The following is a 55,999-nucleotide window of genomic DNA, read 5'->3' on the forward strand; positions in this document are numbered from 1 at the left end:
GGCGGAGACCTGGGCCATAACGATCTTCAGGCTTTGATTCTTGTCCTCGATGCCGCGGCTGGCATCCATGACCTGACGAGTGATCTGCGAAGCTTCAGTCAAAATCTTCTTCAGTTTGTCGATCATCGTATTGAATGAACGGCTGATATCACCCATGGAGCCGGACTCATCGGCCCGGGCGGTGAAATCACCTTTGGCGATGGTATGGGTAACGTTAGAGATGTCGTCAAATGAAGATGTAAGCGTTCTCTCGATAAGGCGCGCCAGAGGGTACGTCAGCGCCGCCAGTACCACCATCAGAATAACTCCTACAATCAATTTGCCAATAATAATGAAGGTAATCAATGCAGGAACAAAGAATAAAGCGGCGACCAGGTAACATCCCGTAATGATTCTCTGGCTTAACGGAAGTTTACTCATCCAGCCCATGGCAGTTTCCCCCTAAAAAATATGTGGTTGTATATGCTAACATTATAGGTTATATAGGAGAATTGGTCTATTGCAAGAACTGACATAATTCTGATTTTACCCGTTAACGGTGAACGTTTTGTATCATTTTTCTTCATATAATAGCGTTATTTCTTTGACCGCTGAGATGACCTGCGCCGCTAGTTCCCGGGGAGCTGTTACGCGGACACCCGGACCCAATGAAAGAATGATGCGCAGCGCAGATTCCGCAGTATTGAACTGGGCCTTAACGTCCCGCCAGCCTGGACGCAATGAAGCCGCATGTCCCAATAAGGTCACATAGCGTTCTTGCTGAAGCAGCTCCCAGGCACTGTCTGTTACGAGAATCTCAGCTTCATAGCGGGGAAGTGCGGCCCGGAAAGCCAGACTGGATTCCTTCCAATAAGCGGCCAGATCGAAACTCACGGGCCGCTGGAAATGTTCATTGGTCAAGTGAGCCTCGGTAATTCTGGAGACACGGAACGACTTGACTGTCCCTCCGTGCTCGGCGGCTACATACCAGACGCCGCGCTTGGCGATCAGACCCAGAGGCAAAATTAATCTTCTCTCGGACGGATCGGCTTTATTATAGGTAATTTCGGTCTTCCGGTTCTCAAGCACGGCTTGCTGAAGCAAGGAGAGGTACGGAAAAGCTTCTCCCGTAGGCCGCCAGCCTTCGCCGTCGATATGGATGCGCTGGCTGAAATCATCTACCGGCCGGCCGGCGGTCTTTGCGGCTGCGGCCTCCAGTTTGCGTACAGCTGAGGAGAAATCCTCCTCCAACCCGAGCGCTCTCAAGATAGCCGGATCCGCCGACAGCAGTAAAGAGCCGAGCTCCTGCGGCTTCATTCCGGTCAGTGAGGTCCGGAACCCTTCGCTCAAGCTCCAACCGCCGGCACGGCCCCGTTCCGCAAAGATGGGGATGCCGGCAGCGCTAAGCGCCTCCATATCACGGACAACCGTTCTTTCGGATACCTCAAGGGTAGCCGCCAGTTCTCCCGCAGTCATTTTGCCGCGGTTTTGCAGCAATAGCATAATGGTAATCAGCCGGTCGGCACGCATTCATCTTCCTCCTTCATAGGCAGCCATGTATGTACCCTGCTTTTAGTTTACCTTAAATATATGTCAATGGATGTCTTATTTGAGATATACAATGGGGGAAGAGATAACCCGTTGGAGTAGCTATTACGAAGGGAGCGGTACAATGAGCAAATTGCAAGGGAAAGTGGCGCTGGTGACGGGGGCAAGCCGGGGGGCGGGACGGGGAATAGCCCTGGAGCTGGCCAAGGCGGGGGCATTTGTATATGTTACAGGCAGAAGCGGTGAATCAGGTGAAACCGGCCGGCCGGAAACCCTCGGGCGACTGGTAGAGGAGATCGGAAGGAGCGGAGGAAAGGGCCATGCTATCCGCTGTGATCATACGCTCGATAGCGAGACAGAAGCCGCCGTGGCGACAATTGCAGCGGCGCATGGCAGGCTGGATATTCTGGTGAACAATGTCTGGGGAGGCAATGCTTTGCCCATCGAACTGAAACCCATGTGGGAGCAGCCGCCGCAGCATTGGGACAATATGTTTCAAGGCGGCGTCCGGGCGCAGCTGATGACCAATTACTACGCTGTGCCCCTGCTGCGGGCAAGCGGGCCCGGGGGAGTAATCATTCACACCACCTTCTGGGATCATTATAAATACACCGGCAACTTCTATTATGATTTGTCCAAGAATGCCCTGGTGCGGATGGCTTTCGGACTTGCTGCCGAGCTGGCAGATGACGGCATTGCCGTCATAGCGCTGTCGCCCGGCTGGATGCGCACCGAGCTGGTGCTGGAGAGCCTGCAGACTGACGAGGAGCATTGGCAGGAGGTGGAGGAACTGAAGAACAGTGAATCGACTGCTTATATCGGCCGGGCTGTCGTTCATCTGGCGGCTGATCCGAAGGTCATAAAGATGACAGGCGTCCCGCAGCAGGTTGGCCGGCTGGCGGAGAAATACGGCTTCACCGATATTGACGGACGGAGGGTGCCGGTCTTTGAGGTATCTGCGAATTAAACCCTGCGAATTAAACACTGCGAATTAAACACTGCAGCCAAAAAACAACGCTCATTCGAGAATCCCGGCCGGAGCCGGCTTCCGAATGAGCGTTGTTCTAATCACCAAGATTGTCTGAGGCGGATTAAACCAGCACAATCTCTTCCGCGGAGTTGATTTCCGGCAGTCCGGCCAGCTTCACCAGCACATCCTGCGGCACTTCCTTGTCTACAGTCAGCAGCATAATGGCTGCCCCGCCGACGATCTTGCGTCCCACCTGCATCGAGGCGATGTTGACGCCGTTCTCGCCAAACAGCGTGCCGACGAATCCGATAATCCCTGGCTTGTCATTGTGCGAGATGAGAATCTGGTGGCCTTCCGGAGCAATGTCAACCGGGAATTTGTTGACCTGTACAATCCGTTCACCGTATCCCTGCAGCAAGGTGCCTGCCACCAGGTATTCTTCGTTGCCTGCTTTCAGAGTTACTGTAATAAGGTTAGTGAAGCCTTTGGTCTTCGGCGATTTCGTTACAACGACATTAATGTCGCGCGTCTTGGCCAGGTGCATGGAATTGACGATGTTCACATCGCCGCCGAAATGGCGGGACAGCACACCCTTGACGATGTAACGCGTAAGCGGCTGAGTATCCACATCGGAGAGATCGCCGGCATATTCGACGAGAATCTCATTGAACGCGCCATGCGTAAGCTGCGTGGCGAAGCTGCCCAGCTTCTCGCCGAGCGTGAAGTACGGTTGCAGCTTGTTCATGACACTTGCCGCTACCGGTGGAATATTAACGGCATTGATGAACGGCTCGTTACGCAGGATATGCAACACCTGCTCCGAGACGTCGATGGCGACATTCTCCTGTGCTTCCACAGTGGAGGCACCCAGATGCGGAGTGACGATGATCTTAGGATGGGTGAGGAACGGATGATCCGGCTGCGGCGGCTCCTTCTCGAACACGTCGAAGGCTGCCCCGGCAACAATGCCGCTGTCAATAGCTTCAACGAGCGCCATTTCGTCAATTACGCCGCCGCGTGCGCAGTTGACGATCCGCATGCCTTTCTTCATCACTTCAAATTGCGGACGGGAAATCATATGGCGCGTCTCCGGCGTCAGCGGTGTATGCACGGTGATGAAATCGGCGTTCCGCACAATATCGTCTACAGATGCGAGCTTTACTTCCAGCTTCTCAGCGCGGTCTTCGGTCAGGAACGGGTCATACGCCAGGATGCTCATGCCGAAGGCTTTGGCGCGCTTGGCGACTTCACTGCCGATCCGGCCCATACCGAGAACGCCGAGCGTTTTGCCGCGCAGTTCGACGCCGAGGAAGGATTTTTTATCCCATACGCCTGTAATGGTCTTAGCATAGGCCTGCGGGATGTGGCGGGCCAGCGCCATCAGCATAGCGAATGCGTGCTCACAGGTTGTGATCGTATTGCCGTCCGGTGCATTGATAACAACGACCCCGCGTTGTGTGGCTGCCTCCAGCTTGATGTTGTCGACGCCAACGCCGGCGCGGCCGATTACTTTAAGGTTGGTGCCGGCGGCGATGATTTTCTCCGTAACGGTGGTCTGGCTGCGGACGAGCAGGGCGTCATATTCTCCGATGATGGCAATCAGTTCGTCTTCACTGAGTCCGGTTTTCTTATCCACGGTAACGTCGCTGGCGTCCATCAACTGCTGGATCCCCATATCGCTGATCGGATCCGATACTAATACTTTGAACATGATTTCAATTCCTCCTTATAATTGGAAAACAGATTATGATGAGGATGCCCTTATAGGGCGTCCGCAGTACCAGGTTCAAATGGCAGAATGCAATGGAATAATGAAAGCCCATCTCTAATAACGTTGTGACGCGGTGTCGCATAAAAGAGAAAGCGTACGAAAATGCGCCATGCCGGGGATATACCCGCAGGGCAGATGCCGAGGGCAACAAAAAAACTCCCGAGCCCATACTACTGCCGTAGTAAGGGACGAGAGTTGTCGTGGTACCACCCTAATTCACTGCAACTGTAAAGAAGCAGCCTCATTGGCCCTGTTAAGAAGGCCGCACTGGTAACGGAGTGATCCGATTGTATCTACTTTAACTTCGATACAATATCTCAGGAGCGCTAAAGACAACTTTCCGCCACCGGTTTGCACCATCCACCGGCTCTCTGAAGGCTTCCAGTATCTTTGTTCCATCATCGGCTTTGCGTGATTAATTTTTCATAATGTAACATGGCTGTGCCAGATGTGTCAATAGGATTATTCACTGCCGAGCGCCTTGAAGTCGGCGGCAATATTCGTTATGATGAATAGCCGGCTCTACTCATTAAGAAATGGCAGCTGGGGCACGGTTTCCTTGGCGTAATACTGCTCGCGCCATTTCATATAATCCGCTTCCTGAACTGCGTCGGTAGAGGTCAGGAGATTTACGCAGGATTGGATGTCCTTCAGCGAAAGCGAGCTGGCGGTTCCCGAATAAATCATATCATCGATTTTGGCCGTAATATCCTGCGGATCATATCCGGCAAATATGCTGCGGTTCAGCATGATATCGGAAATGGTTGCGTTCTTCTGCAGCAGGGGCATCTTCTTCCATTGCACAAAGCTTAACGTCTTCAATTCACCAAGCTGTGCCGGAATTTTAGTGTTGACCTTAGAGCCCCACTTTAGCATGGAATCATAGAAGTTCTTTTGGGCCAGGAGGCCGAATTTCGCAGCGCTGACCGTAAATTTATCGCTGTTCAGCTGCTTGGCGATTTCAGTTCCAGATGCCCCTGCCGAAATTTTGCCCGAAGCCTGAGAGAATAGGGTCAGACTCTTGAGAATGTTGAGCTGGGCCTCATGCAGCAGCGGCGAACCGCTGAAGATAGAATCCTGCGTAACCTTCTCATACTGTTTGTCGGCCAGAATGCCGAGATTCTTCAGCGTAGCCGCATTCTCGCGCGAATCGGTGCTGCGGGAGAGCTTGTCGACCTCCTCGTTCCAGTGCAGCTTGAATTCCCGATACGGCAAAAATACGTTATGATAGAATGTAACGAGGTCCTGCTGCTGGTAGGAGCCGGAAAATTCTTCGGTCGTCTCCTCGGCGGTCAGATGAGCATACTTGGCCTCTGTCTTATCCGCTCCCACCTTTACGCCTGTAAAGAATGCGGCGAACGCCGAAATCAGGAAGAATAAAAAACCCAATGTGTACAACATTTGTGTGCGGGAGTTGCGGCTGCTCATCATTCGTGCTCCTTCTTCAAGTGAAATCATCTATGTATTGATGTTGTAAATACATTATAGAACAGGCAGGTTGCGATGAAAAAATTCAAATTAGGCAACATTAAAGTGAAAAAAGCTGACCCTGGGCAATTAACGGACAAGCTGCTGCTGCTAAATCTCTATATAACGCAGGGCCTTACTTTATTTATCGGTTTGATATGGATATTATTTCAGAATAGAAACCCCTTTGAAGTATTAAAATTTCCCCAGAACCTAAATTTTGTGTATTGGGGGCTCGGACTGGCTGCAGTAATGCTTGCCGTCGACTTTGTGCTGACTCATATCATTCCCGAGGAGAGCATGGATGACGGGGGAATCAATGAGCTGCTGTTCCGGCGCCGGCCGGTTTGGCATATTGTGCTTATCGCTGCCATTGTTGCGGTTTGCGAAGAGCTTTTATTCCGCGGTGCGGTCCAGCATTCCTTCGGTCCGTACTGGACCAGCATTCTGTTCGCGGTAATCCATGTCAGGTATCTGCGGCACTGGATTCCTACGGGCTGGGTCTTTCTAAGCAGCTATGGGTTAGGATATATATACATTCATTCAGGAAGCCTTTGGGCTCCGATATTATGCCATTTCTTCATCGACCTGTTCTCGGGTCTGGTGATCCGTTACAGGAGGGAGACATGAGTGAAGAACTAAGCCGGGTGAAATCCCGGCGCAGAACCAAGACCAAGGCCGGACGGCTGGAAGCTGAAGCTCCGGCGGTTAAGGTGTCCGCCTCCGATGAAACCGCAGGGGAGACGCTCCGGGCTTCGGACACCTTGTCCAGAAAGGCCCGGCATTCCGCTGCTGCCGGCAAACGCACCATAGTAAGCAGCAGACGCGCTGCGGTTGAAGCCGGGCAAGGGGATGACACCACCTCGCGCACGAAGCAGCGCCGCATGGAGCGGGTCCGCCTCAGCAAGCTGTTCGTCAATTCACTGATATTTATGTTCGTGGCGCTGCTCGCTTCACTGTTCTGGTGGGGATGGAAAGGAGCACCGGCGCTGGATACGCTATGGTAAGCACCATTATAGGAATTGTTGTACTGATTGTGCTGGCGGGGGCTGTGTTCCTCGCGCTAATGGTTGTTAAAGCATTCGCAACGGACATTATTGCCGAGGAAATAACGCTGTCCGGCTTGCCGCCCGCATTTGACGGATTTCGCATCCTGCTGATTACGGATATTCACCGCCGGCGGCTGCCGCAAGCCAAGCTCTCGCACCTGAAGGGCAATGTCGATGCGGTCTTTCTGGGCGGAGATATGTCCGAGAAAGGCAACCCGCTGACAAGGCTGATAGCCAACATGGCTTTTGCAGCTTCGCTTGCCCCGGTCTATGCCGTTCACGGCAACCATGACTACAAGGCAGGCATCACGCTGGTGGATAATGTGCTGCGCGGCTACGGCATCGACCTGCTGCAGGACGAGAACCGGGTCCTGCGCCGCGGCAGCGATCAATTGGCGCTGACCGGAGTTGATTTCCCGCGCACCGGCGGGACCAAGGCCTATGCGCCGTTGCCCGGGCTGCCGGCGGATTTATTCCGGATCATCCTGGTACATGATCCGCTCTGGCTGTCGACGCAGGACACCGTACCTGCCGATCTGATTCTGGCCGGTCATACGCACGGCGGCCAGGTGGTTCTGCCGCTGCTCGGCCGCCGGCATGTGGAACCCTTCTACCGTGAGTACAGCGCCGGGACCTATTTCATTCCCCGCACAGAAGGGGCGGAACCGTCAGTTCCGCTGCTGATCAGCCGCGGCTACGGAACCTCGCATCTGCCGCTGCGCTGGGGCAGCCCCGCGGAGCTGCATGTGCTGACGCTTCGCAGGTCCGCTGAGTCGACGCGCTAAAGTGAAAGCCTGGCCGGCATAACAAAAGCAGCGATTCCTCCGCTAACGGAGAAACGCTGCTTTTTGGCTTAACCGGAGATTGTATCAGGGTGCCGGCACCTGGATGCTGCGCGGATCAACAAAGGAGTATCCCTTGCCCTCCAGAGTGGTAAGCATTTGATCCAGCGCTTCCACCGTCCACGGAAGCTCATGCATCAGAATGTTGCTGCCCGAATGTAACTGGCTTGTCACATTGGAAATCAGCTTCTCGGTCTTCCCGCTCTCGGACTCCTTCATTTCATAGTCCAGCGAGCCAACAGACCAATTCATATAGAGCAGTTGGTTCTCTGCCGCCACTTTCTTGCCGACATCCCCGCCTGCGCCGTGCGGCGGGCGGAAGAAGGCGGGGGTCTCGCCGGTCACTTCTTTTACAATCGCCTGAACGTCTTCAATCTGCTGCTTCACTTTCTCATAAGGCTCGTTCTTAAGGATGATATGATCCCAACTGTGGTTACCGATAATGCCGCCGCGGCTCTGAATCAGCTTCAGCAGATCGGGGTTCTCCTTCACGCGGTACCCGTTGACGAAGAAGATCGCCTTGGCCTGATGTTTGTCCAGCGTATCGAACAGCGAATTGATCATCGCGGCATCCTTGGGACCGTCGTCGAAGGTCAGAAGCACCACTTTCTTCTCCGTGCCATCCTCAATCGGTACAATATCATAGTTCTTGTTCATCTGATAGAGCACCGGGATTGCGGCGGTGTCCGGGGCAGGCACGGCAGAGGCCCCGGCGCTTGGCGTTCCTGCTGCAGTGCCGTCCTCAGCAGCAGGAGTTACCTCTGCGGCAGGGGCTTCGCTGCCGGCCGGGCTGGCTGACGGCGAAGCCGTATCTGAGGAGTCAGGTGATGGAGCCGGCGTTGCCGATTGCACCACTGCGGAAGCCGGCGGAGCTTCCTCTTGTGCAGCTGTATCATTATTGTTCCCGCTGCAGGCTGTCAGCATGACGGCTGACAGGAGCAGCAATGTTGCAACTTTACCCACTTTTTTCATCCCGCTTTCTTATTGTCTTTTGGTATGAGCCGGAATCTTTCCGCCAACACTAAGCATGATTTTACCATACAAGGAGGTTAGAGTTATGAACACTTCGTCATTTCTGTGCGGAGTTGTGATGGGCGCAGCCGCAAGCATGATCATCTCCAAAAAACGCGGCTCGATGATGTCCGCACTGCTGACGCCGGGCGGCGCAGGCCAGGGAGCCGGCGAGAAGGCTAAGGACAAGATTCTCGGCATGGCCGGGACCGGCTTCGGGAGTTCGGCGCAGACCGGCGATGCTGCGGTCCACGAACACAAGCCCGAATCCACGGTCATTACCAAAGAATCCAATCTCCGTCTGCTGAAGGATTTCATCCGCAGCAACCCCGATGTAAAGCATGAGGTGGAGAAAATTCTCAAAGAAACCCATACCACGATACCGGGTTTGTAACCGCAAAATGCCGCCGCAGAATCATTTTGTGGATGCTCTGTCCGCAAAATGATTCTTTTTTATCCGGCCGCAGCAATAAATGGGTTGAGAAATATATTTATTTACGTGCAATTGCATCGCCAAAATGATAACATACATACATAGTAACCATTTTTGGCTCATTACTCGGGACTCATCATACATTAATATTAAATGAGCTTGCAAAAGGAGGATCCTGTCATGAGAATAGAGCGATTAAGTCAAGATAAGATACGGATTTTCCTCACTTTTGACGACCTGAGCGAGCGGGGCATCCAGAAGGAAGACATGTGGCAGGAAGTTCCCAAGGTGCATGACCTCTTCACGGAAATGATGGACCAGGCATATAGTGAACTCGGCTTCGACGCCACTGGTCCGCTTGCCGTAGAAGTGTTCGCATTGCCCGCGCAAGGCATGGTCGTTATAGTGACCCGGGGGAAATATGATCACCAACAGTACGGTGCATCCGGGGAAGAAGAGTTGCCGGAAGAAATTTATGAAATGGAAGTTACTCTGGAACAAAGCGATTCTGTCGTGTATGCTTTTCACGATTTCGAGGTTCTGGTTGAAGCAGCCCATGTTCTAAACGGCAACATCACTTCCCAAGGGAAGCTGTATTCTTATAATAATAAATGGTATCTCTACTTCGATCCCAAGGAATTTGACGACGCGGCACTGGCCGGTCTGGTCGCTGTCCTGGCCGAATTTGCGGAATCCTCGCCGGTTACCGAAGCCGTGCTGGACGAATACGGCAAGACGGTTATGGCATCGGATGCTGTAGGGACGTTGTGCACTCATTTTAAACGCCAGCAATAATGCATGGGAGCAGGGGCGGCAGAATGCGGGGTTCACCGTAAGGCGATGTTGCCGGCCGGTCATCCTGGTACAGAAGGCCGCCCGGGTTTACCCCGAAGCACCTGCTTCAGCATCTATGGTCATGGCTTCACTCAGTGGGGATAGTTGAGGCCCCACAATCAGTCAGGGAGGTTATTCGGTGCTTTTGTTATCGGTTATTACATCGGCAGTGGCACCGGGGCTTGCTCTGCTGATTTTTTTCTACTTGAAAGACAAGTACGATCAGGAACCGCTGCACATGGTGGTCAAGGTGTTTCTGCTCGGCCTGCTGATCGTGTTTCCGGTTGTGATCATCCAGAGAGGCTTGACACTGGGGGTGGGCGGTGGCGTATTTACCGATTCCTTCCTGATTTCTGCCGGCGTGGAAGAAACGTTGAAGTGGTTTGTGCTGTACCATATGATCTACAATCATACCGAATTTGACGAGCCATATGATGGAATACTATACGCCGTAGCGATTTCGCTCGGCTTTGCAACACTGGAGAATGTCATGTACGCCTGGTACAGCCACGCTTCCATCGGCTCGATGATTATGCGGGCCCTGCTTCCGGTCTCGGGGCATGCCATGTTTGGCGTTATTATGGGCTACCATATGGGGCGGGCGAAGTTCTCCCTGTCCGGCAGGAAACGATGGAGCCTCGCCATTTCGCTGCTGCTCCCGTGGCTGTGGCACGGAATCTATGACTTTATCCTCAGTACCTCTCCGAATTACTGGATCTGGTACATTGTACCGCTCATGGCACTTCTGTGGTACGGCGGGATGGGCAAGGTGGCGCAGGCCAACAGCCGCTCTCCGTTCCGGCTGCTCCAGCGGGAGGAAGAGGTTAACCTGTAACGTAAATGGACACACTTGAACCTGAAGGCAGTTCCGCAGAGGCGGATATTCCAGACAGGAGCGAGGTGTCTTTTTTTGCGTGTGAAAGTTCGCATAGTCTGTAAAGATTGCGGAGAAACCTACATATTGCGGGGCAGTAAGGAGCAGGGGGTTATTCAGACGGGCTTCAAGCAGTGTCTGTGCAACAGCAGCAGAGGATTCCTGATAGAGGAACGGATGTAAACCGGGCTGTGTACTCTTTTTGTAAGCGAGAAGAATTGCCTTGCCGGTGCATAAGACATCCCGTTTATTGTCAAACTAACGGCAATAAGCTATGGAAGGAGTCTTGCAGCCCTATGTATAAAAGATTAAGCGCCGTAATGTTCCCGCTGACCGCGCTGCTGTTGATCGGAGCGCTGGTATGGGGTTATCAGGAGAACCAGGAAAAAAATTCGATTCTGCTTAAGGCGGAGAACCAGTACCAGCGCGCTTTTCATGATTTGTCCTACCATGTGGAAAGGCTTCACGGAGAGCTTGGCAATACACTGGCGGTGAATTCCGCCTCTACCGGTGTACACCGTAAAGGGCTTGTCAATGTCTGGCGGCTGACCAGCGAAGCCCAGAATGAAATCAACCAGCTGCCGCTGACGCTGCTGCCTTTCAGCGATACGGAGGAATTCCTTTCGAAGATCTCCAACTTTTCTTATAAAGCCGGGGTGCGCGATTTCACCAAGAAGCCGCTCACGGATGGCGAGCTGAACAATCTGAAAGTGCTGTATAAGGAATCGGGAGAGATTTCAAAAGACCTTCAGGAAGTGCAGAACAAGGTCATCAGCAACAAGCTGCGCTGGATGGATGTGGAGACGGCGCTCGCAACCGAGAATAAGGCCGAAGACAATACGATCATCGACGGCTTCAAAACGGTGGATAAACGGGTCGCAGCTTACCCGGAGCTTGACTTCGGCCCTTCCGTCGCCAGCATCTATGACAAGCGTTCGGTCAAGAAGCTTGGCGGCAAGCCGGTGACGGCGGAAGAAATCCGAGCCAAGGCGCTGAAGCTGGCGGAAGCCGGCGGAGATGCCAGTGTCGATATTATTGAGAACGGGAAAGGCACCGAATGGGCCTCCTATACGGCGGTGATCAATCCTGCCGGAGACAAGCCGGCGGTCAGCATGGATTTTACGGTAGAAGGCGGATTGCTGATTTCCTACAATGACAACCGTGAAGTCGGTCCGGCCAAAGTGTCCATGCAGCAAGCGGCTGCGCAGGCGAAGCAATTCCTGGAGCAAAAAGGCTTCCCGGATATGACGGCGGTCAGTGCGGACCGTTATGACAATATGGGCAATTTCACATTCGTCACGAGCCGGGATGGTGTACTCATCTATCCCGAGAAGCTGACAGTGCGGGTCGGACTGGATAACGGTGAGGCCACCGGCTTTCAGGCCAGCGACTATGCCCGCGAGCACCAGGAGAAACGGCAGATTCCGAAGCCGCAGCTGTCCTTGGCCCAGGCGAGAAAGCTGCTTAATCCGGAATTCAAGGAGCAGTATCACCGGCTCGCCTGGATTAAGAATGAAGATGCCACGGAGGTACTGACCTACGAATTCGGCGGAAAAATCAACGGAGCGCAGTACCGCATTTACTTAAATGCGGCCGACGGAATCGAAGAAGCGGTCGAAGAAATCCGGACTTCCTCGGGCGCCCAGGATAAATAAAGCTGCATCTGTGCCTTAAGCCTGTGCCTAAAAGGCAGGCAGAAAGGGTCCTTTCCTTAGAAAGAGAACGGGAGAGGACCCTTTTTCGTGTGGATATTTTTTTCTCACCAGGGTGTAAACGGCCGTGCTATAATGTTGAATGATTGTGAATAACACTGTGGCGGTGACATGCTTGTATCCAAAAATCAACGAGTATCTATACATACATGTCGCTTCAAGCGATACGGCTGAGGCGGATGCGGAATATAGATCAAGAATTGCCGAAATGGAAGAGGAGAGCTTCTTGATTGACATCCCCATGCAGGAATCCAACGGCAGGCTCAAGAAGCTGTTCATCGGCGACGAATTGTCCGTCTATTTCATGAGCGAAGGCGGAATCAAGAATTACTTTACCACCCATGTTCTCGGATTTAAGGACGATGTGATCAAGATGGTCCGGGTGCGCAAGCCGGCTGTGGAATCGATCTTCAAGGTGCAGCGCCGCAGCTTCTTCCGCGTCAACGCCGAGCTGGAGCTGGCCGTCAAGGATGCGCTGGGGGGGCGCTATCTGGTGCGGACCGACGACCTTGGCGGCGGCGGAGTGTCGTTCCTTAGCGACTCCAAGTTCAAGCAGTCGGTCGGCGATAAGCTGAACTGCTGGCTGCTGCTGCCATTCCGCAACGGCAGCACGGAGCACGTCCCGTTTGAAGGGGAGGTCGTACGGCTGAAGGATCTGGAGAACGGCCGCCAGCTGGTGATGCTGAAGTTTACGGCCATACCGGACTCCGAACGGCAAAAGGTCATCCGTTACTGCTTTGAACGGCAATTTGATTTCCGTAACCGGTAGAATAATGCCAATTTTTTGCGGGATCCGCCGCTTCTGATTTTGCACAACGTTTCAAACTGTGCTATAATTTTATAAGTCGCAGGCAATGCCTGCTTTTTTCTTGATAAATATCAGCAAGTCCTAGTGTTTGAGGAGGAATGCCCCGTTGGATAGGCAGGATACACATACTTACGACAGAATTAACGTCGCCATCGACGGACCTGCCGGGGCAGGCAAGAGCACTGTAGCCCGATTGGTAGCCCGCAAGCTGTCTTACATTTATGTCGATACGGGAGCGATGTACCGGGCAATTACCTGGTACCTGCTGCGTGAAGGCATCCCGGCGGAGGAGCAGGCATCGGCGGATCGGATGGTCCGCGAGATGCAGATTGAGCTTATCCCCGGCGAAGATTTGCAGAGGGTGCTGATTAACGGGGAAGACGCTACTCCGCATATTCGCAGTCTCCAGGTCAGTGGCCAGGTGTCGCAGTATTCGAAGATCGAAGGCGTCAGAACCAGGCTCAGCCAATTGCAACGCCAGATGGCTCTGCGTAAAGGCGTAGTCATGGACGGCCGCGATATCGGGACAACCGTACTGCCGGATGCCGAAGTGAAGATTTTCATGACGGCCAGCGTGGAAGAACGGGCTCTCCGCCGTTACAAGGAACTGAAGGACACGGAAACAGTGACTCTCGAGCAGCTTGAACATGATATCGCTGCGCGCGATCGCCTGGATGAAGGAAGGGAGATTTCGCCGCTGCGCCGTGCCGAAGACGCCGTTCTTCTGGACACGACCGCTATGGATATTCCTCAAGTTGTAGAAGCCATTGTATCCCACTGCAGAACTTTCGTGAACGGGGAGAGAAATCATTCATGATTTATGTTATTTGCCGCGGATTACTCCGCATGATTTATGCCGTCGTCTTTCCGCTAAAGATTATCGGCAAAGACAACGTGCCCAAAGAAGGCGGGGTATTGCTGTGCGCCAACCATATCAGCAATCTCGACCCGATGACGGTCGGGATCAAGCTGGATCGCCAGGTCAAGTATATGGCCAAGGCAGAACTCTTTGAAGTGCCCGTGCTTGGCTGGCTTGTTAGACAGCTGGGCGCATTCCCGGTGAAACGGGGGGGCGTCAGCAAAGATTCGATCAAGACGGCGCTCAACACGCTGCGCGGCGGACATGTTATGGGGATTTTTCCGGAAGGTACACGCAATTCGGATACCGGTATTGCCAAGAAAGGGGCGGCGAGTTTTGCTCTCCGCAGCGGCGCTGCGGTCATTCCTGCAGCCATTGTCGGAAGCTATAAGCCCTTTCGCCGGATTACGGTGATTTACGGGGCGCCGGTTGATCTCAGCGCTTTTGAAGGGGCGGGAAGCGAATCTTTTGAAGCGGTAACCGATCTCATTATGAGCCGCATTTACGAGATGGCCCGCACCGGGAAGCCGACTGCGAACTAAGTGCAGGCAGGTCTGCAGGACCCAAATGGCATATTTGCTATATTTTGGGAACATACTAATTTGCAAGGCCAAGAACATAATTTTGCGAACTTGTTTTGAACCCTGCTCAACGCGGGTTTAAATAAATGGGGTTTTGAATCGAGGAGGGTAATCACATGTCTGAAGAAACAAGAAACCAGGAAGCTGCGGTGAATGCTGAGAACAGCGAAACTGTAGAAACAACGGAAACTGTGGAAGCAGCTGTAAGTGAAGAAACTGCCGGAGCCGCTGAAGCAGCCCAAGGCAACGAGGAAGAAGTAACAAGCCAAGAAGGACTGGAGATCATCTCTCTGAAAAAAGGCGATACCGTGAAAGGAACAATCGTCAAAATCGAAGATAACCAAGCTTATGTAAGCATTGGATATAAATACGACGGCGTTATTCCCATTCGCGAATTGTCTTCCGTACAAATCGACAACGCTGCGGCAGCGGTTGAAGTCGGACAAGAAGTGGAATGCAAAGTAGTAAGCATTAACGACAACAAAGAAAGCCTCGTGCTCTCCAAGCGCGCCATCGACAGCGAGAAATCTTGGGAAGATCTCGAGAAATACTTCGCTTCCCAGGAAGCCTTCGAAGTTACGGTTGCTGATGTTGTCAAAGGCGGCCTCGTAGCCGATGTCGGCGCACGCGGCTTTATCCCTGCGTCCATGGTAGAGCGTCACTTTGTTGAAGATTTCAGCGACTACAAAGGCCGCACACTGCGCGTGAAGGTGAAAGAACTGGACCGCGAGAACAGCAAGGTTATTCTTTCCGCCAAGGAAGTGCTGGAAGCAGAGTTTGAAGCGAACAAGCAAAAGATCATGTCCGAGTTGACTGAAGGACAAATCATCGAAGGTACAGTTCAACGCTTGACCCAATTCGGTGCTTTTGTTGATGTCGGCGGTGTAGACGGTCTGGTGCACGTATCCGAAATCGCCTGGACGCATGTCGACAAACCTGCCGACGCGGTATCCGAAGGCGAGAAAGTACGCGTTAAAGTGCTGAAAGTGGATCCGGAAAAAGGCAAGATCAGCCTGAGCATCAAAGCGGCAACTCCTGGACCATGGGATTCCGCTGCCGGTAAAATCAACATCGGCGACATCGTGACCGGCGAAGTGAAGCGTCTTGTGAACTTCGGCGCCTTCGTGGAGCTGTTCCCTGGTGTAGAAGGTCTGGTTCACATTTCCCAGATCTCCCACAAGCATATCGGCACTCCGCATGAAGTGCTGAAGGAAGGACAGGAAGTTCAAGTTAAGGTACTGGACTTCAACCCGTCCGAGAAGCGCGTAAGCCTCAGCATCAAGGAAACCGAAGAAGCACCGGCTCCTTCGCCAAGACCTGAACGTGAACGCAGCTCCAGCAGAGACAAAGCGCCAAAAGAAGTGCTGAACAACCCTAACGTTTCGCTCAGCAACGAAGGACTCAGCTTCACGCTGGCTGAACGTTTCGGCGATAAGCTGGACAAATTCAAGGGCAATAACTAAACCCTGAGACAAGGGTTTCCCTTATTGCATCAGAGGTAAAGTATCGGCGAACTCCCGATTGGGGGTTCGCCGATTGTGTTTTACATCAGTTGTTCAAGTGAATGTTTTTTTGCTATGATGATTGAGGTACCAACGACAGGAGGAATGACTATGGCAAGACCCGTAGTGGCTATTGTAGGGAGGCCTAACGTCGGTAAATCGACGATCTTTAACAGGCTGATCGGAGATAAGCTGGCGATAGTAGAAGATAAGCCGGGGATTACCCGCGACCGGATTTACGGCGTTTCCGACTGGAACGGCAAATCCTTCAGCGTAATCGATACCGGAGGGATTGAAATAGACGGCGATGACTTCATTCTGAAGTCGATCCGCGTACAGGCTGAGCTCGCCATTGAAGAGGCGGATCTGATCGTCTTCATGTGCGAGGCCAAGAGCGGTCTTACTAATGCGGATGAGGAAGTGGCGCAAATTCTGTTCCGCTCCGGCAAGCCGGTCGTGCTGGCCGTTAACAAAGTGGATAATATGAAGCGTGCAGAAGATATCTATGAGTTCTACAGCCTGGGCATCGGCGATCCAATCGGCATTTCCGGCAGCCACGGCACCGGGATCGGTGATCTGCTGGATGCGGTGGTAGAACGCCTCCCTGAGAAGACGGATGAAGAGTACGATGAGGACGTTATCCGCGTCGCCTTGATCGGCCGGCCGAATGTAGGCAAATCCTCGCTGGTCAATGCGATTCTGGGCGAGGAGCGGGTTATCGTCAGCGATATCGCGGGAACGACACGCGATGCCATCGACACCCCTTTTGAGAAAGACGGGCAGAGATATGTGCTGATCGATACGGCAGGCATGCGCAAACGCGGCAAAGTGTACGAAACGACGGAGAAGTACAGCGTCATGCGCGCCATGCGTGCGATTGAACGGGCCGATGTCGTGCTGGTGGTCATCAACGGCGAGGAAGGCATTATCGACCAGGACAAGCATATCGCCGGTTATGCGCATGATGCCGGAAAGGCCTCGATCTTCGTGGTCAACAAATGGGATGCTGTGGAGAAAGACGATAAGACTATGCAGCACTTCGAGAACAATATCCGTGACCATTTCCTGTTCATGACCTATGCGCCTGTAGTATTCCTCTCCGCGTTGACGAAACAGCGCCTGCAGAAGCTGCTGCCGGTTGTGCAGCATGTGGCGCAGCAGCATTCCCTGCGGATTGCAACGCATCTGCTGAATGATGTGGTATCGGATGCGGTAGCCATCAACCCTCCGCCGACGGACAAAGGACGGCGCCTGCGCATTAATTATGTCACACAAGTCGCTGTGAAACCGCCTACGATTGTGGTGTTTGTCAATGATCCGTCCCTGATGCACTTCTCCTATGAACGGTATCTGGAGAACAAAATCCGCGGGGCGTTCAATTTTGAGGGAACACCGATCCGTCTCTTTACACGGCGCAAGTCCGAAAACGAAGGTTAGGGGAGAAGAGCTGTGGCGTTTGAACTTCTGGTGATTGCAGTAAGCTACTTGCTTGGTTCCATTAGCTTCAGCGTACTGCTTGTCAAGCTGCTCAAAGGAATCGACATCCGCCAGTACGGCAGCGGTAACGCGGGAGCCACCAACACTCTGCGGGTTATGGGCAAGGGGCCGGCCGTGATGGTGCTGGCGCTGGATGTGCTGAAGGGCATTGCTGCGGTCTGGCTTGGCGTATGGGCCGGCGGCTGGGGCAGCTGGATTGCGGTCGGCTGCGGAATTGCCGCTATTGTGGGCCATAACTGGCCGCTGTATTTCCATTTTCGCGGAGGAAAGGGAATCGCCACGACCATTGGCGTCATGGCTACCCTCTGCTTCTGGCCTGCGCTCATCGCCGGGATTATTGCGATTGGATCGATTGTCATTACCCGTTATGTGTCCCTCGGCTCACTGATTTTTGTGGCGCTGACACCGGTCTTTCTGCTGTTCACCGGATTTACGGCGCCGGTACTGTGGGGCAGTCTTGTCATCGCCGTCTTTGCCTTCTGGCGGCACCGCAGCAACATTGTAAAGATCAGCCAGGGCCGGGAGAATAAAATCGGCGCCAAGGCCAAGGAGGGGAAACGCGTTGTCTGATAAAGTAACCGTGCTGGTCGCGGGAAGCTGGGGAACCGCACTGGCTTCCGTGCTGGCGGCTAACCATCCGCAGGTTTATCTTTGGACACGCAAGGCAGAGCAGGCGGATGAAATCAACAATCGTCATACGAACCACCATTATTTGCCTGATATTGAGCTGCCGCACAATATCGTCGCCACGACGGATATGGAGACAGCTGTTGCAGGAAGCCGTGCTGTCCTGATTGTGGCCCCGTCCGCAGCCATGCGGGAGGTGGTCAATGCACTCAAGCCGTTTTGGCGGGAGGACATGCTGGTAGTCCATGCAACCAAAGGCTTTGAGACCGAAAGCATGAAGCGGATGTCTGAGGTCATCTCCGAAGAGCTTGGCTGCAGGGAAGAGCGCATTGTGGTGCTGTCCGGGCCAAGCCATGCCGAGGAAGTGGTGCGGCTATGCCCGACGACCGTTGTTGTGGCATCGCGCGATGATGCCTGTGCTGCCGAGGCTCAGGCGCTGTTTATCAACAATGACTTCCGGGTATACACGAACCGTGATCAGGTTGGCGTAGAGCTGGCTGGAGCACTCAAGAACATTATCGCTTTGGGCGCCGGCCTGTCTGACGGTCTCGGTTTCGGAGATAACGCCAAGGCGGCACTGCTGACCAGAGGCTTAGCCGAAATTTCCCGGGTAGGTGTGGAGCTGGGAGCGAACCCGCTGACCTTCTCCGGCCTGGCCGGCCTGGGTGACCTCGTGGTGACGGCTACCAGCCGGCATAGCCGTAACTGGCGTGCGGGTTCTCTGCTGGGCCAGGGCAAGGCATTGGATGAAGTGCTGGATTCGATGGGCATGGTAGTGGAAGGTATCCGTACGACGCAGGCCGCCCATGCCATTGCCGTGAAATTGGGCGTCCAGATGCCGATTACCGACCAGATCTACCATGTGCTCTTCAAGGGCCGTTCGCCGCGTGCAGCGGTGGAAGCCCTGATGGCGCGGGACCGCAAGACGGAGATGGAGACCATTTCCCAAGAAACGTGGGAAACCTGGCATTCCTGATCGGGTTCACCTTTTACCGGAAATCCTCATATGTTGTTAGGGGGATTGACGGAGGAGGGATGAACAGTGAGCAAAGATTTCTCCAAGGATGCGCTGAATGCCATCAATAAAAAAACGGGCAAAAATATTACCCCGGGTGCGGTCAAAAAGCTGGCCAGCACGGTCAAACCGGGCACGATGCAAAGCGAAGCCCAGCTCCGCCAGTTGATCAAGCAGGTTTCGGCCATGGCCAAAGTTCCGGTTACCGAAGCGACGGTGCAGGAAATTGTCAATGCGGTCAAAAAAGGCGGAGCCAACATGGGCACCATGGAGTCCTTGATGAAAATGATGATGAAAAAATAGTCGCCCCGTTTGCGGCGATCAGGGTAAACAGCCGGAGAATCCCAGGATCCTCCGGCTGTTTGCTTTGGAGAAGCGGCATGAAGATCGTCTAAAGGATTATTCCGGAAAGTGCTTCCTATTACAACGGGAGTTAAGCTATAATAATCGCAATTCAAGATGTAAGTTTACTACCTAACTGGAAGATTCGCCGCTTAACGCATTCTGTGGAAACGGATGTGACTCTATGGCTGGTGTGCAACTGTCTTACAGTGTGACCAATGCGCTTGGCTTGCTTGTGCAAAGTTTGGATAGGTGTAACAGTGAAGAGGTCCCGGCATGGCTGCTGGGAGGAAGCTGCGGGCAACTGCTGCAGGGAGTGGTGCTGGACAAAGGCCCGCGGGACATCGATCTCTACAGCGATCTGGCGGATGCCGGCCGGCTGCGGGCTTGTATGGCCCGCTTTGCCGCAGATGAAGAGCCCCTGGCAGATGATAGCGGAGGCTGCTTCTCGCTGCGCAGCAGATTCAGCATCGGCGGGGCGAAGGTGGAACTGGTCAGCGGTTTTACCATTGGCTGGGCACAAGGCAGCTATCCGGTCTATATCCGGCGTCTTCTGCCCTATGCCAATGCGCCTCATGTGCCTGGAATTGGAGGTGTTCCTCTGCTGCCGCTGGCCCAGGAATGGGTCTGCTGCCGGCTCAGGGGACGGCAGGAGCGTGCGCTGCGGATTGCTGAAGCGATGCGCAGAGACATTCCCGCACATCTGCCGCTGCTTTGGGTGCTGGCTGCGGACAGCGGAATGGATGAAATACTGCGCCTGGAATTTCCAGAGCTTGCGGAGTTTCCCGAACCGCCGCGTTATACTCAGGACAGCCCGGTGAATCAGGAAGGAAGTATGACATATGGCTCAGAAACACAAAGTGACAGTTACGTTTCACCCGGAGGGACGCAGAGCCTCCGTGGATAATGGAGTTACCGTACTTGAAGCTGCCCGCAGAGCAGGAGTGACTCTGCCCACCCGCTGCTCCGGAAAGGCGAGTTGCCTGATGTGCAAAGTAACGGTGGACGAGCAGGAGGCTGCACAGCTTGCACCGCCGGGAGAAGCTGAAGGGCGCAAACTAGGCAGCCTGCTGGACCAGGGCTTCCGGCTGGCCTGCCAGGCCGCTGTGAAAGGCACAGTGACGGTAAGCGTCCCCGAAGATCCGCTGAAGGCTGCGGTACGGCGCAGATTGGAGGCTGCGCGCAGCGCCGAAGAAGACCGGCTTTGGTAAGAAGCGTAAGCCGGCCGGTTCTAACCGGCTATCCCCCCTCATAGAATGGCTGAGAAGACTTTCCGGGCGCTTCTGCCTTTTTGGGCATACTTGATAGCTTTGGCACTGAAAAAATGCTGAATTCAAGGAAGCCGTAGGTCTAAATCCGTTCCGGATACATATGATGATACTAGTCCAAATGCATGTCCGAGCATTCGGGGTTTAGCGCCAGAGCATATGCTCTACCAAGGCAGCCGCTATAGGCTCCGGGCGGACAGCAGTCCGGTGGATGTCCTGTCAGGGTCAGCTTGCCGGCGGAACGCGAAGTCGATGCTCTTCAGGCATTTTTTCTTCGGGATTATATGAGGAGGGGATCTCTTTTGGAAAAAGTGGATATTTTCAAGGACATTGCCGAGCGGACCGGCGGAGACATTTATCTGGGCGTCGTCGGCGCGGTTCGCACGGGGAAATCAACATTTATTAAGCGCTTCATGGAGACGATTGTGCTGCCGAGCATCACCAGCGAAGCGGACCGCGTCAGAGCGGTAGATGAACTCCCGCAAAGTGCGGCGGGCAAGACCATTATGACCACCGAACCGAAATTCGTACCGAACAATGCGGTGCAAATCAAGGTGGCGGAAGGGCTGGAAGTGAATGTCCGGCTCGTGGATTGTGTGGGGTATGCGGTAGAAGGAGCCAAAGGCTATGAGGATGAGAACGGTCCGCGGATGATCTCGACCCCCTGGTTCGAAGAGCCGATTCCGTTCCAGGAAGCGGCGGAGATCGGCACACGGAAGGTCATTCAGGAGCATTCCACCCTGGGCGTTGTCGTCACAACGGACGGCACCATCGCCGAAATTCCGCGCAGCTCGTATATTGACTCCGAGGAACGGGTGGTCGCCGAACTGAAGGAGGTCGGAAAGCCCTTCGTTCTGGTTATTAACTCCACCCGCCCGCGCAGCGAGGAAGCACAGCATCTGCGCAGTGAGCTTGCAGCTAAATACGACATCCCTGTAATGACACTCAGTGCGGCAAATATGACTGAAGAAGATGTGACTGGCGTGCTGCGCGAAGTGCTCTATGAATTCCCGGTGCATGAAGTCAATGTCAATCTTCCGAGCTGGGTTATGGTACTCGGCGAGAACCACTGGCTGCGCAGCAGCTATGAGAATTCCGTCCGGGATACCGTTAAGGATATCCGGCGTTTGCGAGATGTAGACCGCCTGGTCGCCCAGTTTACGGAATACGATTTTATCGATAGAGCCGGTCTCAGCGGGATGAACATGGGCCAGGGTGTGGCGGAAATCGATCTGTTTGCGCCCGAAGAGCTGTACGATCAGGTTCTGATGGAAGTGGTGGGCGTAGAGATCCGCGGCAAAGATCATCTGCTGCAGCTGATGCAGGATTTCGCCCATGCCAAACGGGAGTACGACCGCTTCTCGGAAGCGCTGGAAATGGTGAAGACGACCGGCTATGGCATCGCCGCGCCGTCGCTGGCTGAAATGGCGCTGGATGAACCGGAGCTGATCCGCCAGGGTACCCGCTTCGGGGTCCGCCTGAAAGCAACCGCACCGTCCATTCATATGATCCGCGTCGATGTGGAGTCGGAATTCTCCCCGATCATCGGCACAGAGAAGCAGAGTGAAGAGCTGGTGCGTTATCTGATGCAGGATTTCGAGAACGATCCGATCAAGATATGGGAATCCGATATTTTCGGCCGCTCGCTGCATTCTATTGTCCGCGAAGGTATCCAGGGCAAGATTGCCATGATGCCGGACAATGCCCGCTACAAGCTGCAGGAAACGCTGGGGCGGATTATCAACGAGGGCTCCGGCGGACTGATTGCGATCATCCTATAAATAAAAATAACGATCCACCCATATTTAATGGGTGGATCCTAAAGCGCGAGAGAGCGGATAAATATCCACTCTCTCTTTTTCTTGGAGTTTAATAGCTCCTTTTTTGGACAATACTAGGTGATAGTTTCAGGCGGTTTTTCCGTTTCAGGTAATACTTTATACTTGTTTTTTGCGTAACGCCTTGAAATTATGGGTGGGCTGTATTACTATAAGTTTGTTGCGCTTCAAGGAAGAGTAGCGCTGAAAGCTAGTAATAACGGGATTATCACGTATATTTTGCGTTGAAACGGAAACAGTGTATGATACCGGAACATTACCCAGGAGGTGAAAGACATGAACAAATCTGATTTGATCAACGTGGTCACCGAAGCAACCGAACTTTCCAAGAAGGATGCTACCAAAGCGGTTGACGCCGTTTTTGAAGCCATTTCGAACGCTCTGCAGAGCGGAGATAAAGTACAGCTGGTTGGATTCGGAAACTTTGAAGTGCGCGAACGCTCCGCACGTAAAGGCCGCAACCCGCAGACCGGTGAAGAAATCGAAATTCCTTCCAGCAAGGTGCCAGCCTTCAAACCGGGCAAAGCGCTGAAAGACGGAATTAAATAATGATTTCTACATATCGCGAATTCGCGTAAAGACAATGCCGCCTTTTAAGGCGGCATTTGTTTTTGCAGGACTGCGGCAATTTCGTTATGCTAGAGTTAATTACCCTTTAACATAAGGAGGATTCAGATGACGGAGAAGAATAACAGCGGCGTCCCTGCTCCGACGGGAGGCGATTACATTGTAGTAAAAGCCAAGGAGAACGGTGTTCAGGTGATCGGTTTGACCCGGGGACTCGACACACGGTTCCACCACACGGAGAAGCTGGACAAGGGCGAGGTGCTTATCGCCCAGTTCACGGACCATACTTCTGCCATGAAGATCCGCGGCAAAGCGGAAATCTGGAGCAAGCACGGACAACTGGAGAGCGAAAGCTGAAAGCAGGCATAGCCTGCTTTTTTAACCAATATAATTAGGCATAGCCGACTGCGTGCTTTCGTATCACTGCCGGAGCGGCAGAAACGCTGGGATAGGGGGGCGGAGCATGAAGATCGGCTCACTCATTGGAATCGCATTGCTGGCAGGTGCAGTTTCTGCGGTATTGCTCCCGCAAATGGCGGAGCTGGAAGCCGCGCAGCACCGTGAGGCCGGGGGACTGGAGACTACCTTCGCGGGCAGGATGAATCTCAATGACGATAATCTCGTGGACGTCCTTGCTGCGCTCCCTCTTACGCTGCCGGTAGACAGTGCAGCTTGGAACGGGCGCGTGCTGTCCCTGGACCTGAAGGTTACCGGCAATGACCATGAGCCCAGGGAACTGTACGGGAATATGGCCGAGGCAATCACATTCGCCTTTCAGGAGACGGGAAATGTTGGCCAATTGCTGCTGCGGGTCATTGCCGAGGATAAATGGCTGGGCAGCCGCCGGCTGCTGCTGGCCGGAGACATCCGCCGCGGCGAATGGTCCTCAAGGCTCACGGAGGAGCTGCGTCAGGCCGGCAACCACCCGCTCCCTGACACGCTGAAGACCGGCCTCCGCATCAGTGAAAGTGAACTCTGGAATCAGCAGTTCATTCATCCCTGATCCGGGTAATGATTCAGAAGGGGCTGTCCGTGCGTGAGCAATAAACATGTGCTATAATAGACAAGATTGTGAGCAAAGGCATAGTCATAACGTCAATGGGCTTCGGAGGCTGAAATGAAACCGTACCGCATACCGCAAATCGCTAAACCTTACACAGACTACGACATGATCCAGCGGCATACGGAATTGCCGCCTTTCGCGGATGGACGTGGTCATTTGTTATATATATTTTTGAATCACAGCAGACCGGAAGGGACTGCTGACGGGGAATTGTATGCGCTGGTGACCGGGCTGGTCCAGCTGGGACTCGATACCCATGAAACCATCGACCGCTCTCCGGAAGGCAGCGGAGAATCGTCAATGCGTTCCCGCCAGTTAAAAGTGCTCGCCGGCGATTATTTCAGCAGCTGGTTTTACCACTTGCTTGCCCGCCGCGGCCGGATTGAAATGGTAAGCATTCTCAGCGCGGCCATTGCTGATCTGAATGTGATGAAATCGGGTGTTTACGGCAAAATGAAGGGGATGCTGCTCTCCGCCGAACAATATTTGCGGCACACGGTACAGCTCAATATGCGGCTGTTTCTTTCTTTTACACCGATGATTGAAGAGCCGCTGAAAGATCTTTGGGAGAAGCTGCTCGCAGAGTTCGCCCACTGTGAGACTGTCTGCAGCGAGTTGCGCCGCAGCACCGATCCCGCCAGTGCCCATGAAGGCTACTGCTACTGGAAGCTGATGGAGAGCGTCTCCGAGGAGGAACGCCGCCAGCTCAGCGAGCAGAGCCTGGATCCGAAGGACTGGAAGAAATTGAAGCTTAAATATAAATGTGACTATCTGCTGACGGACAAGCTGCACAGTTCCATTGCGGCCATTCAAAATCTTCTGCAGGGCGTAAAAGATGAGCAGTTGATGTCGGAGCTGCGTACCGCGCTTGACCGCTTTCTTCAGCAGTTGAAAATTTCCGGACAAGCCGCAGTGGAGGGATAAGGCATGACAACGGACAAAACTTCCGCCTACACAGAGACGGGCGTCAAACCGAAGGAACAATTTGTGCATTCCGTATTTGAAAGCATCGCCGGCAAATATGATCTGATGAACGATATCCTCAGCTTCCGCAGGCATAAGGCGTGGCGCAAGTTTACGATGCGGAAGATGGCGATGAAACGCGGTGATACGGCGGTGGATCTGTGCTGCGGTACCTGTGACTGGAGCATTGCCTTAGCCGAAGCCAGCCAGACCGGCAGTGTCATGGGGCTCGACTTCAGCGCCGGCATGCTGGAGGTGGGCCGGCGCAAGGTGGAAGAGCGGGGGCTGTCAGAGCGTATCTCCCTGGTGCAGGGCAACGCGATGGAACTGCCTTTCGGCGATAATTCCTTCGACTATGCCACCATCGGCTTCGGGCTGCGCAATGTGCCGGACCCCGTCCGCGTGCTGAACGAAATGAAGCGGGTGGTAAAGCCCGGCGGGATGGTGGTATGCCTGGAACTGTCGAAACCGATGCGGCAGCCGTTCAAGGGCATCTATTATTTTTATTTCCGCAGAATGCTGCCGATGCTCGGCAAGCTGTTCGCCCAAAGGTACGAGCAATACAAATGGCTTCCCGAGTCGCTGGCCATGTTCCCGGACAGAGAACAACTGGCTGCGATATTCCGTGAGACTGGACTGAAGCAAGTGGAGGCCTACCCCTTGACCGGAGGCATCGCGGCATTACATATTGGGTTCAAGGAGAGCTGTAATGTTTAAAAAAGTCGGGATTTTTCTGCAAATGATCAAGTTTGAGCATACAGTGTTTGCTTTGCCGTTTGCTTTTATGGGAGCGGTGCTGGGTTCGGTGGTTATGTCGGGAGAGCTTCCAAGCTGGGCGCAAATCGGCTGGATTATTATGGCGATGTTCGGCGCGCGCAGCGCGGCTATGGGCCTTAACCGGCTGATTGACCGGGTCAGCGATGCCAAGAATCCGCGTACGGCCGGCCGGGCGATTCCGGCAGGGCTGCTCAAGGTCGGCGAAGTCATTATCTTTATTGCTGTTTCATTCTTTCTGTTGTTCTGGGCGGCGTTCAATCTGAATCCCCTGTCGGCCAAGCTGCTGCCGATCGCCGTTTTCCTATTGGTCTTTTACTCCTTTACCAAGCGCTTTACCTGGGCCTGCCATCTGATTCTCGGTCTGACCATCGCACTGGCGCCGCTGGGCGGCTGGGTTGCCGTTACCGGCAATGTGGACTGGACCGCCATGGTGTTTTATTTTACCATCGTGTTCTGGACTGCAGGCTTCGATGTGATCTACTCCTGCCAGGATGTCGAGTTTGACGTCAAGGAAGGGCTCCATTCCATTCCGGCACGCTTTGGGGTGCCGCGCGCGCTGCTCATCGCCAAGGTATTTCACCTGTTAACGGGCATCGGCTTTATTTCACTGCTGTTCATGACCGACCTGAGCTGGTGGTATGTGGCCGGTATGATCATCGCTTATATCATTCTTTTTTATGAGCATCATATTGTTTCGCCAAGCGACCTGAGCCGTTTGCAGACCGCTTTTTTTACCATGAACGGAGTGCTCAGCATTGTGGTATTCTCGTTTACCCTGATTGATCTGGTGGTGCAATTCTACAAATGACGACGGCAGGCAAACAGAAATTTGTGGTCGGCATCACCGGGGCAAGCGGCGCTATTTATGGCATCCGGTTAACGGAGACGCTTCTTGCCCTGGGGCATACGGTTCATTTGGTCGTCAGCCAGGCGGGCTGGCGTGTGTTCAAGGAAGAGCTGGGTTATGCCGTCACTGACCGGGAAGGCTTCTTGAACGAGCAGTTCAAGGGCTATCCCGGTTCTCTGCTTTATCACCCTGTTCAGGATATCGGGGCTTCCATTGCCAGCGGCTCCTTTCGGACGGCGGGGATGATTATCATGCCTTGCTCCATGGGCACACTGTCTGCTATAGCGCATGGCTCTTCGGATAATCTGATGACACGGGCCGCCGATGTGATGCTGAAGGAAGGGCGGCCGCTGGTGCTGGTGCCGCGCGAGACGCCGCTGCATGCCATCCACCTGGAGAACATGCTGAAGCTGTCGAGGCTCGGCGTGAAGCTGATCCCGGCTATGCCGGCGTTCTATCAAGGCCCGACAACCATGGACGATCTGGTCAATTTCATGGTAGGCAAGGTCCTGGACAGTCTGAATATTGAACATCAACTATTTCGCAGATGGGGGGAATAAGATGCAGCATACAGAGCCAACCGTTATCGGCAAAATCAGTTACACAAACTCCTGGCCGGTCTTTCACCATTTCCGCCCCGCTGAGCTTGACATTCCCGCAGCCATGGTCAGTGAAGTACCGGCAGTGCTGAACCGGGGGATGGCGGAAGGCACGATTCACATCGGTGCCCTTTCGTCCTTCGCCTATGCGGCGTCAAGCGACAAACTGCTCTTGCTGCCGGATTTATCCGTCAGTGCCGACGGCAGGGTGAACTCCATCCTGCTGTTCTCCAGGGTACCTGTTGAGAGCATCGGCGGCAGCCGGATTGCGGTGACGAACACCTCGGCGACTTCGGTCAATCTGCTCAAGATTATTATGGAGAAAGCCTTCGGCGCCAAACCCGAATATATCAGCGCCGATCCCGATCTGGACGACATGATGGAGCAAGCGGACGCCTGCCTGCTGATCGGAGATCACGCCATCCGCGCCTCCTGGCTGGAGCATGGTTATATCGTAACTGACCTGGGCCAGCTCTGGAAGGAGTGGACCGGCAGCAGTATGACCTTTGCCGTCTGGGCGGTGAACCGGGAAGCGGCCAATGAGCGGCCGGGTGAGCTTGCATTCATCGCCAAAGCGCTGATCCGCAGCAAGGAACGCGGGGTAGCCGAGCTTGCGCCCATTGTCCGTGCAGCTTGTTCGGAAGTAGGCGGTACAGCCGCTTACTGGGAGGACTACTTCCGCAATTTATGTTACGAATTTGGGGAAAGGCAGCAGGAGGGCCTCAGTCTCTATTTCCGCTATGCCTATGAACTTGGTCTGCTGCCGCGGGAAGTCAAGCTGGAGCTTTGGGAAAGTAATCTGCTGACACGGGTGAACGAATGAAACGAATGCAAATGTTCGGGCTACTGAGCAAGGATATGGACCGGATTGAACAAGATTTGTACCGCAGCGTGGAAGGCGGGGATGGTCTGCTGACCGAGACCTCGCTGCATCTGCTTAAGGCCGGCGGGAAGCGTCTGCGCCCGGTGTTCGTGCTGATGGGCGGCAAATTCGGACAATATGACCTGGAGAAGCTGAAGCGGGTGGCGATTCCGCTCGAGCTGATCCACAGCGCTTCGCTGGTGCATGACGATGTTATCGACGACGCTGAGCTGCGGCGGGGCGAGCCGACCGTCAAGGCCAAATGGGATGACAAAATCGCCATGTATACCGGGGATTATATTTATGCCAAGGCGCTGGTGATGATTGCCGAGCTGGAGAATCCGCGTATTCACCAGATTCTGTCCAAGGCGATGGTGGAGATGTCGATCGGCGAAATGGAGCAGATCCGCGATTTCTTCAATACGGATCAGAGTGTGCGACATTATCTGCGGCGCATCCGCCGTAAGACGGCGCTGCTGATCGCCATCAGCTGCCAGCTCGGCGCGCTTGCAGCCGATGCGGAAGCAGAGACGGCGCGGCTGCTGTACAATTACGGGTATAACGTGGGGATGGCGTTCCAGATCCGCGACGACCTGCTGGACCTGTCCGGCACGGAGAAGCAGATCGGCAAGCCTCCGGGCAGCGATATGCGGCAGGGGAACATTACCCTGCCGGTGATTTACTCGCTGGAGGATGAGCGTCTGCGCCGCCGGCTGCTGGAAGAGCTAGCGCTTGTCCGCGACGGGGCAAGCGGAGGCGCACGGGCCATCGAATTAATTCTCTCCGGCGACGGCATCGCCCGGGCGGAAGCGCTGTCCGCCCGGTATATCGACAAAGCGCTGCATGCGCTGGAGCAGCTGCCGCAGAACCGGATGAAGCGCAATTTGCGCGAGATCGCTTTTTTTGTAACCGGCCGGGCTTATTAATATAGGGAATTCTTCAAGGTTACGCGTTCACAGGCGGCCAGGTTTCTGGTAAGATCAGAAAATAATCATCCTGAATCAGGGAAAGTGGAGTGTGACGAATGGAAAAAACGTATCTGATGATCAAGCCTGACGGTGTTCAGCGCGGATTGATCGGGCGTATTGTCGCCCGCCTCGAGGACAAAGGATTTAAGCTGGTCGGCGCCAAGCTGATTCAGGTAACCGAGGAACAAGCCAAGAAGCATTATGCCGAGCATGAAGGTAAAAATTTCTTTCCGGAGCTGGTCGGTTTCATAACTTCCGGTCCAGTGTTCGCTATGGTTTGGGAAGGCGATGACGTCGTTGCGCTTACGCGGCTTCTCATCGGTAAGACCAAGGTGGGAGAAGCCCTGCCGGGCACGATCCGCGGCGACTTTGCCAGTCACACACCGCTTAATCTGATCCACGGCTCGGATTCGCCGGAAAGCGCGGAACGCGAAATTGCCAACTTCTTCGCTCCAGATGAATTGTGCCAATACAACAAAGACATCGCAGCCTGGATGTAAGTCCACGGCGGGAAGCAGGGGGATTTATGGCTGATCGTGAACCGATTGCAGCACCGGACCCGGATTATGCCGGGTTTATACACAATATCAAACAGAGCACCGGCATTGACCTGGCGCAGTACAAGGAAGCGCAGATGAAGCGGCGGCTTACCACGCTGCGTATGAAGAACGGGTATCATTCCTTTACTGAGTTTTATGCGGCGATGATGAAGGACAAAGCGCTCTTCTATGAGTTTCTTGACCGGATGACCATCAATGTCTCGGAATTCTGGCGCAACCCGAACCGCTGGGAAGTGCTGCGCGACACCATCCTGCCGGAGCTGACGAAGAGCGGCCGCCGGCTGAAGCTGTGGAGCGCCGCCTGCTCTACAGGAGAAGAGCCGTACACGCTGGCGATGATTCTCGCGGACAAGAACCTGCTGGCCCAGACCGGTATTCTCGCAACCGATATTGATGACGGGGCGCTGGCCAAAGCGAAGCAGGGGCTTTATCTGGAGCGTTCGCTCAAGGATGTGCCGAAGGATGTCGCCGCCCGTTATTTTGCTCCGGAGGGACCGGTGTTCAAAGTCAGCGAATCACTGAAGAAGAACATTGATTTCCGCAAGCAGAACCTGCTGCTTGACAAGTTCGACGAAGGCTTCGACCTCATCATTTGCCGCAATGTTATGATCTATTTTACCGAAGAAGCCAAGAACAAGCTTTACCACAAGTTCTCTGCGAGCCTGCGCCCGGGAGGATATCTGTTCGTAGGCAGCACGGAGCAGATATTTACCCCGGCGCAATACGGCTTCGAATCGACGGAGACTTTCTTTTACCGGAAGAAATAAACCGGGCCTCCCGGCGGGCTGCCGCCCGGATGCGTATACTTTTCTGCCGTTACAGCGATAATGGGAATAGAACAAGTATGTCATCCATGCGAAAGGTTGTTATTTCCGATGGACAAAAGCAAGGTCATTACCGCATACCGGCGCGGTTTTGTTACCTTCCGCGAATGCGTGCAGATTCTAGGCATCGGTGAGCCGGAGCTGAGAAGCCTGCTTGAGCTTGCGGAGTGCAAGGCCAGCGATGAGGCGCGGAGCGCACGATCTGGCAGCTGAATGCGGAAGCACTGTGAGGCAACCCGGCAGTGCCGCCTTACTCGAAAGAGTCTGGGCGGCGCTGCTTTTTATTTTAAGCGGATAAACTGCTCGGAATAGGCCCTTTCTTGTCAAAAGACGGCTCCCTATACTATAATGAGCAAAGAGTTTTACATTTTAGCGGTTTACAGTTTGAAAGTGTGAAGGGGGAACGCAGCATGAGTTTACGCTATTTGACGGCGGGGGAAACGCACGGCCCCCAGCTTACAGCTATTATTGAAGGATTGCCCAGCAATCTGACCCTTGATTTCGAAGCGCTTAATTTTCAATTGCAGCGCCGGCAGAAGGGCTACGGCCGCGGCCGCCGGATGCAGATCGAGAAAGATACAGCCCAGATCGTCGGCGGAGTCCGCCACGGCTATACCACAGGTGCTCCTGTAGCCCTGGTGGTTGAGAATAACGACTGGACGCACTGGAGAAATATTATGAACATCGAGCCGGTTCCGGGCAGCGACGAGGAACGCAGACGGGTCAACCGCCCGCGGCCGGGTCATGCCGATCTGAACGGCGGGCTGAAATACAATCTGACGGATCTGCGTAATGTGCTGGAACGCTCCAGCGCCCGTGAAACGGCTGCGCGAGTGGCTGTAGGCGCGGTAGCCCGGCAGCTGCTCGCAGCATTCGGCGTCAAGATTGCGGGCCAGGTGATCCGGATCGGGGAGATTGAAGCTCCGGCCAATGATCTGCCGCTCGACGAATTGATTAAGCTTACGGAAGAATCCTCCGTGCGCGTGGTGGATAAAGAGACCGAGCGCCAGATGGAAGCTTACATAGACAAGATCAAGGAGGAAGGCGACTCCATCGGCGGCATTGTGGAATGTATCGTGGAAGGACTGCCGATCGGCCTTGGCAGCCATGTGCAATCGGATCGCAAGCTGGATGGAGCCATCGCCGGTGCGGTCATGTCGATCAACGCCTTCAAGGGTGTGGAGATCGGTATCGGCTTTGAAGCCGGCAGGCTGCGCGGCTCGCAGGTTCACGATGAGATTATGTATGATGCGCCCCGCGGATACTACCGGGCCAGCAACCGCCTGGGCGGCTTCGAAGGCGGCATGACCAACGGAATGCCGGTCGTCGTACGCGGCGTCATGAAGCCGATTCCTACGCTGTACAAACCGCTGCAAAGCGTTGATATCGATACGAAGGAACCGTTTACCGCACAGGTGGAGCGCTCCGACGCCTGCGCCGTTCCGGCAGCCTGTGTCGTGCTGGAGAATGTGGTCGCCTGGGAGATCGCCAAGGCATTCCTCGACAAATTCGGCGGTGATTCCATGGACGAGATCAGGGCCAATTACAATAACTACCTGGCCCAGTTGGAGAGCTACTAATGACGCGCAGCATTACAGTGGAGCTGGGAGAGCGCTCTTATCCGATTCTGATCGGCAGTGGGCTGCTGCAGCAGATCGGCGGGCTGTGCCGCGAAGTGGGTTATCCGCAGCGCAGCCCGCTGCTGGTCGTCAGCGACAGTGAGGTGGCGCCGCTGTATTTGGCGGCCGTGGAAGCTTCGCTTACGGCGGCAGGGTATACCGTCGTCAGCCATGTATTTCCTTCCGGCGAAGCCTCCAAATCGCTCACCGTCTATGAAGAAGTGATGACTACCGCCATTCAGGGCGGCCTGGACCGCCGCTCGGCGGTACTGGCTCTCGGCGGCGGTGTCGTGGGCGATCTGGCCGGCTTCGTGGCGGCTACCTATATGCGCGGGATTGGTTTTGTACAGATTCCGACCACGATTCTGGCCCATGACAGCAGTGTGGGCGGCAAGGTTGCGGTGAACCATCCGCTGGCCAAGAATATGGTCGGTGCGTTCTACCAGCCGTCGCTGGTGCTGTATGATCTTGATACGCTGCAGTCGCTTCCGCCGCGCCAGGTGGCTTCGGGCCTTGCCGAGGTTGTGAAGCACGGTCTGATCCTGGACCGGGAATTTGCCTACTGGTGCCTGGAGCATGCTGCAGAATTGCTGGCACTGCAGCCTGAAGCGCTGGGCTATGCGCTGGAGCGCGGTTGCGCCATCAAGGCGGCCGTGGTAGCGGGCGATGAGCGGGAGCATGGCCAGCGGGCCATCCTGAACTTAGGGCATACGATCGGACATGCCATTGAAGCGGTCGGCGGCTATGGCGCATTTCTGCACGGAGAGGCGATTGCCATCGGGATGGCGGGCTCAGCGCTTTTGGCTGCCAGACTCGGACGGGACCAGGCAATCTACACGGACACCGTCGCCATGCTGACTGCGCTGGGGCTGCCGGTAAGGCTGCCCGTGGAGTATACCGAAGAAGCGCTTATGGAAGCGATGATGCATGACAAGAAGTTCAAGGAAGGCCAAATGACCTTTATTGTACCGGATTCCATCGGTGCCGTCAGCATTGTTGACGATATAAGGCAGGAGGATGTGCGGGGAGTTATCGCACAGCTCCAGAAGGAGGGAAGCCCATGGTAACCCGGGGGATTCGCGGTGCAACAACCGTTGTGAACAATGAGGAACAGGAGATTTTGCGGGAAACCGTCGAGCTGCTGCGGGAACTGGTAAAGCGCAATGAGCTTGTAGCTGAAGATATCTGCAGCGTGTGGATAACACTCACGACCGATCTGGATGCAGCATTTCCTGCACGGGCGATCCGTGAACTCGAAGGCTGGGAGCTGGTGCCGCTGATGTGCGCCATCGAGGTTCCGGTTAAAGGCAGCCTGCCGCGCTGCATCCGTCTGATGATTCATGTCAACACGGAGAAATCACAGAAGGACATCCGCCATGTCTATATGAACGAAGCCCAGAAGCTGCGACCCGATCTGTCGCAGACCTGAAACAATATTGCTGTAAGAGGGTTGCCAATTACCGCAAGGATCATGTATAGTGAACTTAGCCGAGGAAGTATGAGTTTAGTTAGTTGAGATGAGTATAGCTGAGAAGAAGAGTGCAGAAGAGCAGTTTGAACAACAGGTTTATTTGGCCTATTTTAGCTGAGATATATGGGTTGAAGCAGTGCATTGTATTTGTGCTACCCTTCTATCTGCTGCTGGAGTATCGTGCCGGTGAACGGCTGTGTTTGCCTGTCTGCGCCGGAATCACACATACTTATGAAACCAACCACCTCTACTCCGGTAGAGGTTTTTTTGTTTTATATTCCAGATTGAAATGATAAAAGGAGGTTTCCGTATGACGTACCCGAGTGTCGATGCAGTGATTGCCCTGTCGCGGGAATATAATCTGATTCCGGTCACCACACGTCTGCTTGCCGATATGGAGACGCCGATCCGGCTGTTTCAGCGGTTTGCAGGGCAGAAGCGTGCTTTCCTGCTGGAGAGTGTGGAGGGCGGGATTCAGTGGGCGCGGTATTCTTTTATCGGCAGCGATCCCTTCCTGATGATTTCCGGTAAAAAGGGCGTTATCCACGTGGAAATTGGCGGCGAGAAAAAACAGCTGTCCGGCAAGCCGGTCGAGGAGCTGAAAGCACTGCTCAGGGGCTACCGCAGCCCCAAGCTGGACGATATGCCGCCGTTCACAGGCGGGGCCATCGGATTCTTCGGTTACGATCTGCTGCAGTACTACGAGAAGCTCTCCGCGCATGCGGTGGATGATCTGCAGATGGATGATATCCGCTTCATGTTCTGCGACCGCATCATTGTCTTTGATCACGTGAAGCAGCAGATTCTGCTGGTCGGCAACCTGCACATTAAGGACGGCGATACCGATTCCGATATCCGTGCCGGGTACGAGGCGCTTAGCCGGAAGCTGGAGGTGCTGGCCGAAGAGCTGCAGAAGGACGGTCCGCAGGAGAACGTGAACCGGCGCAGCATCCCCCGGGATATTGAGCTGGGTGAAATCCATTCCAACCTGACCAAGGAGCAGTTTATCGGCAATGTGGAGCGGGCGAAGGAGTATATCCGGGCGGGGGATATTTTTCAGGTGGTGCTGTCCCAGCGGCTGCATATCAATACGGAGGTGTCCCCGCTGCATGTGTACCGGATGCTGCGTACGCTGAACCCTTCACCTTATATGTATTATCTGAAAATGGACGAAGAGATCATTGTCGGAACGTCGCCCGAAGCACTGGTCAAGGTAGACGGCGGCCGGGTGAAGACCCGCCCGATTGCCGGAACGCGGCCGCGCGGCGAGAACGAGGCGGAGGACAGAGCGCTGGCAGAGGAGCTGCTGGCGGATGAGAAGGAGCGCGCGGAGCATCTGATGCTGGTCGATCTCGGACGCAACGATCTGGGCAGGGTGTCAGAGTTCGGCACCGTCAAATGTGACACGTTCATGGAGATTGAGAAATATTCGCATGTGATGCATATGGTTTCCAACGTCTCTGGGACGCTGGCTGAGAACAAGGATTTCTTCGATGCCTTCCTCTCCTGCCTGCCTGCCGGCACCGTCTCCGGTGCGCCGAAGCTGCGGGCGATGGAGATTATTTCGGAGCTGGAACGGGAAGCGCGGGGCGCTTACGCCGGGGCCATCGGTTACCTCGGGTTCTCCGGCAATATGGACTCCTGCATCACGATCCGGACGATCATCTTCCGCAAAGGCCGGGCCTACGTGCAGGCGGGTGCGGGGATCGTCTGGGATTCCGTACCGGAGAAGGAGTATGAAGAGACGCTGAACAAAGCCAAGGGGATGCTGAAGGCGATCCGGATGGCAGAAGCGATGTTTCCGGCGGAAGAGAAGCCCGCCCAATCGCCTAATCAGGATTACATGTATGAGTATACGCCTTAAACCGTATAGAGTGCGGGGCTGTTCCTTTAATGAGTGCGAGCCGTGCTACGTTAGTTGGATAATTGCAACTTAATACGTGCCTATATCAGCTTGAGCGGAGTTTAAGTGGAAAATGGCACACTAATTTCTGGGCAAAAGCGCAACAGAGGCGTTGTAGCCGAAATTCAGCAAAAATAGTTCGACGATTTCCACTTAATCTGCAGAAAAGCTTGAATCTGCTCCGATTAGTGGGACGAAATCCAACTAGAACTGTTGCAGCGAAGATGAGCAGAGCAGAGAATGCTCCATAAAACTAAGCGAATGCTTCCGAAGCCAGTTTTATTACGAAGATGAGCAGAGCAGAGAATGCTCCATAAAACTAAGCGAATGCTTCCGAAGCCAGTTTTATTGCGAAGATGAGCAGAGCAGAGAATGCTCCATAAAACTTTTAGGAGGAAAAAGACTATGGATGCAAGCCAGTTGATTCAATCGGGAATAGCCGGATTAATTGAGGGGAGAGATTTGAGCCGCAGCGAAGCCCGAGGGATTATGGGGCTCATTATGGAGGGGGCGGCTTCGGCGGCGCAGATCGGCGCGCTGCTGACGGCGCTGCGGATCAAAGGGGAGACGGTCGAGGAGATTACCGGCTTCGCCGAAGCGATGCGCGGCTTTGGTACACAAGTACGCACGGAGAGCAGCAAGCTGCTGGATACCTGCGGCACCGGCGGCTCAGGCATTCATAAATTCAATATTTCCACGGCGTCGGCCATCATTTCCTCGGCGGCTGCCGTGCGTGTGGCGAAGCACGGCAACCGTTCGGCCTCCGGCCGGGCGGGCAGTGCCGATGTGCTGGAGGCGCTGGGCGTCAATATCCACCTGAACGCGGAGCAGGCGCGGCAATGCCTCGACAGCATCGGAATCTGCTTCCTCTTCGCGCAAATTTACCATCCGTCCATGAAGTATGCCGCGGCACCGCGTAAGGAGCTGGGTGTAAGGACGATATTTAATATGTTGGGGCCGCTGACCAATCCCGCCGGTGCGGACCGTCAGGTGATGGGCCTGTATGACCGCTCCAAGACGAAAACTATCGCAGCCGTGCTGAAGGAACTGGGCACCAAGCGGGCGATGATCGTCAGCAGTCTGGACGGACTGGACGAAATCAGTATTTCCGCTCCGACCCAGGTATCGGAATTAAAAGACGGCGCAGTCGTCACCTATGAGATTACTCCGGAGGCGCTCGGCTTGAGCCGATACCCGCTGCATGAGGTACTGGGCGGCGATGCGGCGGAGAATGCAGCGATTATCAGAGGGGTGTTTGAAGGCCGGATCAGCCCGTACCGGGACATCGTGCTGGCGAATGCGGGGGCATGCATTTATGTTGCCGGCCTGGCCGAAACGCTGGCTGAGGGTGTGGAGAAGGCGAGAGCAACTGTAGATTCCGGCGCGGCCCTCGGCAAGCTGGAGCAATTGAAATCCATGACGAAGGAGCTTGAATATGTATCTTGACCGGATAGTCGCCACAAAGCGTAAGGAAGTGGAAGCATTAAGCTCAGTCTTCAGCCTGGCCGAAGCCGGGCGGCAGATAGCCGGACTGCCGCAGACGCGGGGTTTCCGGGCTGCCTTGACGGAGCGGCGGAACCGCGAAATGGGTCTGATCGCCGAAGTGAAGAAAGCTTCGCCTTCAAAAGGTCTGATCCGGCCCGATTTCGATCCGGTCGCCATCGCCAGAGGCTATGAGGCTGCCGGAGCGGACTGCCTGTCCGTTCTGACGGACAGCGAGTATTTTCAGGGCAGCGGACGGTATTTACAGGAGGTGCGCCAGGCGGTGGCGCTGCCGCTGCTGCGCAAGGATTTTATTATTGATGAGCTTCAAATCTATGAGGCCCGGCTCCTTGGCGCGGATGCAATCCTGTTGATTGCGGCCATTCTGCAGCCTAAGCAGCTGGCCGGATTTACAGACCTTGCTGCAGCCCTGGGGCTGGACATTCTGATCGAAGTGCATGACCGCAGTGAACTGGCGGCGGTGCTGGATACCGGGAAGGCGGAGCATCCCGGAGCGCTGCTGGGCATCAACAACCGTAATTTGCATACGTTTGAGACATCCCTGGCTACAACGGCAGAGCTTGCGGCGCTTGTGCCGGCAGGCGTCCCTGTAATCAGCGAGAGCGGCATTGCCGGACCGGAGGATGTGGAGCTGCTCCGCAAATCCGGAGCGGCAGGCATCCTGGTCGGTGAATATCTGATGCGCAAGCCGGATGTGGAGCAGGCCGTCCATCAGCTGCTCGGTCCGCTGCCGGCAGGAAAGGACCGTGCCTGATATGGCTGAGACGCTGATAAAAATCTGTGGACTTCACAGCGTTGAAGTGCTAAAATCGATGCAGCGAATACCGCTCGATTATGTAGGTTTTGTGTTTGCGGAAAGCCGCCGCAAAGTCACCCCCCAGCAGGCTGCCGAGATGATCGCCGAGCTTGCGAACTGGGAGACCGGAAAGACTCCGGGCGCAGCAGGGGTATTTGTAAACCCGGCAGCAGCGGAACTAAGGGAGCTGCTTCAGGTAGCCCCGCTCGACGTGATCCAGCTTCACGGCGGGGAGAGCCCGGAATTTTGCCGGGAGCTCAAGCGTTCTTTTCCGGGAGTACAGGTGTGGAAGGCACTGTCCGTGTCCGGCAGCGGAGAACCCGCAGCGGAGGCAGTTGCCGGCTTTGCTGGTGCAGTGGATGCTCTATTGCTGGATACTTATGACCCGAAGGGCAGCGGGGGTTCCGGCAAGACCTTTGACTGGAGCATCATTCCCGCTTACCGGCAGGCGGCGGCCCGTTACGGGCTGCCTTTATTTATAGCCGGCGGCCTGCATGCGGATAATGTGGGCGAGCTGCTGGAGCAATATGCTCCTGACGGGGTCGATGTCTCCAGCGGCGTGGAGACCGGCGGAATCAAGGATACGGCCAAGATGACAGCATTTGTGGAAAGGGTGAAGCAATCATGATACAAGTACCTGACGTTAACGGGCGGTTCGGTTCTTTCGGCGGCCGCTTCGTACCCGAAACATTGATGAACGCGCTGCTCGAGCTGGAGGAGGCTTACCGCCATTATTCCGCGGACGAAGAGTTCCAGCAGGAGATCAATTATTTACTGAAGCAGTATTCCGGCCGTGAGACGCCGCTTTATTACGCGGAACGGCTCAGCAAACACCTGGGTGAAGCGAAGATCTACCTCAAACGCGAGGATCTGAACCATACCGGAGCACACAAAATCAACAATGCCATCGGCCAGGCTGTGCTGGCTAAGCGCATGGGCAAGACCAAGGTCATCGCCGAGACAGGGGCGGGCCAGCATGGCGTAGCCACTGCTACAGTGGCGGCGCTGCTCGGGATGGAGTGTAAGGTTTTTATGGGAGAAGAGGATACCCGCCGCCAGGCGCTGAATGTGTTCCGCATGAAGCTGCTGGGTGCCGAGGTGGTTCCGGTCACTTCGGGGTCCCGCACGCTGAAGGATGCCGGTAACGAAGCACTCCGTTACTGGGTCAGCCATGTAGAGGACACGTTCTATGTACTGGGCTCTGTAGTCGGGCCGCACCCCTATCCGATGATGGTGCGTAATTTCCAGCGGGTGATCGGGGATGAGACCCGCCGCCAGATTCTGGAGGCCGAGGGCCGGCTCCCGGACGTGCTGGTAGCGGCGGTGGGCGGCGGCAGCAATGCCATCGGCATGTTCTATCCGTTCGTCGAGGACAGCGGAGTGGCGATGATCGGCGTTGAAGCTGCCGGCAAAGGCATTGATACCCCGTTCCATGCGGCGACGATGACGAGAGGCACCAAGGGCGTCTTCCAAGGCTCGCTCAGCTATTTGCTGCAGGACGAGTACGGCCAGGTCCAGGAAGCCCATTCGATATCGGCCGGGCTTGACTACCCGGGCGTCGGTCCGGAGCATTCCTACCTCAAGGATATTGAGCGGGCGCAGTATGTGCCGATTACGGATGCCGAAGCGCTGGATGCCCTCAAGCTGCTCAGTGTGACGGAAGGCATTATTCCTGCACTGGAATCGGCGCATGCCGTAGCCCAGGTCGTGAAGCTGGCACCCACACTGACCAAAGATCATGTAGTTGTCATTTGTCTTTCAGGGCGCGGAGATAAAGATGTTGAATCCATCCTGGCATATACGGAAGGAGCGGGGAAGTGATGACAACCGAAACAATCAACCGCCTGGACGCCACCTTCAGGCAGCTGAAAGCGGAAGGACGGGCAGCGCTGATCCCCTTCCTGACTGTAGGCGATCCTGATCAGGAGACCACCCTGGCCATTATTGCCGAACTGGAGGCCGCCGGGGCCGATGTCCTGGAGCTGGGGGTCCCCTATTCTGACCCGCTTGCCGACGGACCGGTAATCCAGCGCGCTTCGGAGCGGGCGCTTCGCGGGCGCATGAACCTGCGCTCTTGTATGGAGACCGCGCTGAAGGCCCGCCAGGCCGGCAGCAAGCTGCCGTTTATTCTGTTCACCTACTATAATCCGGTGCTGCAGATGGGACTTGATGCCTTCTTCGCCGAACTCGCCGCCCACGAGATCAGCGGGCTGATCATCCCCGACCTTCCTGTGGAAGAGTCGGAGGAGCTGCGCCGGCGCAGCCGTGAAGCCCGCATCGCCCTGGTTCCGCTGGTCGCCCCGACATCGCATGAGCGGATAGAGCGGATCGTCAAGGATGCCAGCGGCTTTATCTACTGCGTGTCATCGCTCGGCGTTACCGGCGAGCGTTCTTCTTTCTACGACGGCATCGACGATTTTATCGCATCCGTCCGCCGGTCTACAGAGCTTCCAGTTGCCGTAGGGTTCGGAATATCCAGCAAAGAGCAGGTCGCCCGGTTTGCCGGAATTTGCGATGGAGTGGTTGTAGGCAGTGCTATCGTCCGTAAGGTAGAGGATGTCATTCCCCTGCTGGAACAGCCGGAGACCCGTGCAGCAGGACTGTTGCAAATTCGTGAATTTGTGGCACAATTAAGACCATAATGGTCTGTGTACAGACCTGAAATTGACAATACCGCAGAAAGCGAGGACCGTTCATGAATCCGAAACCGAATATCGTCAATTTGCCGGTCTACAAGCCGGGAAAACCGATTGACGAAGTGAAGAAAGAGCTTGGGCTCAGTGAAGTAATCAAACTCGCTTCCAACGAAAATCCATACGGCGCAAGCCCGAGCGCGAAAGCGGCTATCATCGCCGATCTGGAGAACCTGTATCTGTACCCTGACGGCTCTGCCGTTGAACTGACCGCTGCGCTTGCCGCTCATCTGGGTGTCAAGAGCGAGAATATTATTTTCGGCTGCGGCTCCGACGAGATCATCGCCCTGATCGCCCGCGCGTTCTTCCTGCCCGGCGATGAGACCATCATGGCCGATCAGACCTTCTCCGTATATAAAAGCAACGCCGATATCGAAGGTGCGGTTACCATTGAAGTACCGCTTAAGGAAGGTACCCATGATCTGGATGCCATGCTGGCCCGGGTTACGGAACGCACCAAGGTCATCTGGATCTGCAATCCCAACAATCCGACCGGAACGATTGTCCCAGAGCCTGAACTGCTTGCTTTTCTGGATGCAGTGCCGGCCGGCGTTATGGTCGTGCTGGATGAGGCATATTTTGAATATGTCACCGACGCTTCCTACTCCAACGGCATCAAGCTGCTGGACCGGTATCCGAACCTGGTTGTACTGCGCACCTTCTCGAAGATTTACGGCCTGGCTGCATTGCGTATCGGCTACGGCGTAGCATCTCCGGAAATTATCCGGCTGATTAACCAGGTGCGTGAGCCGTTCAATACCACCCGGCTGGCCCAGGCGGGTGCGCTCGCCGCACTGCAGGATCAGGCTTATGTGGAGGAATGCCGCGAACTGAACCGTGAGGGAATTGTACAGCTGCAGGGTGAGTTCCGGCGTCTTGGACTAGAATACTTCCCGGCGCACGGCAATTTCATCATGGTCGATGTCCGCAAGGCAGCAACAGAGGTGTTCGACGGGCTGCTGCGCCAAGGAATTATTGTGCGGGCGGGTCATCGCCTGTATCCGACATTTATTCGTGTAACTGTCGGTTCGGCAGAGCAGAATCAGGCGTTCATCGCCGCTCTTGAGAACGTTCTGGAGCTGCAGCAAGTGCAAGCCTAGCTCTTCATATCCGCTAAACAACACGTCCCAATAGAAGGCAGGTAGTACAGAGAAGATGACAACCAAAATAGCCATTTTCGGTGTCGGCCTGATCGGCGGCTCCCTTGCCCTTTGTTTCAAAGGTAAAGAGGGCCTGACCGTCGTCGGCCATGCCCACCGTCCCGAATCCGCAGACAAATATCTCAGCAGAGGGGTAGTCGACCAGGCTACGCTTTCGGTTGAGGAAGCCGCTGCGGATGCCGATTTTATTTTTTTATGCGTGCCTGTCGGCATGCTTGAGGAATACTTGCTGCAACTAAGCAAGCTCCCGCTTAAACCAGGTTGTATAATTACCGATGTCGGCAGTACCAAGGCGAGCATTGCCGCGTGTGCGCGTACGCTGGATTTGTCTGGCGTGCATTTCATCGGCGGCCATCCGATGGCCGGCTCAGAGCGCTCCGGCGTCGAAGCCGCGTCTTCCCTGTTGTTCGAGAATGCCTATTATGTGCTGACCCCTCCGCCGGGTGTGCCCGAGGAAGCTTACAACGCACTGCAATCCTTGCTGTTACATACCAAAGCACAAATTGTCCGGCTGGACCCGGAACGCCATGATGAGATCGTCGGAGCCATCAGCCATCTTCCGCACATAATTGCCGTAGCGCTGGTCAATCAGGTTCATGCGTATGACAGCACGGATTCCTTGTACAGCACGCTGGCAGCCGGAGGCTTCCGCGATATTACGCGTATTGCTTCCAGCGATCCGCTGATCTGGCGCGATATTCTGCTGAACAACCGCTCGGTGATGCTCCGTCTGCTGCAGGACTGGAACGAGGAAGTGGCGGCATTCATCCGGATGCTGGAAGTAGGAGATGGCGAAGGCATCCAGGAGGCGTTCCGCGAAGCGAACGGCTTCCGCAGCCAGCTGCCGGAACGGCGTAAAGGGATGATCATGCCGCTGTTCGACCTGCACATTGATGTTCCCGACCATCCCGGCATCATCGGCCGTATTGCCACAGAGCTGGGCGACCAAGGCATTAACCTCAGCAACATGCAGATTATTGAGAGCCGCGAGGATGTTCCGGGAATCATGCGCCTGTCCTTCCGGCAGGAGCACGATATGGAGCGGGCCAAGAAGCTGCTGCAAGACAACGGTTATACCGTGTATGTGTAAATTCCGGGGCGCTTGCCCCGGTTTTTTTGTTATTAGTGTTTGGCGGGTGTGGGAGATGTGAAGGTTCACCAGAAATGGACAAAAAAAAGACCGCTTACATAATAAGCGGTTACAGTTCACGTATTTGGAACCGTACAGTGTTTGGATAGGAGTGGAGAGAAACCATACTGTACTTTTATTATATGTATCCGTTTTCATTTTGTCAACAGTTAATTTATTGTTTGCTAAGTTTTCTATAAAATAGCCTGAATTGCGGGGTGTATACTAATTTGGTATACGGATAAGTAGAAGTTCGACAGAAAGGTACGCTTCTCAACCCCGTCAGTACTGCCGAAAGTCTATTAATGTCATCTTGTTAGAAACTATGCTATACTGGGTTAAGTATGTTTATAGCTTCATTTGGTACTTTGTGGAAGGGAGCGTTTCAGCGAACCGGTTGGCCACATCAAGATGGCCGCCCTACATTTTTTCTGAGGTATTGATCATTCAACATACCTGAATCAAGACTGAGTTGAATATACATAGGAAGTATTTTATACAATGCGGTAAATTTGACCACAGTGGCGCAACTTTTTGGACCCTGGCCGGTATAATTAAGTACGGACCGGACGGGAGTAACGTGCAAGGGACGAGGAGGGCCGAACTCACCATGACGGATTCCCAGTTGATCCAGCAGATTAAGCAAGGAAACACGGAATTATATTCGGAATTAATGCGGCGTTATCAGCGCAAGATATTGGCCTTTGTCTATCATATGCTGAAGAATTCCCATATGGAGCTGATCGCCGAGGATCTCTGCTCGGAGACCTTCTATAAGGCTTTCCGCAGCCTGCATTCCTTCCGCGAAGTGGATGCTTCCTTCTCAACTTGGCTTTATACTATCGCCCGCAACACCGTGCTGAGCGAGCTGCGTAAGAACCGTGCGGGCAATGTCTCCCTGGAGGAGAGCGGATATATTCCGGTTGCTCCGGCAGAAATTGTACCCGAGCAGGCGGCTCTGCGCAAGGAACGGATGAACCTGGTGCGCGAAGCGATTAATAATCTTCCGGAGAAGCAGCGCTCTGCACTGATTCTGCGGGAATATGACCAAATGGATTACCAGGAAATCGCCATGATCCTGGATCAAAGCGTAAGCTCTGTAAAATCGTTGTTATTCCGTGCGAGAAGCAGTGTGAAATTACAACTTGAATCCTATTTCCATGAGCCTGAGGCAGAGGTGCAGGCTGAGAGGGTGTAAGGCCGATGAACTGCAGGGAAGCGCAAGACAGATTTCCGCTTCTATGGGACGCTCCCCCCAATGATCCGAAGCGGATAGAACTGGAGAGGCATATTGCAGGCTGTCCGTACTGCGCCGCCGAATGGGCGATGTGGGAAGAGAGCATGGAATTGATGCAGGAGTCCAGAGTAGAGATAAGTGACGAACGTGCGGAGATCATTAACCAGAGGGTAATGGAACGGATTTATTTGGAGAGTCCTTGGCTGATGCCGGGGGATGGCAAATCTGCTGGCAATACGGCAGCCTTCCGCCGCAGGTTAAGTCTGTGGATTGCTTGCTTTCTGGCTGTATTCATATGCAGCACAATCTATTTCACCATATTCAAGGACACCAGGGCGGTAGCTCAGAGCGGCATTGTAGAGACAGGAGTGGCTGGACTGTCCATGGAATGGTCATCGTCCTATCCGGGAGGACAACCGGAGGGCGGCATTATAGAACCGCTTGTCGTCAATATGGGGCCCAGTCATCCGCAATATTGGATGGTGCTGTCCATGCTTGGTGTATTTCTGTCGATCTTTCTGCTGGTTAGATTGAACCGTTACCGCAGACAATAAAGAGTCCTCTAACCCAAGGGATGGAGGGCTCTTTATTATTATAATGCTTACTGCCAAAATAATGAAATCTGCTTCTTTCGTTATAAAAAGAAGACATTTGTTTACATTCATGATACATTAATAAGCAAACATTAAAGAAGGGATAGGTGAGAGGCATGCTGATCGGTCTGGTACGCCATGGGCTGACGGATTGGAATGCATTAGGGAAGATTCAGGGGCAAAGCGACATTCCGCTTAATGATGAAGGGCGCAGACAGGCCGAGCTGCTGGGAGACCGCCTGCTGCAGGAGCCTTACCGCTGGGATTACTGTGTAACGAGCAGCCTGTGCCGTGCGGCGGAGACCGGACAAATTATCGCGGCCAAGCTGAATATCCCGCTCCTCGAGCCGGATCACCGTATCCGTGAACGCGCCTATGGGCAGGTCGAAGGACTTACGGCTTTAGAGCGTGAGACGAAATGGGGCAAGGATTGGAATCTGCTGGAGCTCGGACAAGAAAGCGATGCACATCTTCAGCTGCGCGGGCGGGCCTTTCTTGAGGACCTTTCAGTCCGCTACCCGGACAGTAATGTGCTGGTGGTATCGCACGGCGGTTTTTTGGCGCAGCTGTACACTGCCCTTTATAAAGATAAATATACCGAACGCATCGGCAACCTTTCATTGACGATCCTTGAAAAAAAAGAGCTCGACTGGAACCCGCTTCTCTACAATTGTACGCGTCATCTTCTGCAAAATCAGCGTTAACCCGACCCTTCGGGTTATTTTTTTTGTAGATTTTTTTGAATATGAAGGAATAAAAAGGGCTGTATTTCCCATAATGGTAGTAAAACGGTGAGGCGATAAAAAATGAACCTGGCGGATATGCTCACATACGCGGATATTGGACAGCTGACCGCCATTGCGGGACGCTACGAATGCGATTGCAAACGAAATTCGAAACATGATCTGATTCAGAGCATACTCGTCACGCTGGGCAGCCGCAGCTTCATGGAATCGCATATCCGCAGCTGCTCTCTGGAAGAATTGCGCTTTCTGAATACGCTGCTATTCGATGAGCGGAGCCACTTCAGTTTGGAGGATTTACTGGCAGCAGCGTCTCAGGCCTGCTTCGAGCGGCTGCCCGGTCAGGCCGGAAACCGCGAGCTTGTCGCCCGGCTGAAGAACAGCGGCTGGCTGTTCGCACTGGTTCCGCATCAAAGCAGACATCTGTTCCAGATTCCTGAGGACCTTAAGAGCCGTTTCCGCGAGCAACTCGGGGCAGTTCTGCGAGAGCGGATAGTTAACGCTCCGGAGCCGTCTATGTACCGCGGCGAAGGAGAGATGCTGTCCGGCGATTTACTGCTCTTCCTGCGGTATATAGAGGAGAATGAGCCGGAGCTGAACCAGGAGGGTGCACTCTACAAACGCTGCCAGCAGGGTGTGATGAACGCGCTGCAGATTCCGGAACCGCTGCTGGGCAAGGGCGGATGGCGGTTCGGGTATGGAAGGGCGGGTGAGCACTACCCGCCGCGCCTGGCGCTGCTCTATGATTACGCCCGTCACCGCCGCTACATCACCGAAGAGCATAACCGGTTGCTGCTCGCGGCTAACGGGGAACAGCTGCTCGCTGAAGGAAAATCGGAAAGAATGATGCAGATTTTCTCCTTTTGGTTAAAACTCTATAAAGGTGCTATTCCCAATCTTACCTCGCTTCTATACTGGGTTAGCGTGTGTGCAGTGAAGTGGGTGACCGTCTCCTCTCTGGTAGAAGGGCTTGGCTGGCTGGTGAAGCCGTTCTATTACGATAATGCCGCGTCTATTCTCGAACAGCGCATATTGCGGATGATGCTCCATCTGGGCATGATCCGGCTGGGGGAATCATCCGAGGGTCCGGTTGTCATGATGACACCATGGGGAATGGAAGCGGCGGGTCTGAAGCGGCCGCCGCGCTAAGGGGGAGAAGAAATGCGGATTGCTTACGGAAACTACATACCGCGGCTGCACGATTCAGTCTATGTAGCCGAGGGCGCTAAGCTGGTTGGCGATGTGCAAATTGGAAGAGACTCAAGCGTATGGTTTAATGCCGTACTGCGCGGGGACCTGGCTCCGGTAGTTATCGGAGAGCGCTGCAACATTCAGGATGGTGTGATCGGCCATGTGGCCGAGGGACTGCCGCTGGTGCTGGGCGAGAGCGTATCGGTCGGTCATTCCGCCATCATCCATGGCTGCCGGATAGGCAGAGGCACATTAATCGGAATGGGTGCCATTGTTTTGAACGGAGCAGAAATTGGTGAATATGCTTTAATAGGAGCCGGTTCTGTTGTAACCGAAAACAAAGCCATACCGCCCTATACGCTCGCTCTGGGATCACCGGCCAAAGTCATCCGCGAACTGACGGAGCAGGATTTGCAGCGAATGGCCCGCACTTGCGAGAGCTATGTAACAAAAGCCGGAGAATATGGAATTTCTTAAACAGCGGAGGTGTATCGAATGGACAAAATGAAGGCTACCTATGAAGTGATGCTAGGACTTGCGGCAGAAATGGTGTGGGATGAAGCGCTGCGAAAGCGTCGTACCGACATCTTGTACCGGGAGATCGACACGGCGCTGGCGGCCGGAGACGAGCAGGCTTTCCGGTATTTAACGGATGAACTGAAAAGTTTGGCATAATACAATGCGCCCGCAGGTTCTATAGCGGGCGCGTTTGCTATATTTTCCTTCTATACTAAACAATAAATTGGACCAGAAGGCCAAACCCGTCCGGACAGCTTGCCAAACAAAAATCTGAACAGTAAAATTAATGATAACGCAAACCTGATCGTGCCTGCGGTCGGGTTTTTGTCTGTTTAAATTACTGCTGCCGCTAATCTGGGAGGTAAGTCTTTGTATGCCGGCTAACGGGTTTGAAAGATTGTTTTTGCACCGGGGGATGATCTGGCTGCTGTTTGCAGTCAACTTTCTCGGCACGATTTACGGGTACATATGGTACGGCAATCAGCTGGCATATACGGCGGAGCATTATCCCGCATGGCTGCTGCCTTTTGTGCCGGACAGCCCGACGGCAAGCCTGTTCTTTACGGTGGCGCTGCTGCTGCTCCTTTACCCTCCCAAAGGCCTGAAGGGAACGCTGGTCCGCGAGCTGATTGAGGCGCTTGCCGTGCTTACCTCGGTGAAGTATGGGATTTGGGCTGTGGCCATGATTTTCGCCGGAGGCTATCAGGGCGATGTCATTAGCTGGAAGGACTGGATGCTAGTCGGCTCGCATTTGGGAATGGCTGTCGAGGCGCTGATTTATGCGCGTTTCTTTACGCTCCGGCGGATGCTGCCGGTCGCTTTGCTGTGGACGCTGGCCAACGATATGCTTGATTATTCACAGGGCATTTTTCCGTGGCTGCCGAGCGTTCTGGATGATGATCTGAACGAGGTGCAATACTTCACCATTGGCCTGACTCTGGCGAGCACGGCGGCAGCTTGGCTGTTCAGCGGAAAGCTGCGCCGGGTGCCATGGTCAGCAGGCTCCGGAAGGCGCTGACAAGCTGTTCTAACGTTGTCCCCCCTGCCATACATTAGGGTAGGGGGGATGTCTCATGCCGCGCAGGATCGGTTATGTACTGGCCGGCTTAGTGCTTATATATCTTATGGGTGGCCTGGTCGGGCCTGTTGCCGGCGCAAGCTCTTCAGCGATTGTCGGAGCGGCGGAACAGCCGGCTGATACAGCCGCATGGACGGGCAGAAGCGGGGCCGCGAGGCTGGAAGAAGAAGCCGAAGCCTTGTATAAGCTTGTACTGAAAGGCGATGTCATTCATGCCAGGGAAAAAAGCGAGGAAATATCACGGCTGTTCGTAGCCTCATCCTATGAAGGATTGACATCGGTAGAGGGAATTCATGCGCTGGCGGAAGTCATTATGGATGTGAAGGCGACTTTTGCGGCTGCGGAGATTTCTGCAGAACGCTGGGAAGCGGCAGCCGCCAGACTGCGGCTGGCTGCCAACAGCCTGAACCAGCCGCGCCAGCCGATGTGGCTGCAATATTATAAAGTGATCCGGGAAGATTTGAATGAAATGGAGCGCAGCGCTGGAGCGGGGGACCCGGCCGGCTGGAAGTCTGCTGTGGACAGACTGCAGAGCCGTTACGATAATATCCGTCCGGCCGTGGTGATTTCCCGCTCTCCGGAAGCGGTGAATCAGTTCGACTCCTGGCTGTCCTATGCCGCGGAGATTCAGTCCTCGTCGCAGCAGGTTCCGCGGGCCCGGCTGCTGGAGATCATCTCTTACGGACAAGAGGCGGTGCGGGTGCTCTTTGGCAAGGAGCGGAATGAGCCTGCGCTTTCGCGTCCCCTGCCTCCTGAGCAATACGGAATGTGGGGCTGGCTCGGCGGCGCTTTTATATTGACAGCGCTCAGCTATGCCGCTTACCGCAAATACCGCGGGGCAAAGGAGGAGTGGAAGCCGGTGTAAGGAGGAGGCTGCGGAATAACGGATTAGGCGCATACATGAAATGCTCTGCCATACCTACGCGGTGGCAGAGCATTTTTTTGTACTATACAAGCAAACTAGCCTTCTCGGAAACCCTCGCCATGTACGTCGTGGACATCGCTGATGATGACGAATGCCCGGGGATCGACAGATTTGACAAGCTGGCTCAAGCGGCGGATTTCCTGCCGGGACACAATGCAGTACACCATGTGCTTCGCCTGCTTGGAATAAGCGCCGATGGCCGGAATCAGCGTGACGCCGCGCTCCATCTCCACCGTAATGAGGTCGGCGATCTTGGGTGCTTCGTCGCTGATAATGGTGAAGGCTTTGGCGGCGTATGCTCCCTCCTGGATGAAATCGATCATTTTGGAGGCGATGAAGACGGCAACCAGGGTATACAGAATCTTTTCCCGCGGAATATAAAGCAGGGAGGCACCGATGATAATGAAGTCGGCCGCCAGAATGATCTGACCCATGCTCCAGCCGAACTTGCGGCCAAGGATCCGCGCCACAATATCAATGCCCCCGGTTGTTCCGCCGAACCGGAATACGATCCCGAGACCAAGGCCGAGTGTGACGCCTGCATAAAGTGAGGCCAGAATAAAATCATGCTCGGTGGTGAACGGTTCAATCCAGCCTTGGGCGATGATCTGCTCGAAGACCCAGAGGAAAAAGGTCAGCGAGCCGATGCCGACGCCGGTATAGGCGATCTGTCTGGCCCCGAGCAGCTTCCAGCCGAGAATGAACAGCGGGAGATTGAGCAGCAGGTTGGATAAGAAGATCGGAACATTAAAAGCATAATTCAGTAGAATGGTAATCCCGGTGACTCCGCCCTCCATTAACTGGTTCGGCACTATGAAGTACAGCAAGCCAAAAGCATATACGGCTGTACCCAGCAGAATGGCGGCGATAATTTTGCCGTTGTTAAACAGTTTCGCTGAATTCATGTAATCCCTCGCTATGCCCATATAGGGGCAGAATATAGGAAGAAGGCTTTGGTCCGGCCCAGGCCGGATTTGTAAAAAAGATTTGTCTTCAAAACGTCTTTACGATAACATAGGGGCAAACAGAAGGCAAGAACTCACAGGGGGCGAAGAATACTAAAAATGGATAAAAGTCTTGGCGATATCCAGCGTGAAGTCGACGCTTATATCTCACAGTTTAAAGAAGGTTACTTTAGCCCGTTGTCCATGATGGCCCGGATGTCCGAGGAAGTGGGCGAGCTCGCGCGGGAAGTGAACCACCGGTTCGGTGAGAAACCGAAGAAAGCCGATGAAGCGGAAAACTCCATTGAGCTTGAATTGGGTGATATCCTCTTCATTACAGTATGTTTCGCCAATTCGCTTGGCATTGATTTAACGGAAGCGCATAATAAAGTGATGCACAAATTCAATACGCGCGACGCTGACCGGTGGACGCCCAAAAACACCGATTAGGCTTCATAAACATATGCTGTACCAAACTAACGGAATTTAGCCGTGGGGATGGTGTGCAGGGTGAGTCCTAATGAACAGAACGAATACGTCAAAGCGGCATACCGCTCCATACTGCGCAGTGATTTTGCCGAAGCGATCAAGCACTTCGAGACAGCCATTGCGGCAAGTCCGGACGATGCCGAGGTCCGCTACCGCTGTTCGATCACTTACGCCCGCAGCGGTATGCTGGAAAAAGCGCTTGAGCATGCCCAGGCGGCTGTAAAGCTGGAGGAGAAGCCGGAGTACCGGCTGCATCTGCAGCATCTGCAGGCGCTCCGGCTTGTACAGGAGGCGAAGAAGCTGCTGGAGGATGAACAGGCCGGCAGCCACAATCCGTACCGTCCGGTTACATTGCTGCGCGAAGCGATCAGGCTGGATCCCTTGTATGGGGATGCCTACGTATGGCTGGCCATCGCCCACAGCCGGATCAACGAGCATGTGCAGGCGATTGCCGCGCTTAAAGAGGTAATCGCGCTGCATCCCGATGATGCCGGACTGCGGCAATTAATGAAAGACCTGCAACGGTCATTGCAGAAATATATCCAGTAAATGTTGAACTAGGACAAAGAGGAGGATACAAGGTGAGCGACAAGATCAAAGTAATCGTCTCCGGTGCAGGAGGCAGAATGGGCAAAGAAGTAGTTAAGCTGGTGCTGGAGGATGAAGCGCTGGAGCTGGCGGCGGCAGTTGACCGTTCCGCCAGCGGAATGGATGCCGGCCGGCTGGTTGGACTTGAAGAATGCGGAGTAATCGTTACTTCCGATCTGGAAGCCGCCTTGAACGAGCGCGGAGGAGAGGTGCTGGTTGATTTTACTACTCCCCAGTCTGCTTACGACAACACTGCACTGGCAGTCAAATACGGGGTGCGTCCGGTAATCGGGACGACCGGTTTCACACCGGAGCAGATCGGGGATCTGGACAAGCAATGCCGGGAACGGGGCATCGGCGGGCTGATTGCACCCAATTTCTCCATCGGGGCCATTCTGCTGATGAAGTTTGCTGCACAGGCGGCCAAATACTTCCCGCATCTGGAGATTATCGAAACCCATGGCGACCAGAAGCTGGATGCGCCGTCGGGCACGGCCATCAAGACGGCCGAGATGATTTCCGAGGCACGCGAGGAGCTGCGCCAGGGCAATCCACAGGAAGAAGAGGTCATTGAGGGCGCGCGCGGCGGTTACTATAACGGCTTCCGGATTCACAGCGTCCGCCTGCCGGGAGTGTTTGCCCAGGAGGAAGTGGTGTTCGGGGGATTCGGACAGTCGCTCAAAATCCGCCACGACTCCTATGAGCGTGCGGGATATATGCCGGGAGTAAAAATGGGCATCGAGAAGGTTATGGGCTACACGGGATTGATTTACGGTTTCGAGCATTTCATAGAATAGACGGGGGAGAAACAGGATGTTGAAGATTGCTTTTATCGCGCATGACCGCAAGAAAGATGAAATGGTTAATTTTGTGACGGCTTACGAGCATGTGTTTGACGGTCATGAGCTTTATTCCACCGGTACGACCGGACAGCGGATTATGGAAGCGACCAAGCTGATCATTCACCGCTACATGTCCGGACCGTTGGGCGGAGATCAGCAAATCGGCTCAATGGTGGCGCAGGATGAACTGGATTTGATTGTATTCCTCCGCGATCCGCTGATGGCGCAGCCCCATGAGCCTGATATCACCGCACTGCTGCGGCTGTGCGACGTCTACGGTATTCCGGTGGCCACCAATATCGCCACCGCCGAAATTCTGGTCAAGGCGATTGACCGCGGCGATTTCGGCTGGCGGGAGCTCGTACATAAGTACAAGCCGGGCGTTGACGAGCAATGAAGCTGGACATCCTGGTGTTCGGCGCCCATGCCGATGACGCCGAGATCGGTATGGCGGGAACCATTGCCAAACATACAGCTGCCGGCAAGCGTGTGGGCATCTGTGATTTGACGGAGGCCGAGATGTCCTCCAACGGAACGGTGGAAGGACGCAAGCTGGAAGCGCAGGCTGCAGCAGACCTGCTTGGCGTATCTGTGCGGAGCAATCTCGGCCTGCCGGATCGCGGTCTGCACGGGGATGAGCGGCAGCTGGCGGCTGTGACGGCGGAAATCCGCCGCTATGCCCCGAATATCGTCTTTGCCCCTTACTGGGAGGATCGCCATCCCGACCACATCGCCGCCAGCAAGCTGGTGGAAGCGGCGGTATTCAACGCCAAGCTGCGCAAATATATGCCGGAGCTGCCGGCGGTACCTGCGCCGCTGCTGTATTTTTATTTCATCAACGATCTGGGGCGTACGGATCTCATCGTCGATGTAACGGAACAATACGGGCTGAAGGAACAGTCGCTGGCCTGCTACCGTTCGCAGTTTGCGAAAGCGCCCGGCGAGGATATCGTCTCAACACCGCTCAACGAGGGCTACATCGAACGTGTCCGCGCACGGGACATGCTGCTCGGGCAGCGCAAGCTGATCCCTTTTGCCGAAGGATTTGCCTGCCGGGTGCCGCATACGGTGAATTTATTTGAAAAATAATAGAGAATAGTGAGAAACGGTTGCTTAGCCAATACAGGACATAAGCGGCCGTTTCTTCTTCTCTTGCGGCAACTCTTCCGGCAGGCGGAAGCGGGTGTTGTCAACGCTTTATTATTGGGTAAGGAACCACTATAATAAATTCATGTCATTACATGAAGTAATAATAAATTGTAAAAGGTAAGGGGACGGAGCTATGCAACGGCTAAAAATCGGCATCACCTGTTATCCGTCTCTCGGCGGCTCGGGCGTTGTGGCGACAGAGCTTGGCAAATTACTGGCCGAGAAAGGCCATGAGGTCCATTTTATTACACACAGCATTCCGTTCCGGCTCGGGACGTTTCAGAAGAACATTTATTATCACGAGGTGGAGGTCAACGACTATTACGTTTTCCGCTATCCGCCTTATGACCTGGCCCTGGCGACCAAGATGGCCCATGTAGCCAAAATGCAGAATCTGGACCTGTTCCATGTCCACTATGCCGTGCCGCATGCCGTCTGCGCCTATCTGGCCAAGCAGATGCTCGGCAACGATATCAAGGTGGTCACGACGCTGCATGGCACCGATATCACGGTTCTGGGACACGATGAATCGCTCAAGGATCTGATTCGTCTGGGCATCAACGAAAGCGATGCAGTGACCGCAGTATCGGAAGACCTCATCCGGGAGACCCGCCGCGCGCTCGATATTACAAGGGATATTGACCTGACGTATAATTTTATCGACAAAAGAGTGTACTATCCGCGTGATGTGGCGGACTGGCGCGGTGATTTCGCGGCTCCGCACGAGAAGATCCTGATGCATATCAGCAACTTCCGTCCGGTCAAGCGGGTCGGCGATGTCGTCGATATCTTTGCAAGGGTGAACCGCGAGGTGCCATCGCGTCTGCTGCTGGTCGGCGAAGGGCCGGACCTGCCGAAGATTCAGGCCAAGATCAGCGAGATGGGCCTGGAGGACCGGGTACGGTTCCTCGGCAAGCAGGATGAAATCGCCCAGGTGATCTCTCTGGCCGATCTGCTTCTCCTGCCCTCGGAGAAGGAAAGCTTCGGGCTTGTAGCACTGGAAGCGATGGCCTGCGGCGTCCCGACGATCGGCTCACAGGCCGGCGGGATGCCGGAGCTCATTATGCACGGGAAGACCGGTTTTCTGGCACCGATCGGCGACACGGCAGCCATGGCGGAATATGCGGTCCGGCTGCTCTCGGACGGCAAGATGGCCGAGGAGTTCCGCAGAGCCTGTCTGGAGCGGGCCTGCGAAGGCTTCAGCCGTGACCGCATTACGAACCAGTATGAGGATATTTATTACCGCGTGCTCGGCCGCAAAGTCCTTGGGCTGGATACGATCCGCAGATAGGGGGCTGAGCCGGGTGAAATGGAACATGGCGCCCGCCGGCATGGCGGAGGCCGCCGGACAGGTGATGTCCGTGCTGGCCGAACGCGGCCGAGAGGCCTATTTCGTCGGCGGATGCATCCGCGACGAATTGCTGGGCCGGCCCGTGCATGATATCGATCTGACGACTTCGGCGCTGCCGGAGGAGATTATGGAGGCTTTTCCGCGCTGCGTCCCGACGGGGCTGGCTCACGGCACGGTTACGGTGCTACAGGACGGATTCAGCTTTGAAGTAACTACATACCGCACGGAGAGCGGCTATGCCGACCACCGGCGGCCGGAGCATGTCTCTTTCGTGAGCGATGTGAAGGAGGACCTGCGGCGCCGTGACTTCACGATCAACGCGATCTGCAGCGGCATGGACGGCAAGCTGCTCGATCCGTTCGGGGGTGCGGCCGATCTGGAGCGCCGCCTCGTGCGCTGCGTCGGCGAAGCCGAAGAGCGCTTCGACGAGGATGCGCTGCGGATGCTGCGCTGCCTGCGGTTCGCAGCGGTGCTGGATTTCCGCATCGCGAAGAACACCTGGCGCGGGCTGCTGCGCCAGCGCGACAAGCTGGCGCACATTGCCGTGGAGCGGATGCGCTCCGAAGTCGAGCGCATCGTGGAGGGGCCGCACCCGCAGCGCGGCCTGGCCCTGATTGCGCGCAGCGGACTGCTGCCGCGCGGCAAAGCTCCGTTCCCCTGGACCGGCGTTGAGCTGGCGGCAGCCGCCGCTCAGCTAGCCGGGATCGGGGAACTGCAGAGCGCCCGCCTGCGGTGGGCGCTGCTGCTCCATGCCCTGGGGCAGTCGGCCGCTTCGGCCGACGGACTGCTGCGGGCATGGACGTTCCCGGGGGCGACGCGCAGCGCCGTCGCCGGGGTGCTGCGCGCCCGCGAGGCATGGCTCGCGGCGCTGGCGGAGGTGCCGCCGGGGACCCCGGGCGGCACGGAGCAGCTGCGGCGGCGGTGGATCGCCGCCGTGCTGGCCATCGGCCGCGCAGCCGCCGAAGGCTGGCTTGCGGTGGCCGAGGCGCTGCCGCCGGGTGCCGGCGGCGGCTCCGCGGGGCCTGCAGCGGCTGAGCCCGCTGCAGAGCCAGGCACCGGCCCGGCGGCTAGCCCCGCCGGGCCGCCAGCAGCCGCAGACGCTGCCTCAGCGCCTGCCGCTCCGCCGGACACCGCCCGGCTCCGCGCCTGGATCGCGGCCATGCCGCTGTTCACGCTCGGAGAGCTGGCGGTGACAGGGGGGCAGGTGGCAGCACGGCTC

At 55.0% G+C, this 55,999-nt stretch carries 63 protein-coding genes and 1 other annotated feature (2 of these 64 running past the window's edge); of the genes, 57 read left to right on the forward strand and 6 right to left on the reverse strand.

Annotated features, from left to right (window positions below; all coding sequences use genetic code 11):
• Together F1381_RS08760 and F1381_RS08765 are read right to left on the reverse strand one after the other, a co-directional pair.
• Positions 1–429 carry the beginning of a methyl-accepting chemotaxis protein gene (locus F1381_RS08760; protein WP_151734446.1) on the reverse strand. The gene continues 822 nt to the left of window position 1, outside the view, so only the first 429 of its 1,251 coding nucleotides appear in the window; its start codon is at positions 427–429; its stop codon lies beyond the left edge, outside the window.
• 123 nt (positions 430–552) lie between these two features.
• Entirely contained in the window at positions 553–1,509 is a 957-nt protein-coding gene (locus F1381_RS08765; protein ID WP_151734447.1) for a helix-turn-helix transcriptional regulator, read from the reverse strand.
• Positions 1,510–1,651: 142 nt separating this feature from the next.
• Here F1381_RS08765 and F1381_RS08770 point away from each other — a divergent pair, with 142 nt between their 5' ends.
• Entirely contained in the window at positions 1,652–2,494 is an 843-nt protein-coding gene (locus tag F1381_RS08770; protein WP_151734448.1) for an SDR family NAD(P)-dependent oxidoreductase, read from the forward strand.
• A 124-nt stretch (positions 2,495–2,618) separates the two neighbouring features.
• Here the strand turns inward: F1381_RS08770 and serA are convergent, their stop codons facing one another.
• Complete coding sequence (gene serA / locus F1381_RS08775; protein ID WP_151734449.1) at positions 2,619–4,208, reverse strand: phosphoglycerate dehydrogenase; 1,590 nt, start codon at positions 4,206–4,208, stop codon at positions 2,619–2,621.
• A 241-nt stretch (positions 4,209–4,449) separates the two neighbouring features.
• Positions 4,450–4,679, reverse strand: a binding site (T-box leader).
• Positions 4,680–4,790: 111 nt separating this feature from the next.
• A complete protein-coding gene (locus F1381_RS08780) occupies positions 4,791–5,696 on the reverse strand; it encodes a hypothetical protein (RefSeq protein ID WP_187355257.1) in 906 nt (301 codons plus the stop codon).
• A 75-nt stretch (positions 5,697–5,771) separates the two neighbouring features.
• Here F1381_RS08780 and F1381_RS08785 point away from each other — a divergent pair, with 75 nt between their 5' ends.
• Genes F1381_RS08785 through F1381_RS08795 form a run of 3 tightly spaced genes read left to right on the forward strand, consistent with a single transcriptional unit; the run spans position 5,772 to position 7,569 of the window.
• Positions 5,772–6,365: a CPBP family glutamic-type intramembrane protease gene (locus tag F1381_RS08785; RefSeq protein WP_151734451.1), complete on the forward strand. Its 594-nt coding sequence runs from the start codon at positions 5,772–5,774 to the stop codon at positions 6,363–6,365.
• Positions 6,362–6,742, forward strand: coding sequence for a hypothetical protein (locus F1381_RS08790; RefSeq protein ID WP_151734452.1), 381 nt, complete (start codon positions 6,362–6,364; stop codon positions 6,740–6,742). Before F1381_RS08785 ends, F1381_RS08790 begins: the two co-directional genes overlap by 4 nt.
• Entirely contained in the window at positions 6,736–7,569 is an 834-nt protein-coding gene (locus F1381_RS08795) for a metallophosphoesterase (protein WP_187355258.1), read from the forward strand. Before F1381_RS08790 ends, F1381_RS08795 begins: the two co-directional genes overlap by 7 nt.
• An 84-nt stretch (positions 7,570–7,653) precedes the next feature.
• On the opposite strand, the gene F1381_RS08800 is transcribed toward F1381_RS08795, so the two are convergent.
• Positions 7,654–8,589, reverse strand: coding sequence for a polysaccharide deacetylase family protein (locus F1381_RS08800; RefSeq protein ID WP_151734454.1), 936 nt, complete (start codon positions 8,587–8,589; stop codon positions 7,654–7,656).
• A 94-nt stretch (positions 8,590–8,683) separates the two neighbouring features.
• On the opposite strand from F1381_RS08800, the gene F1381_RS08805 reads away from it, so the two are divergent.
• The 46 genes from F1381_RS08805 to F1381_RS09025 all read left to right on the forward strand — a co-directional run bounded on the left by F1381_RS08805 (position 8,684) and on the right by F1381_RS09025 (position 49,357).
• Positions 8,684–9,031, forward strand: a complete 348-nt coding sequence (locus F1381_RS08805; protein ID WP_151734455.1) for a hypothetical protein — start codon at positions 8,684–8,686, stop codon at positions 9,029–9,031.
• A 219-nt stretch (positions 9,032–9,250) separates the two neighbouring features.
• Positions 9,251–9,865 (forward strand): genetic competence negative regulator, encoded by a 615-nt coding sequence (locus F1381_RS08810; RefSeq protein ID WP_151734456.1) that lies wholly within the window; start codon positions 9,251–9,253, stop codon positions 9,863–9,865.
• A 178-nt stretch (positions 9,866–10,043) separates the two neighbouring features.
• On the forward strand, positions 10,044–10,739 hold the full coding sequence (prsW, locus tag F1381_RS08815) for a glutamic-type intramembrane protease PrsW (RefSeq protein WP_151734457.1): 696 nt from the start codon (positions 10,044–10,046) through the stop codon (positions 10,737–10,739).
• Between the two features lie 335 nt (positions 10,740–11,074).
• Positions 11,075–12,433: a germination protein YpeB gene (gene ypeB / locus F1381_RS08820; protein ID WP_151734458.1), complete on the forward strand. Its 1,359-nt coding sequence runs from the start codon at positions 11,075–11,077 to the stop codon at positions 12,431–12,433.
• A 172-nt stretch (positions 12,434–12,605) separates the two neighbouring features.
• Complete coding sequence (locus F1381_RS08825; RefSeq protein WP_187355259.1) at positions 12,606–13,259, forward strand: flagellar brake protein; 654 nt, start codon at positions 12,606–12,608, stop codon at positions 13,257–13,259.
• 145 nt (positions 13,260–13,404) lie between these two features.
• Positions 13,405–14,115 (forward strand): (d)CMP kinase, encoded by a 711-nt coding sequence (gene cmk / locus F1381_RS08830; RefSeq protein ID WP_151734459.1) that lies wholly within the window; start codon positions 13,405–13,407, stop codon positions 14,113–14,115.
• Entirely contained in the window at positions 14,112–14,699 is a 588-nt protein-coding gene (locus F1381_RS08835; protein ID WP_151734460.1) for a lysophospholipid acyltransferase family protein, read from the forward strand. Before cmk ends, F1381_RS08835 begins: the two co-directional genes overlap by 4 nt.
• A gap of 155 nt (positions 14,700–14,854) precedes the next feature.
• Positions 14,855–16,201: a 30S ribosomal protein S1 gene (gene rpsA, locus F1381_RS08840; RefSeq protein WP_246187960.1), complete on the forward strand. Its 1,347-nt coding sequence runs from the start codon at positions 14,855–14,857 to the stop codon at positions 16,199–16,201.
• Between the two features lie 150 nt (positions 16,202–16,351).
• On the forward strand, positions 16,352–17,677 hold the full coding sequence (der, locus tag F1381_RS08845) for a ribosome biogenesis GTPase Der (protein WP_151734461.1): 1,326 nt from the start codon (positions 16,352–16,354) through the stop codon (positions 17,675–17,677).
• A 12-nt stretch (positions 17,678–17,689) separates the two neighbouring features.
• Positions 17,690–18,307 carry a glycerol-3-phosphate 1-O-acyltransferase PlsY gene (gene plsY, locus F1381_RS08850; RefSeq protein WP_151734462.1) on the forward strand — a complete coding sequence of 206 codons (618 nt, stop codon included), beginning with the start codon at positions 17,690–17,692 and terminating at the stop codon, positions 18,305–18,307.
• On the forward strand, positions 18,300–19,340 hold the full coding sequence (locus F1381_RS08855; protein ID WP_151734463.1) for an NAD(P)H-dependent glycerol-3-phosphate dehydrogenase: 1,041 nt from the start codon (positions 18,300–18,302) through the stop codon (positions 19,338–19,340). The genes plsY and F1381_RS08855 overlap by 8 nt, the downstream gene beginning before the upstream one ends.
• A gap of 66 nt (positions 19,341–19,406) precedes the next feature.
• Positions 19,407–19,682 (forward strand): stage VI sporulation protein F, encoded by a 276-nt coding sequence (locus F1381_RS08860; protein WP_151734464.1) that lies wholly within the window; start codon positions 19,407–19,409, stop codon positions 19,680–19,682.
• A 223-nt stretch (positions 19,683–19,905) separates the two neighbouring features.
• Positions 19,906–20,628 carry a hypothetical protein gene (locus F1381_RS08865; protein ID WP_151734465.1) on the forward strand — a complete coding sequence of 241 codons (723 nt, stop codon included), beginning with the start codon at positions 19,906–19,908 and terminating at the stop codon, positions 20,626–20,628.
• On the forward strand, positions 20,564–20,932 hold the full coding sequence (locus F1381_RS08870) for a 2Fe-2S iron-sulfur cluster-binding protein (RefSeq protein ID WP_151734466.1): 369 nt from the start codon (positions 20,564–20,566) through the stop codon (positions 20,930–20,932). Before F1381_RS08865 ends, F1381_RS08870 begins: the two co-directional genes overlap by 65 nt.
• Before the next feature lie 359 nt (positions 20,933–21,291).
• A complete protein-coding gene (gene spoIVA, locus F1381_RS08875; protein WP_151734467.1) occupies positions 21,292–22,770 on the forward strand; it encodes a stage IV sporulation protein A in 1,479 nt (492 codons plus the stop codon).
• 333 nt (positions 22,771–23,103) lie between these two features.
• Complete coding sequence (locus F1381_RS08880) at positions 23,104–23,376, forward strand: HU family DNA-binding protein (RefSeq protein WP_151734468.1); 273 nt, start codon at positions 23,104–23,106, stop codon at positions 23,374–23,376.
• A 126-nt stretch (positions 23,377–23,502) separates the two neighbouring features.
• A complete protein-coding gene (mtrB, locus tag F1381_RS08885; RefSeq protein WP_151734469.1) occupies positions 23,503–23,751 on the forward strand; it encodes a trp RNA-binding attenuation protein MtrB in 249 nt (82 codons plus the stop codon).
• Between the two features lie 106 nt (positions 23,752–23,857).
• Positions 23,858–24,397 carry a hypothetical protein gene (locus F1381_RS08890; protein WP_151734470.1) on the forward strand — a complete coding sequence of 180 codons (540 nt, stop codon included), beginning with the start codon at positions 23,858–23,860 and terminating at the stop codon, positions 24,395–24,397.
• Between the two features lie 165 nt (positions 24,398–24,562).
• Positions 24,563–25,381 carry a heptaprenyl diphosphate synthase component 1 gene (locus F1381_RS08895; RefSeq protein ID WP_246187973.1) on the forward strand — a complete coding sequence of 273 codons (819 nt, stop codon included), beginning with the start codon at positions 24,563–24,565 and terminating at the stop codon, positions 25,379–25,381.
• Positions 25,382–25,384: 3 nt separating this feature from the next.
• Positions 25,385–26,137 carry a demethylmenaquinone methyltransferase gene (locus F1381_RS08900; protein WP_151734472.1) on the forward strand — a complete coding sequence of 251 codons (753 nt, stop codon included), beginning with the start codon at positions 25,385–25,387 and terminating at the stop codon, positions 26,135–26,137.
• Complete coding sequence (locus F1381_RS08905) at positions 26,130–27,005, forward strand: UbiA-like polyprenyltransferase (protein WP_151734473.1); 876 nt, start codon at positions 26,130–26,132, stop codon at positions 27,003–27,005. Before F1381_RS08900 ends, F1381_RS08905 begins: the two co-directional genes overlap by 8 nt.
• On the forward strand, positions 27,002–27,604 hold the full coding sequence (locus F1381_RS08910) for a UbiX family flavin prenyltransferase (protein WP_151734474.1): 603 nt from the start codon (positions 27,002–27,004) through the stop codon (positions 27,602–27,604). Before F1381_RS08905 ends, F1381_RS08910 begins: the two co-directional genes overlap by 4 nt.
• A 1-nt stretch (position 27,605) precedes the next feature.
• Positions 27,606–28,466 carry a menaquinone biosynthetic enzyme MqnA/MqnD family protein gene (locus F1381_RS08915; protein WP_151734475.1) on the forward strand — a complete coding sequence of 287 codons (861 nt, stop codon included), beginning with the start codon at positions 27,606–27,608 and terminating at the stop codon, positions 28,464–28,466.
• Entirely contained in the window at positions 28,463–29,431 is a 969-nt protein-coding gene (locus F1381_RS08920) for a polyprenyl synthetase family protein (protein ID WP_151734476.1), read from the forward strand. Before F1381_RS08915 ends, F1381_RS08920 begins: the two co-directional genes overlap by 4 nt.
• A gap of 98 nt (positions 29,432–29,529) precedes the next feature.
• Positions 29,530–29,973, forward strand: a complete 444-nt coding sequence (gene ndk / locus F1381_RS08925; protein ID WP_151734477.1) for a nucleoside-diphosphate kinase — start codon at positions 29,530–29,532, stop codon at positions 29,971–29,973.
• Between the two features lie 26 nt (positions 29,974–29,999).
• Complete coding sequence (locus F1381_RS08930) at positions 30,000–30,800, forward strand: CheR family methyltransferase (protein ID WP_151734478.1); 801 nt, start codon at positions 30,000–30,002, stop codon at positions 30,798–30,800.
• A 108-nt stretch (positions 30,801–30,908) separates the two neighbouring features.
• Entirely contained in the window at positions 30,909–31,070 is a 162-nt protein-coding gene (locus F1381_RS28175; RefSeq protein WP_187355260.1) for a hypothetical protein, read from the forward strand.
• Between the two features lie 197 nt (positions 31,071–31,267).
• Positions 31,268–32,437 (forward strand): chorismate synthase, encoded by a 1,170-nt coding sequence (gene aroC / locus F1381_RS08935; RefSeq protein WP_151734479.1) that lies wholly within the window; start codon positions 31,268–31,270, stop codon positions 32,435–32,437.
• Positions 32,437–33,543 carry a 3-dehydroquinate synthase gene (gene aroB / locus F1381_RS08940; protein ID WP_151734480.1) on the forward strand — a complete coding sequence of 369 codons (1,107 nt, stop codon included), beginning with the start codon at positions 32,437–32,439 and terminating at the stop codon, positions 33,541–33,543. Before aroC ends, aroB begins: the two co-directional genes overlap by 1 nt.
• Entirely contained in the window at positions 33,537–33,905 is a 369-nt protein-coding gene (gene aroH / locus F1381_RS08945) for a chorismate mutase (RefSeq protein ID WP_151734481.1), read from the forward strand. The genes aroB and aroH overlap by 7 nt, the downstream gene beginning before the upstream one ends.
• A gap of 352 nt (positions 33,906–34,257) precedes the next feature.
• Positions 34,258–35,811: an anthranilate synthase component I gene (gene trpE / locus F1381_RS08950; protein ID WP_151734482.1), complete on the forward strand. Its 1,554-nt coding sequence runs from the start codon at positions 34,258–34,260 to the stop codon at positions 35,809–35,811.
• 444 nt (positions 35,812–36,255) lie between these two features.
• Positions 36,256–37,296 carry an anthranilate phosphoribosyltransferase gene (trpD, locus tag F1381_RS08955; RefSeq protein ID WP_151734483.1) on the forward strand — a complete coding sequence of 347 codons (1,041 nt, stop codon included), beginning with the start codon at positions 36,256–36,258 and terminating at the stop codon, positions 37,294–37,296.
• Positions 37,286–38,107: an indole-3-glycerol phosphate synthase TrpC gene (gene trpC, locus F1381_RS08960; protein WP_151734484.1), complete on the forward strand. Its 822-nt coding sequence runs from the start codon at positions 37,286–37,288 to the stop codon at positions 38,105–38,107. The genes trpD and trpC overlap by 11 nt, the downstream gene beginning before the upstream one ends.
• A gap of 1 nt (position 38,108) precedes the next feature.
• The gene (locus F1381_RS08965) at positions 38,109–38,777 is read left to right on the forward strand and encodes a phosphoribosylanthranilate isomerase (RefSeq protein ID WP_151734485.1); all 669 of its coding nucleotides are present in this window, start codon (positions 38,109–38,111) and stop codon (positions 38,775–38,777) included.
• A complete protein-coding gene (gene trpB / locus F1381_RS08970) occupies positions 38,774–39,970 on the forward strand; it encodes a tryptophan synthase subunit beta (RefSeq protein ID WP_151734486.1) in 1,197 nt (398 codons plus the stop codon). Before F1381_RS08965 ends, trpB begins: the two co-directional genes overlap by 4 nt.
• Entirely contained in the window at positions 39,970–40,791 is an 822-nt protein-coding gene (trpA, locus tag F1381_RS08975) for a tryptophan synthase subunit alpha (RefSeq protein ID WP_425495258.1), read from the forward strand. The genes trpB and trpA overlap by 1 nt, the downstream gene beginning before the upstream one ends.
• A 53-nt stretch (positions 40,792–40,844) precedes the next feature.
• Complete coding sequence (hisC, locus tag F1381_RS08980) at positions 40,845–41,942, forward strand: histidinol-phosphate transaminase (RefSeq protein WP_151734487.1); 1,098 nt, start codon at positions 40,845–40,847, stop codon at positions 41,940–41,942.
• A gap of 55 nt (positions 41,943–41,997) precedes the next feature.
• Positions 41,998–43,092: a prephenate dehydrogenase gene (locus F1381_RS08985; RefSeq protein WP_151734488.1), complete on the forward strand. Its 1,095-nt coding sequence runs from the start codon at positions 41,998–42,000 to the stop codon at positions 43,090–43,092.
• 649 nt (positions 43,093–43,741) lie between these two features.
• Positions 43,742–44,329, forward strand: a complete 588-nt coding sequence (locus tag F1381_RS08990; RefSeq protein ID WP_151734489.1) for an RNA polymerase sigma factor — start codon at positions 43,742–43,744, stop codon at positions 44,327–44,329.
• Between the two features lie 5 nt (positions 44,330–44,334).
• Positions 44,335–44,922 carry an anti-sigma factor family protein gene (locus tag F1381_RS08995; RefSeq protein ID WP_151734490.1) on the forward strand — a complete coding sequence of 196 codons (588 nt, stop codon included), beginning with the start codon at positions 44,335–44,337 and terminating at the stop codon, positions 44,920–44,922.
• A gap of 155 nt (positions 44,923–45,077) precedes the next feature.
• Positions 45,078–45,665: a histidine phosphatase family protein gene (locus tag F1381_RS09000; protein WP_151734645.1), complete on the forward strand. Its 588-nt coding sequence runs from the start codon at positions 45,078–45,080 to the stop codon at positions 45,663–45,665.
• A gap of 102 nt (positions 45,666–45,767) precedes the next feature.
• On the forward strand, positions 45,768–46,853 hold the full coding sequence (locus F1381_RS09005; protein WP_151734491.1) for a hypothetical protein: 1,086 nt from the start codon (positions 45,768–45,770) through the stop codon (positions 46,851–46,853).
• Positions 46,854–46,865: 12 nt separating this feature from the next.
• A complete protein-coding gene (locus F1381_RS09010; RefSeq protein ID WP_151734492.1) occupies positions 46,866–47,372 on the forward strand; it encodes a gamma carbonic anhydrase family protein in 507 nt (168 codons plus the stop codon).
• Positions 47,373–47,390: 18 nt separating this feature from the next.
• Complete coding sequence (locus F1381_RS09015) at positions 47,391–47,570, forward strand: IDEAL domain-containing protein (RefSeq protein WP_150271098.1); 180 nt, start codon at positions 47,391–47,393, stop codon at positions 47,568–47,570.
• A 217-nt stretch (positions 47,571–47,787) separates the two neighbouring features.
• Positions 47,788–48,432, forward strand: a complete 645-nt coding sequence (locus F1381_RS09020) for a DUF1405 domain-containing protein (protein ID WP_151734493.1) — start codon at positions 47,788–47,790, stop codon at positions 48,430–48,432.
• A gap of 55 nt (positions 48,433–48,487) precedes the next feature.
• Positions 48,488–49,357, forward strand: coding sequence for a sporulation protein YpjB (locus F1381_RS09025; RefSeq protein ID WP_151734494.1), 870 nt, complete (start codon positions 48,488–48,490; stop codon positions 49,355–49,357).
• A 95-nt stretch (positions 49,358–49,452) separates the two neighbouring features.
• On the opposite strand, the gene F1381_RS09030 is transcribed toward F1381_RS09025, so the two are convergent.
• Positions 49,453–50,322, reverse strand: coding sequence for a YitT family protein (locus F1381_RS09030; RefSeq protein ID WP_151734495.1), 870 nt, complete (start codon positions 50,320–50,322; stop codon positions 49,453–49,455).
• Between the two features lie 159 nt (positions 50,323–50,481).
• Here F1381_RS09030 and F1381_RS09035 point away from each other — a divergent pair, with 159 nt between their 5' ends.
• The 7 genes from F1381_RS09035 to F1381_RS09065 all read left to right on the forward strand — a co-directional run.
• Complete coding sequence (locus F1381_RS09035) at positions 50,482–50,811, forward strand: nucleotide pyrophosphohydrolase (RefSeq protein WP_151734496.1); 330 nt, start codon at positions 50,482–50,484, stop codon at positions 50,809–50,811.
• Positions 50,812–50,871: 60 nt separating this feature from the next.
• Entirely contained in the window at positions 50,872–51,399 is a 528-nt protein-coding gene (locus F1381_RS09040; RefSeq protein ID WP_246187961.1) for a tetratricopeptide repeat protein, read from the forward strand.
• Between the two features lie 32 nt (positions 51,400–51,431).
• The gene (gene dapB / locus F1381_RS09045; protein ID WP_151734497.1) at positions 51,432–52,235 is read left to right on the forward strand and encodes a 4-hydroxy-tetrahydrodipicolinate reductase; all 804 of its coding nucleotides are present in this window, start codon (positions 51,432–51,434) and stop codon (positions 52,233–52,235) included.
• A gap of 16 nt (positions 52,236–52,251) precedes the next feature.
• The gene (gene mgsA, locus F1381_RS09050) at positions 52,252–52,677 is read left to right on the forward strand and encodes a methylglyoxal synthase (RefSeq protein WP_151734498.1); all 426 of its coding nucleotides are present in this window, start codon (positions 52,252–52,254) and stop codon (positions 52,675–52,677) included.
• Positions 52,674–53,369, forward strand: coding sequence for a bacillithiol biosynthesis deacetylase BshB1 (gene bshB1, locus F1381_RS09055; RefSeq protein ID WP_151734499.1), 696 nt, complete (start codon positions 52,674–52,676; stop codon positions 53,367–53,369). Before mgsA ends, bshB1 begins: the two co-directional genes overlap by 4 nt.
• A gap of 193 nt (positions 53,370–53,562) precedes the next feature.
• The gene (gene bshA, locus F1381_RS09060) at positions 53,563–54,720 is read left to right on the forward strand and encodes an N-acetyl-alpha-D-glucosaminyl L-malate synthase BshA (protein ID WP_151734500.1); all 1,158 of its coding nucleotides are present in this window, start codon (positions 53,563–53,565) and stop codon (positions 54,718–54,720) included.
• Positions 54,721–54,733: 13 nt separating this feature from the next.
• Positions 54,734–55,999 carry the 5' portion of a CCA tRNA nucleotidyltransferase gene (locus F1381_RS09065; protein ID WP_187355261.1) on the forward strand. Its footprint extends 135 nt past the window's final position, so only the first 1,266 of its 1,401 coding nucleotides appear in the window; it begins with the start codon at positions 54,734–54,736; the stop codon falls past the right edge of the window.

This window comes from Paenibacillus tengchongensis, assembly GCF_008973665.1.
Taxonomy (GTDB): domain Bacteria; phylum Bacillota; class Bacilli; order Paenibacillales; family Paenibacillaceae; genus Paenibacillus_AQ; species Paenibacillus_AQ tengchongensis.

Coding starts and splice junctions, on each gene's coding strand:
- F1381_RS08905 (WP_151734473.1), top strand. CDS start 26,130: ATGTTTAAAAAAGTCGGGATTTTTCTGCAAATGATCAAGTTTGAGCAT.
- F1381_RS09000 (WP_151734645.1), top strand. CDS start 45,078: ATGCTGATCGGTCTGGTACGCCATGGGCTGACGGATTGGAATGCATTA.
- F1381_RS28175 (WP_187355260.1), top strand. CDS start 30,909: ATGGACAAAAGCAAGGTCATTACCGCATACCGGCGCGGTTTTGTTACC.
- ypeB (WP_151734458.1), top strand. CDS start 11,075: ATGTATAAAAGATTAAGCGCCGTAATGTTCCCGCTGACCGCGCTGCTG.
- aroC (WP_151734479.1), top strand. CDS start 31,268: ATGAGTTTACGCTATTTGACGGCGGGGGAAACGCACGGCCCCCAGCTT.
- hisC (WP_151734487.1), top strand. CDS start 40,845: ATGAATCCGAAACCGAATATCGTCAATTTGCCGGTCTACAAGCCGGGA.
- F1381_RS09005 (WP_151734491.1), top strand. CDS start 45,768: ATGAACCTGGCGGATATGCTCACATACGCGGATATTGGACAGCTGACC.
- F1381_RS08990 (WP_151734489.1), top strand. CDS start 43,742: ATGACGGATTCCCAGTTGATCCAGCAGATTAAGCAAGGAAACACGGAA.
- aroH (WP_151734481.1), top strand. CDS start 33,537: ATGGTAACCCGGGGGATTCGCGGTGCAACAACCGTTGTGAACAATGAG.
- F1381_RS08895 (WP_246187973.1), top strand. CDS start 24,563: ATGATCCAGCGGCATACGGAATTGCCGCCTTTCGCGGATGGACGTGGT.
- F1381_RS08770 (WP_151734448.1), top strand. CDS start 1,652: ATGAGCAAATTGCAAGGGAAAGTGGCGCTGGTGACGGGGGCAAGCCGG.
- F1381_RS09025 (WP_151734494.1), top strand. CDS start 48,488: ATGCCGCGCAGGATCGGTTATGTACTGGCCGGCTTAGTGCTTATATAT.
- F1381_RS08965 (WP_151734485.1), top strand. CDS start 38,109: ATGGCTGAGACGCTGATAAAAATCTGTGGACTTCACAGCGTTGAAGTG.
- F1381_RS09015 (WP_150271098.1), top strand. CDS start 47,391: ATGGACAAAATGAAGGCTACCTATGAAGTGATGCTAGGACTTGCGGCA.
- F1381_RS08880 (WP_151734468.1), top strand. CDS start 23,104: ATGAACAAATCTGATTTGATCAACGTGGTCACCGAAGCAACCGAACTT.
- F1381_RS08805 (WP_151734455.1), top strand. CDS start 8,684: ATGAACACTTCGTCATTTCTGTGCGGAGTTGTGATGGGCGCAGCCGCA.
- trpD (WP_151734483.1), top strand. CDS start 36,256: ATGGATGCAAGCCAGTTGATTCAATCGGGAATAGCCGGATTAATTGAG.
- F1381_RS08900 (WP_151734472.1), top strand. CDS start 25,385: ATGACAACGGACAAAACTTCCGCCTACACAGAGACGGGCGTCAAACCG.
- bshB1 (WP_151734499.1), top strand. CDS start 52,674: ATGAAGCTGGACATCCTGGTGTTCGGCGCCCATGCCGATGACGCCGAG.
- F1381_RS08985 (WP_151734488.1), top strand. CDS start 41,998: ATGACAACCAAAATAGCCATTTTCGGTGTCGGCCTGATCGGCGGCTCC.
- F1381_RS09020 (WP_151734493.1), top strand. CDS start 47,788: ATGCCGGCTAACGGGTTTGAAAGATTGTTTTTGCACCGGGGGATGATC.
- F1381_RS08780 (WP_187355257.1), bottom strand. CDS start 5,696: ATGAGCAGCCGCAACTCCCGCACACAAATGTTGTACACATTGGGTTTT.
- F1381_RS09035 (WP_151734496.1), top strand. CDS start 50,482: ATGGATAAAAGTCTTGGCGATATCCAGCGTGAAGTCGACGCTTATATC.
- F1381_RS08920 (WP_151734476.1), top strand. CDS start 28,463: ATGAAACGAATGCAAATGTTCGGGCTACTGAGCAAGGATATGGACCGG.
- bshA (WP_151734500.1), top strand. CDS start 53,563: ATGCAACGGCTAAAAATCGGCATCACCTGTTATCCGTCTCTCGGCGGC.
- F1381_RS09030 (WP_151734495.1), bottom strand. CDS start 50,322: ATGAATTCAGCGAAACTGTTTAACAACGGCAAAATTATCGCCGCCATT.
- F1381_RS08785 (WP_151734451.1), top strand. CDS start 5,772: ATGAAAAAATTCAAATTAGGCAACATTAAAGTGAAAAAAGCTGACCCT.
- mgsA (WP_151734498.1), top strand. CDS start 52,252: ATGTTGAAGATTGCTTTTATCGCGCATGACCGCAAGAAAGATGAAATG.
- F1381_RS09010 (WP_151734492.1), top strand. CDS start 46,866: ATGCGGATTGCTTACGGAAACTACATACCGCGGCTGCACGATTCAGTC.
- mtrB (WP_151734469.1), top strand. CDS start 23,503: ATGACGGAGAAGAATAACAGCGGCGTCCCTGCTCCGACGGGAGGCGAT.
- F1381_RS08915 (WP_151734475.1), top strand. CDS start 27,606: ATGCAGCATACAGAGCCAACCGTTATCGGCAAAATCAGTTACACAAAC.
- F1381_RS08890 (WP_151734470.1), top strand. CDS start 23,858: ATGAAGATCGGCTCACTCATTGGAATCGCATTGCTGGCAGGTGCAGTT.
- F1381_RS08865 (WP_151734465.1), top strand. CDS start 19,906: ATGGCTGGTGTGCAACTGTCTTACAGTGTGACCAATGCGCTTGGCTTG.
- trpE (WP_151734482.1), top strand. CDS start 34,258: ATGACGTACCCGAGTGTCGATGCAGTGATTGCCCTGTCGCGGGAATAT.
- F1381_RS08790 (WP_151734452.1), top strand. CDS start 6,362: ATGAGTGAAGAACTAAGCCGGGTGAAATCCCGGCGCAGAACCAAGACC.
- trpA (WP_425495258.1), top strand. CDS start 39,970: ATGACAACCGAAACAATCAACCGCCTGGACGCCACCTTCAGGCAGCTG.
- F1381_RS08870 (WP_151734466.1), top strand. CDS start 20,564: ATGGCTCAGAAACACAAAGTGACAGTTACGTTTCACCCGGAGGGACGC.
- ndk (WP_151734477.1), top strand. CDS start 29,530: ATGGAAAAAACGTATCTGATGATCAAGCCTGACGGTGTTCAGCGCGGA.
- aroB (WP_151734480.1), top strand. CDS start 32,437: ATGACGCGCAGCATTACAGTGGAGCTGGGAGAGCGCTCTTATCCGATT.
- rpsA (WP_246187960.1), top strand. CDS start 14,855: ATGTCTGAAGAAACAAGAAACCAGGAAGCTGCGGTGAATGCTGAGAAC.
- F1381_RS08765 (WP_151734447.1), bottom strand. CDS start 1,509: ATGCGTGCCGACCGGCTGATTACCATTATGCTATTGCTGCAAAACCGC.
- trpC (WP_151734484.1), top strand. CDS start 37,286: ATGTATCTTGACCGGATAGTCGCCACAAAGCGTAAGGAAGTGGAAGCA.
- trpB (WP_151734486.1), top strand. CDS start 38,774: ATGATACAAGTACCTGACGTTAACGGGCGGTTCGGTTCTTTCGGCGGC.
- F1381_RS08835 (WP_151734460.1), top strand. CDS start 14,112: ATGATTTATGTTATTTGCCGCGGATTACTCCGCATGATTTATGCCGTC.
- F1381_RS08910 (WP_151734474.1), top strand. CDS start 27,002: ATGACGACGGCAGGCAAACAGAAATTTGTGGTCGGCATCACCGGGGCA.
- serA (WP_151734449.1), bottom strand. CDS start 4,208: ATGTTCAAAGTATTAGTATCGGATCCGATCAGCGATATGGGGATCCAG.
- der (WP_151734461.1), top strand. CDS start 16,352: ATGGCAAGACCCGTAGTGGCTATTGTAGGGAGGCCTAACGTCGGTAAA.
- F1381_RS08995 (WP_151734490.1), top strand. CDS start 44,335: ATGAACTGCAGGGAAGCGCAAGACAGATTTCCGCTTCTATGGGACGCT.
- F1381_RS08795 (WP_187355258.1), top strand. CDS start 6,736: ATGGTAAGCACCATTATAGGAATTGTTGTACTGATTGTGCTGGCGGGG.
- F1381_RS08810 (WP_151734456.1), top strand. CDS start 9,251: ATGAGAATAGAGCGATTAAGTCAAGATAAGATACGGATTTTCCTCACT.
- F1381_RS08930 (WP_151734478.1), top strand. CDS start 30,000: ATGGCTGATCGTGAACCGATTGCAGCACCGGACCCGGATTATGCCGGG.